The sequence below is a fragment of the Candidatus Poriferisocius sp. genome, from assembly GCF_965208475.1.
Taxonomy (GTDB): domain Bacteria; phylum Actinomycetota; class Acidimicrobiia; order Acidimicrobiales; family Bin134; genus Poriferisocius.
In genome coordinates this window covers 2,569,668-2,627,338 of sequence record NZ_OZ242338.1, presented here as the reverse complement: position 1 = coordinate 2,627,338, position 57,671 = coordinate 2,569,668, and the positions used below count along the sequence as shown (strand labels likewise).

44 protein-coding genes, 1 tRNA gene and 1 pseudogene (2 of these 46 cut by a window edge) are annotated in these 57,671 nt (G+C 66.3%); 30 read left to right on the top strand and 16 right to left on the bottom strand.

The window, feature by feature from the left end; all coding sequences use genetic code 11:
- Positions 1-623, bottom strand: the 5' portion of a protein-coding gene (locus ACOGXA_RS12220; protein WP_419924147.1) for an EamA family transporter. Its footprint begins 205 nt before the window's first position; the window shows 623 of its 828 coding nt (coding positions 1-623); the start codon lies at positions 621-623; its stop codon lies off the left edge, out of view.
- A gap of 125 nt (positions 624-748) precedes the next feature.
- Between ACOGXA_RS12220 and ACOGXA_RS12215 the strand changes: the two genes are divergently transcribed.
- Both ACOGXA_RS12215 and ACOGXA_RS12210 read left to right on the top strand, forming a co-directional pair.
- Positions 749-1,975, top strand: a complete 1,227-nt coding sequence (locus ACOGXA_RS12215) for a cytochrome P450 (RefSeq protein ID WP_419924146.1) — start codon at positions 749-751, stop codon at positions 1,973-1,975.
- A 7-nt stretch (positions 1,976-1,982) separates the two neighbouring features.
- On the top strand, positions 1,983-2,183 hold the full coding sequence (locus tag ACOGXA_RS12210) for a ferredoxin (RefSeq protein WP_419924145.1): 201 nt from the start codon (positions 1,983-1,985) through the stop codon (positions 2,181-2,183).
- 21 nt (positions 2,184-2,204) lie between these two features.
- Here the strand turns inward: ACOGXA_RS12210 and ACOGXA_RS12205 are convergent, their stop codons facing one another.
- From ACOGXA_RS12205 to ACOGXA_RS12195, 3 genes are all read right to left on the bottom strand, one after another.
- On the bottom strand, positions 2,205-3,002 hold the full coding sequence (locus tag ACOGXA_RS12205) for a sugar phosphate isomerase/epimerase family protein (RefSeq protein WP_419924144.1): 798 nt from the start codon (positions 3,000-3,002) through the stop codon (positions 2,205-2,207).
- 2 nt (positions 3,003-3,004) lie between these two features.
- A tRNA-Gly gene (locus ACOGXA_RS12200) sits at positions 3,005-3,078 on the bottom strand.
- 34 nt (positions 3,079-3,112) lie between these two features.
- Positions 3,113-4,732: a hypothetical protein gene (locus ACOGXA_RS12195; protein ID WP_419924143.1), complete on the bottom strand. Its 1,620-nt coding sequence runs from the start codon at positions 4,730-4,732 to the stop codon at positions 3,113-3,115.
- Between the two features lie 213 nt (positions 4,733-4,945).
- On the opposite strand from ACOGXA_RS12195, the pseudogene ACOGXA_RS12190 reads away from it, so the two are divergent.
- Positions 4,946-5,221 (top strand): annotated as a pseudogene (locus ACOGXA_RS12190) (amidohydrolase family protein); the annotation flags it as partial.
- 26 nt (positions 5,222-5,247) lie between these two features.
- Here the strand turns inward: ACOGXA_RS12190 and ACOGXA_RS12185 are convergent.
- The gene (locus ACOGXA_RS12185; RefSeq protein WP_419924142.1) at positions 5,248-6,150 is read right to left on the bottom strand and encodes a hydroxymethylglutaryl-CoA lyase; all 903 of its coding nucleotides are present in this window, start codon (positions 6,148-6,150) and stop codon (positions 5,248-5,250) included.
- Positions 6,151-6,176: 26 nt separating this feature from the next.
- Between ACOGXA_RS12185 and ACOGXA_RS12180 the strand changes: the two genes are divergently transcribed.
- Complete coding sequence (locus ACOGXA_RS12180; RefSeq protein ID WP_419924141.1) at positions 6,177-6,593, top strand: isochorismatase family protein; 417 nt, start codon at positions 6,177-6,179, stop codon at positions 6,591-6,593.
- 49 nt (positions 6,594-6,642) lie between these two features.
- On the opposite strand, the gene ACOGXA_RS12175 is transcribed toward ACOGXA_RS12180, so the two are convergent.
- Positions 6,643-8,202 carry a serpin family protein gene (locus ACOGXA_RS12175; protein ID WP_419924140.1) on the bottom strand — a complete coding sequence of 520 codons (1,560 nt, stop codon included), beginning with the start codon at positions 8,200-8,202 and terminating at the stop codon, positions 6,643-6,645.
- Between the two features lie 151 nt (positions 8,203-8,353).
- Between ACOGXA_RS12175 and ACOGXA_RS12170 the strand changes: the two genes are divergently transcribed.
- Both ACOGXA_RS12170 and dcd read left to right on the top strand, forming a co-directional pair.
- Positions 8,354-8,908, top strand: a complete 555-nt coding sequence (locus ACOGXA_RS12170) for an HD domain-containing protein (RefSeq protein WP_419924139.1) — start codon at positions 8,354-8,356, stop codon at positions 8,906-8,908.
- Between the two features lie 39 nt (positions 8,909-8,947).
- On the top strand, positions 8,948-9,508 hold the full coding sequence (gene dcd / locus ACOGXA_RS12165) for a dCTP deaminase (protein ID WP_419924138.1): 561 nt from the start codon (positions 8,948-8,950) through the stop codon (positions 9,506-9,508).
- A 62-nt stretch (positions 9,509-9,570) separates the two neighbouring features.
- Here dcd and ACOGXA_RS12160 read toward each other — a convergent pair whose 3' ends face one another.
- Positions 9,571-12,183, bottom strand: a complete 2,613-nt coding sequence (locus ACOGXA_RS12160) for a heterodisulfide reductase-related iron-sulfur binding cluster (protein ID WP_419924137.1) — start codon at positions 12,181-12,183, stop codon at positions 9,571-9,573.
- 189 nt (positions 12,184-12,372) lie between these two features.
- Here ACOGXA_RS12160 and ACOGXA_RS12155 point away from each other — a divergent pair, with 189 nt between their 5' ends.
- Positions 12,373-13,737: an ammonium transporter gene (locus ACOGXA_RS12155; protein ID WP_419924136.1), complete on the top strand. Its 1,365-nt coding sequence runs from the start codon at positions 12,373-12,375 to the stop codon at positions 13,735-13,737.
- 22 nt (positions 13,738-13,759) lie between these two features.
- On the opposite strand, the gene gpmA is transcribed toward ACOGXA_RS12155, so the two are convergent.
- Positions 13,760-14,506, bottom strand: a complete 747-nt coding sequence (gene gpmA / locus ACOGXA_RS12150; RefSeq protein ID WP_419926978.1) for a 2,3-diphosphoglycerate-dependent phosphoglycerate mutase — start codon at positions 14,504-14,506, stop codon at positions 13,760-13,762.
- A gap of 142 nt (positions 14,507-14,648) precedes the next feature.
- On the opposite strand from gpmA, the gene dnaK reads away from it, so the two are divergent.
- From dnaK to purQ, 13 genes are all read left to right on the top strand, one after another.
- On the top strand, positions 14,649-16,502 hold the full coding sequence (dnaK, locus tag ACOGXA_RS12145; protein WP_419924135.1) for a molecular chaperone DnaK: 1,854 nt from the start codon (positions 14,649-14,651) through the stop codon (positions 16,500-16,502).
- Entirely contained in the window at positions 16,499-17,080 is a 582-nt protein-coding gene (locus ACOGXA_RS12140; RefSeq protein WP_419924134.1) for a nucleotide exchange factor GrpE, read from the top strand. Before dnaK ends, ACOGXA_RS12140 begins: the two co-directional genes overlap by 4 nt.
- Complete coding sequence (locus tag ACOGXA_RS12135) at positions 17,081-17,980, top strand: DnaJ C-terminal domain-containing protein (RefSeq protein ID WP_419924133.1); 900 nt, start codon at positions 17,081-17,083, stop codon at positions 17,978-17,980.
- Positions 17,977-18,309: a heat shock protein transcriptional repressor HspR gene (locus tag ACOGXA_RS12130; RefSeq protein ID WP_419924132.1), complete on the top strand. Its 333-nt coding sequence runs from the start codon at positions 17,977-17,979 to the stop codon at positions 18,307-18,309. The genes ACOGXA_RS12135 and ACOGXA_RS12130 overlap by 4 nt, the downstream gene beginning before the upstream one ends.
- A gap of 57 nt (positions 18,310-18,366) precedes the next feature.
- Positions 18,367-19,644 carry an ergothioneine biosynthesis protein EgtB gene (egtB, locus tag ACOGXA_RS12125; protein WP_419924131.1) on the top strand — a complete coding sequence of 426 codons (1,278 nt, stop codon included), beginning with the start codon at positions 18,367-18,369 and terminating at the stop codon, positions 19,642-19,644.
- The gene (egtD, locus tag ACOGXA_RS12120; RefSeq protein WP_419924130.1) at positions 19,641-20,615 is read left to right on the top strand and encodes an L-histidine N(alpha)-methyltransferase; all 975 of its coding nucleotides are present in this window, start codon (positions 19,641-19,643) and stop codon (positions 20,613-20,615) included. Before egtB ends, egtD begins: the two co-directional genes overlap by 4 nt.
- Before the next feature lie 127 nt (positions 20,616-20,742).
- Positions 20,743-22,029, top strand: a complete 1,287-nt coding sequence (locus tag ACOGXA_RS12115; protein ID WP_419924129.1) for an adenylosuccinate synthase — start codon at positions 20,743-20,745, stop codon at positions 22,027-22,029.
- Positions 22,026-23,249, top strand: a complete 1,224-nt coding sequence (gene purD / locus ACOGXA_RS12110) for a phosphoribosylamine--glycine ligase (protein WP_419924128.1) — start codon at positions 22,026-22,028, stop codon at positions 23,247-23,249. The genes ACOGXA_RS12115 and purD overlap by 4 nt, the downstream gene beginning before the upstream one ends.
- Positions 23,246-23,695, top strand: a complete 450-nt coding sequence (gene purE / locus ACOGXA_RS12105) for a 5-(carboxyamino)imidazole ribonucleotide mutase (protein ID WP_419924127.1) — start codon at positions 23,246-23,248, stop codon at positions 23,693-23,695. Before purD ends, purE begins: the two co-directional genes overlap by 4 nt.
- Positions 23,688-25,121: an adenylosuccinate lyase gene (gene purB, locus ACOGXA_RS12100; RefSeq protein ID WP_419924126.1), complete on the top strand. Its 1,434-nt coding sequence runs from the start codon at positions 23,688-23,690 to the stop codon at positions 25,119-25,121. Before purE ends, purB begins: the two co-directional genes overlap by 8 nt.
- Positions 25,118-26,008: a phosphoribosylaminoimidazolesuccinocarboxamide synthase gene (locus ACOGXA_RS12095; protein WP_419924125.1), complete on the top strand. Its 891-nt coding sequence runs from the start codon at positions 25,118-25,120 to the stop codon at positions 26,006-26,008. Before purB ends, ACOGXA_RS12095 begins: the two co-directional genes overlap by 4 nt.
- Entirely contained in the window at positions 26,008-26,271 is a 264-nt protein-coding gene (gene purS, locus ACOGXA_RS12090) for a phosphoribosylformylglycinamidine synthase subunit PurS (protein ID WP_419924124.1), read from the top strand. The genes ACOGXA_RS12095 and purS overlap by 1 nt, the downstream gene beginning before the upstream one ends.
- Positions 26,272-26,305: 34 nt before the next feature.
- Positions 26,306-26,968, top strand: a complete 663-nt coding sequence (purQ, locus tag ACOGXA_RS12085; RefSeq protein ID WP_419924123.1) for a phosphoribosylformylglycinamidine synthase subunit PurQ — start codon at positions 26,306-26,308, stop codon at positions 26,966-26,968.
- Here the strand turns inward: purQ and ACOGXA_RS12080 are convergent.
- A complete protein-coding gene (locus ACOGXA_RS12080) occupies positions 26,965-27,366 on the bottom strand; it encodes a hypothetical protein (RefSeq protein ID WP_419924122.1) in 402 nt (133 codons plus the stop codon). The two genes, purQ and ACOGXA_RS12080, sit on opposite strands and share 4 nt — an antisense overlap.
- 146 nt (positions 27,367-27,512) lie before the next feature.
- Here ACOGXA_RS12080 and purL point away from each other — a divergent pair, with 146 nt between their 5' ends.
- From purL to purM, 3 genes are read left to right on the top strand one after another with little or no spacing between them, the layout of a single operon-like run.
- Positions 27,513-29,759 carry a phosphoribosylformylglycinamidine synthase subunit PurL gene (gene purL, locus ACOGXA_RS12075; RefSeq protein ID WP_419924121.1) on the top strand — a complete coding sequence of 749 codons (2,247 nt, stop codon included), beginning with the start codon at positions 27,513-27,515 and terminating at the stop codon, positions 29,757-29,759.
- Positions 29,752-31,257, top strand: coding sequence for an amidophosphoribosyltransferase (gene purF, locus ACOGXA_RS12070; RefSeq protein WP_419924120.1), 1,506 nt, complete (start codon positions 29,752-29,754; stop codon positions 31,255-31,257). Before purL ends, purF begins: the two co-directional genes overlap by 8 nt.
- Positions 31,250-32,308 (top strand): phosphoribosylformylglycinamidine cyclo-ligase, encoded by a 1,059-nt coding sequence (gene purM / locus ACOGXA_RS12065; protein WP_419924119.1) that lies wholly within the window; start codon positions 31,250-31,252, stop codon positions 32,306-32,308. The genes purF and purM overlap by 8 nt, the downstream gene beginning before the upstream one ends.
- On the opposite strand, the gene ACOGXA_RS12060 is transcribed toward purM, so the two are convergent.
- Positions 32,305-32,607: a hypothetical protein gene (locus ACOGXA_RS12060; RefSeq protein WP_419924118.1), complete on the bottom strand. Its 303-nt coding sequence runs from the start codon at positions 32,605-32,607 to the stop codon at positions 32,305-32,307. The genes purM and ACOGXA_RS12060 overlap by 4 nt on opposite strands.
- A gap of 18 nt (positions 32,608-32,625) precedes the next feature.
- Between ACOGXA_RS12060 and ACOGXA_RS12055 the strand changes: the two genes are divergently transcribed.
- From ACOGXA_RS12055 to ACOGXA_RS12040, 4 genes are all read left to right on the top strand, one after another.
- Positions 32,626-33,630 carry a hypothetical protein gene (locus ACOGXA_RS12055; RefSeq protein ID WP_419924117.1) on the top strand — a complete coding sequence of 335 codons (1,005 nt, stop codon included), beginning with the start codon at positions 32,626-32,628 and terminating at the stop codon, positions 33,628-33,630.
- Positions 33,631-33,672: 42 nt separating this feature from the next.
- The gene (locus ACOGXA_RS12050; RefSeq protein ID WP_419924116.1) at positions 33,673-34,566 is read left to right on the top strand and encodes an LLM class flavin-dependent oxidoreductase; all 894 of its coding nucleotides are present in this window, start codon (positions 33,673-33,675) and stop codon (positions 34,564-34,566) included.
- An 87-nt stretch (positions 34,567-34,653) separates the two neighbouring features.
- Complete coding sequence (locus ACOGXA_RS12045) at positions 34,654-34,896, top strand: toxin HicA (RefSeq protein WP_419926977.1); 243 nt, start codon at positions 34,654-34,656, stop codon at positions 34,894-34,896.
- The gene (locus ACOGXA_RS12040; protein ID WP_419924115.1) at positions 34,883-35,209 is read left to right on the top strand and encodes a type II toxin-antitoxin system HicB family antitoxin; all 327 of its coding nucleotides are present in this window, start codon (positions 34,883-34,885) and stop codon (positions 35,207-35,209) included. The genes ACOGXA_RS12045 and ACOGXA_RS12040 overlap by 14 nt, the downstream gene beginning before the upstream one ends.
- Before the next feature lie 23 nt (positions 35,210-35,232).
- Here ACOGXA_RS12040 and ACOGXA_RS12035 read toward each other — a convergent pair whose 3' ends face one another.
- Positions 35,233-35,430: a hypothetical protein gene (locus ACOGXA_RS12035; protein ID WP_419924114.1), complete on the bottom strand. Its 198-nt coding sequence runs from the start codon at positions 35,428-35,430 to the stop codon at positions 35,233-35,235.
- A 119-nt stretch (positions 35,431-35,549) separates the two neighbouring features.
- Here ACOGXA_RS12035 and ACOGXA_RS12030 point away from each other — a divergent pair, with 119 nt between their 5' ends.
- Entirely contained in the window at positions 35,550-39,263 is a 3,714-nt protein-coding gene (locus ACOGXA_RS12030; protein WP_419924113.1) for an Eco57I restriction-modification methylase domain-containing protein, read from the top strand.
- 42 nt (positions 39,264-39,305) lie between these two features.
- A complete protein-coding gene (locus ACOGXA_RS12025; protein ID WP_419924112.1) occupies positions 39,306-40,046 on the top strand; it encodes a hypothetical protein in 741 nt (246 codons plus the stop codon).
- Positions 40,047-40,057: 11 nt separating this feature from the next.
- Here ACOGXA_RS12025 and ACOGXA_RS12020 read toward each other — a convergent pair whose 3' ends face one another.
- Both ACOGXA_RS12020 and ACOGXA_RS12015 read right to left on the bottom strand, forming a co-directional pair.
- Positions 40,058-40,468 (bottom strand): PIN domain-containing protein, encoded by a 411-nt coding sequence (locus ACOGXA_RS12020; RefSeq protein WP_419924111.1) that lies wholly within the window; start codon positions 40,466-40,468, stop codon positions 40,058-40,060.
- A 20-nt stretch (positions 40,469-40,488) separates the two neighbouring features.
- Positions 40,489-40,806, bottom strand: a complete 318-nt coding sequence (locus ACOGXA_RS12015) for a hypothetical protein (protein ID WP_419924110.1) — start codon at positions 40,804-40,806, stop codon at positions 40,489-40,491.
- Between the two features lie 66 nt (positions 40,807-40,872).
- On the opposite strand from ACOGXA_RS12015, the gene ACOGXA_RS12010 reads away from it, so the two are divergent.
- Positions 40,873-44,199, top strand: a complete 3,327-nt coding sequence (locus ACOGXA_RS12010) for a helicase-related protein (RefSeq protein ID WP_419924109.1) — start codon at positions 40,873-40,875, stop codon at positions 44,197-44,199.
- Between the two features lie 108 nt (positions 44,200-44,307).
- Here ACOGXA_RS12010 and ACOGXA_RS12005 read toward each other — a convergent pair whose 3' ends face one another.
- From ACOGXA_RS12005 to ACOGXA_RS11995, 3 genes are all read right to left on the bottom strand, one after another.
- A complete protein-coding gene (locus ACOGXA_RS12005; RefSeq protein ID WP_419924108.1) occupies positions 44,308-51,117 on the bottom strand; it encodes a S8 family serine peptidase in 6,810 nt (2,269 codons plus the stop codon).
- Positions 51,118-51,219: 102 nt separating this feature from the next.
- A complete protein-coding gene (locus ACOGXA_RS12000) occupies positions 51,220-57,381 on the bottom strand; it encodes a S8 family serine peptidase (protein WP_419924107.1) in 6,162 nt (2,053 codons plus the stop codon).
- 102 nt (positions 57,382-57,483) lie between these two features.
- Positions 57,484-57,671 carry the end of a S8 family serine peptidase gene (locus ACOGXA_RS11995; protein ID WP_419924106.1) on the bottom strand. Its footprint extends 6,322 nt past the window's final position, so only the last 188 of its 6,510 coding nucleotides appear in the window; its start codon lies off the right edge, out of view; it ends in the stop codon at positions 57,484-57,486.

Sequence of the window (57,671 nt, the reverse complement as noted above, 5' to 3'; positions counted from 1 at the left end):
CCGGCCAGGCCAGCCAGCCGGAGCGAGCGAGGCAGGATTTGGGGAATGCGGCTGGCCCGGGTGACCGCCAGCATGAACACCAAAGCGGCCGCCCGCTGGGTGACCGCCGGCCACATGCCGCTGTCCACACTGGTCCGGTCCAACAGCACGATGGCCGCGGTGAAGGCCAGTCCGCCGAGAATCGCATAGGCAATGCCTGCGCCGATGTTCTCCACCGTTTGGGGCACAATCACCGCTAGGAGCAGCCCGGCTACCGCCACCGCGATGCCGACGGCCGCCGCGGTGGAGGGCCGTTCACCGGTGGCGATGCCGTAGACCAGCGGTCCCAGCGCGGTGAAGGCGGCCACGATGGGCGAGGCAATAGCCGAAGACGACACGGCCAAGCTGTGCCACATAGACGACAGGGCGATGGCAATGAGAGCCCCAGAAACCGCACCCAACAGCAGGTCGGCCGCAGTGATGGCGCTGGGTACTACCAGCAGCAGTACCAGCGTGATGCCCAGACCGCCCACAAAGGCTGTACCCACCGTGGTCATTGCCTGGGCCCGCCGACTGCAATAGCGCCCGAAGTAGTCGGAAACCCCGATCAGCCCTGAGGCGAGAACCCCCAACAACACCGGCATGCCCCCCGCACGCTAGTGGTGCGACGACTCAAACCGGTTCCCAAGAGATCACCGGCTATCTTCGGGTGCGCCAAGGTGAACATGGAGGTTTAACTGTGCCGAGAAGAGAGCCCACCATTCGAAAGATGCCTCCGCCTCCGCACATCGTTGGTTTGCAGCACTTCACCACCTACGCCGAAATCGACGAGATCTTGCGGTCGAGGAGCTTTCGGCAGGGGTCGCATCAGGAGAGCCAGCCGTTCTTCGGACGCTCCTTGTTGACGATCGACGGCGACGAGCACTTCGAGCGCCGACGGCTGGAGGCCCCGCTGTTCGCCAAGGCCGCACTCGAGTACTACGAGCACACTGAGCTGATTCCGCTGATCGCCAAGACGCTGGAAGAGTGCCGCGACAACCGGGGTGACGATGGAATAGTGCGTGCCGACCTCTGCGTGCTGTTGCGCACGATGCTGGCCCGCATTGCCGCCGCCACCACCGGGATCGACGGCGTGGACACACCTGAGCGAACTACTGCGTTCCGGGAGTACGTAGAGCTGCTGGGCACCGGCGCCACCGTGGAGTGGTCAACCGAGGACCACGATGAGGTGATAGAGCGCATCATGGCGGTGAGAGACGAGTTCGACCGCGACTTCTTTGCCTCATCGGTGGCCCGCCGCCGAGCTCTCATCGAGCGCTTCCAAAGGGGAGAGATCGAAAGAGACGACCTCCCCGTCGATCTGATCACCATGCTCTATCTGCACTGGAACGACGACTGGGACGAGGGGCTGCCCATCAGGGAGGCCTGCCTGTTCTTGGTGGCGGCCACCCAGACCACCACCCACTCGGTTCCCCACCTCATCGCCCACCTCGACGAGTGGTTCGGCGCCAACCCCGAAGACCGGGCCAAAGTGTCCGACCGGGAATACATCAAGCGGGCCGCCCATGAGGCCCTGCGGCTGCACCTGCCGTCGCCTGCCCTGCTGCGGATTGCCAACGAGGATTTCACGCTGAGCAACGGCAAGACCATCGCCACCGACGAGCGGGTGGCCTGTCTGTTCACCCCGGCCAACCGCGACCCTGAGGTGTTCGGCGCCGACGCCGGGATGTTCAACCCCTACCGGGAGGTCAGCTCGGTGAAACCCTGGGGCCTCACCTTCGGCGGCGGCGAGCACATCTGCATCGGGCGCACACTGGTTACCGGCCTCTCAGCTCGCACCGACAACGACGAGGGCACCGACGGCACGCTGGTCAACATCGCCAGCGCACTCTACGAGGCCGGCATTGAGATCGACCCCGACGACCCGCCGGCCTACACCGAGGCCAGCCACCACGACGCCTACGGCCGCTTCCCGATCCTGCTGACCAAGCTGTAGACCATCCATGGGCGACGAAAAGCTGCACGTCACCGTCGACCACCACCAATGCCAGGGGGTGGGCTATTGCGAGCGGGTCGCGCCCCGGGTCTTCCAATTGGGCGACGATGCCCTGTCCCATGTGATCGACGCCCAACCGCCCGATTCTGAACGCGAAGCTGTCGAAGAAGCCGCCACCCTCTGCCCCAGCCGCGCCATCCGCTACTGACCGTCCCAGCCAAGAGGCCAATCAGAGCGCAGCTCGCAGGGCCACGAGGTCGCGTTGGGCGGATTGAAGGATGTAGGCCGGGTTGTCGAACTCGGCGTCGTCGCGACCGAAGCCCCACATGCCGTAGGAGAACTCGATGGTCCACGTGGCGTTGGGGGATGCGGCGCTTATGGCATCGGCGGCCGGTCGCAGCATCTCGCTCAATTCATCGGCGCTGGTGGACTGAGCAACTTCGGCCACTTGAACGTGGACGTGGCGAACCCGGTCGCCGAGGACGCCCAGCGGCTCCGACCACTCGTCTCGGGCCATGGGGTGTACGTGGACGATGGCCCCCAGCCGATCGGCGCCGGCGATGGCGTCGAACATGTCGCGGGCCACTGCCGGATCCTCGGCCACCGTTCCGAAATGGCACTCGCACAGCAACCGGGCGCCGTCGGGCACCTCGGCCTCGAATCGCCGAAGCCGCTCGGTGTATTCGGCAATGGAGTCCGTGTCGCTGCCCACGTTGAACTTGACGCCCTGCGCTCCCACCCGCTCGATCCACGCCGCCGTCTCGGCCCGGTCGGCATCGTCGGGCTCGTCCCAGCTGGTGTAGCAACTCAGGATCTCGATTGGTAGCTCCGATGCCAGCAGCGCGTCGAGTTCCTCATCGGGGGCCGAACGGGCATGGCGCTCCCACAGCTCCAAACCGTCGAAGCCCGCTTCGCCGATGGCAGACAGCCACTCCGACACCCGGGTCAGCGGATTCCCGCCGGGTTCGGCCAAACCCCACCGATTCGGCTCAATGGCCACCGTGCCCAAATAGATCTGCCCCGTCATTGTGGAGCGGGTGACGAGAATCGAACTCGCGTCATCAGCTTGGGAAGCTGGGGTTCTACCACTGAACTACACCCGCAGGTGTTTGGAACTCTAATCGAGCCCAAGGCCCGCTACGGCACTTGGGCGATAAACCAGCGTATCGATTGGAAGTCCGGGGGAAAATCGTCTGTCTGCTCCACGCGGGCGAGCGCGTACCCGTCGCCGACGGCAAGCCAGACCAATGCTTCGCTGGGCTCAAACGGGTCAATCCCAAATGCATCAGCAGGAGATTGCCATCCCCACTCGATGCCGTCGGCCGACCATCCCAGCCATACTTCCTCTTCTTCAGGGCTGTCGACAGCCAGCCCGGTAATGACCCACAGGGGGAATGTGGGCAATAGTTCCCCTCGGGTGAACGACACCAGTTCGGCACCGGTTCGCATGTCTTCGAACATGAGGACCTCCGCGTCCATGCCAGCGTCGTCGTCTTCTGGATACTCGAATTGGCAATCACCTTCAGCGGGGAACAGACCCCGAGCCCAAAAAGCTTCCCGACCGCACTTGTGGACTGCGGTGCCTGTTGCCAGATCCCAAAGGGTGAATCCCCCCTCAGGCTCGTTGAGCCGCAATTCGAAGCCCTTCTTGACGATTCGCTGGTCAGGGAGGATGAAGAGGTCGCTACCGGGAAAGGTTGCCGCGTTCACGGCCAGCCCTGACGGCCCTGCGAACATCTGGAAGGGGAGCATATTGTCGAAAGCAACCCTGGTTGTCAGAATCCCCTCCCGATCGAATCGATGCAGGCCATACCTGGTGCCCAACCAGACCATCCTCCACAGCGTTCCGTCGGGCCCAAGCGCTGTTGGCAAGAGTGAGCTGGCACCCTCGTTCTTGCTCCAAATGCGGCCATTGGGGGAGGTAAGCGTGAATGGCCGAGCAGTCTCCGGGTCGGTTCCGCTCTCAACGTAGAGCTGGAGTGAGAAACCGGCAGGAGTGCTGACGCTTCCACCGAGGACAACGCTGTAGACCGAGCCGTCGTATTCGGCTACCTGTTCAAAAGCGCCGCCGTCGCTGGCAAATACCCGGGCCTTGGGTTTCTGCCTGGTGCCGTCCTCCGAACCGCTGGACACCCCACTGCCGGGGTCTGGCGGAACACCAGCGTCAGCTTCTTTGCCTTGAAGCACGATCACCATGTGATCCCCCGAGGTCAACGCCGCAGTGACAAAATAGGGGATATGGTCGTAGGTAAGCGGCACTTGGATCGAACTCGAGGAAAAGTCAAACTCTGATTCAGTCCAACTCGCTCCTCGGTCATCGGAGAAAAAGACCCGATACCCGGAAAGGACTCGGCTGCCGCTATTTTCGGTTCCTGGATTCGCCGAACGGGGCTCACCGTTGAAGTCATATCCCGCAACCAGCCAGCGGTCACCGGATAAGTCATAACGGGGTGGCAAGAGTCCTTTCGGAATCGGCAGCTCGGACCAGTCAACGCCGTTCTCAGTGGCCAGGAACCGGAAGCCTGAGCCCGGTCCGTCGGCATGGTCAAATGTGCGGAAGAGAACGCGCCCATCGCCGAGGGGCTCAAGAAAACCCACAGAAACAGCATCCGCCAGGCCTGGGTCGTACTCGGCCCATTCAAGCACCGGCCCAGTAGATACGTCCGCTGGCCCGGTGACGTGGACTTTGCTGACAGACCCGTCGCGATCCAACAGTTGCCAAGCGCCGATACCGATGGCGAGCACGACGACTGCCACGACTACGGCTGTCGTCCTCCGGCGGCCATGTCGGACTTTGGCCAGGATCTCAGATTGGCCACCATCTCCAGGCACTTCAATAAGGCGAGCGTATCCTCAGCACCTCCCCTTTGTCCGGTCACCTCCATTAGGAGACAGCCACGTCATTGACGAAGCGTGACAGCCGCCGGGGGGCGTCCCATCAAATGGTGGGGCTTGGGGCTGGCCGACATCGCCCGGCTGCTGTCGTGGAATCCGGCGCGGCGCTACGGGCTGGGCACCAAGGGCACCATCGGGATCGGCTACGACGCCGACATCGCCCTACTCGATCCGGCGGCCAGCCATGTGGTGCGAGCCGCCGAGTCGGAGTCCAGCCAGGGCTACACCCCGTTCGAGGGCCAAGAACTCACCGGCAAGGTCAGCCACGTCTGGTTGCGGGGCCAGCGCATTCTGGCCGACGGACAGGTGGTGGGCAGTCCTGGAGGCCGATACCAGAAGCGGCCGACATGATTGCGGCGGCCACTGCGGTGAGGTGCTCAGCGAGGTTTCGGAAATCCGCCGGCCTTGGCCACCAGGCTGGGCACCCCGTGGCCGAGTTGGGCTTCCAGCCAGGCGGTGGTGTCGATGAGCGCGGCGAGGTCCAGCCCAGTGTCGTATCCCATCTCATGCACCAGGTACACCACGTCTTCGGTGGCGACGTTGCCGGTGGCTTTGGGGGCGAACGGGCAGCCCCCCACCCCGCCGAGGCTGGAGTCGAACACCCGCACGCCGGTGTCGATCGCCGCGGCGATGTTGGCCGGCGCGGTGTTGCGGGTGTTGTGGAAGTGGCCTCGAAGCGTGATGCCGCGAGCACGCTCCCGGGCTCCGGCGAACAGGTCGGCCACCTGGGTGGGAACCCCGGCCCCGATGGTGTCGGCCAGCACCAACTCGTCGGGCTGGGTCTCAGCCAGCTGGGCCACGATGTCGAACACGCTCTGGGCATCCACCCGCCCCTCGTAGGGGCATCCGCACACGGCAGAGACGGTGACCGCGGTCTTTATGCCAGAGGCCCGGGCGGCATCGCTGATGTCGCGCCAGCGCTGCACCGACTCAGCCACACTGGCCCGCTGGTTGGCCTGGGAGAACGCCTCGGTAGCCACCACCACCCCGCAAACCTCGTCGACCCCGGCGGCGATGGCCCGCTCAACCCCTCGCTGGTTGAGGGCCAGTGCGCTGTAGCTCACCTCGCTCGACCGGGGCACGCCGGCCATGACCGCGTCTCCGTCGGCCATCTTGGGCACTGCCTTGGGGCTGACAAAGCTGGCGGCCTCGATGCGAGTGTGGCCCGCGGCGACCAGCCGCTCGACGAACTCGACCTTCTGCGCGGTGCTGAGGTCGGCGGGGTCGGCCTGCAAGCCGTCCCGAGGGGCCACTTCGACGATTTGGATGGGCTCGCTCACTGCGAGTCCGAGCATATTGGAGAATCATGTCTGGGGCTCTGACCGATATCCGGGTCATTGAGATGGGCACTTTGCTGGCCGGCCCGTTCTGCGGCCAGCAATTGGCCGACCACGGCGCCGAGGTGATCAAGGTCGAGCCGCCGGGAACCGGCGATCCCATGCGGGTTTGGGGCCAGGAGAAGGCCGACGGCAAGTCGCTGGCCTCCACCCTTACCTCATTAGGTGTCGACACGCTGATCATCACCGGTGTGTCAACCAGCGGCTGCGTCCGGGCTACCGCACTCGACGCCTGTCAGCATGGGTTCGTTCCCATCGTGGTGGGAGATGCCTGCGGCGACCGAGACCAGCGCGTCCACGAGGCCAACCTGTTCGACCTCGACGCCAAGTACGCCGACGTGGTGTCCGAGCGAGAGGTGCTCGACTACTTGGCTGCCCAGAAATGAGTGCCGTCACCGAGGTTGGGGAAAGCGAGGTCGAAGCGAACGGTGCTGATCACTGAGCGGGGTTGACGAGGCGGCCGACGAACAGGAGAGCCCCGGTGTCCGGGTGGACGATGGCCCACAGGAAGGGTCGGTCGGCCACGAGGGTGAGGTCGGGTTCGGGCGGTAGGGAGGTCGGGAAAGCAGTTGCAGTGGCCGCGGCGGCTTCGGTGCCCTTTTCATCCACGATCACTTTGGCGCCGTGGAGCGCTCTGGAGATGGAGAGGCCGGGGGCAATCCCGTCCAAGCCTGCGCCGGGGCAGAACCCTTGCGGGCAGAGCCATTCGAACAGGTCGGCGGGCGGCAGGGTCTGCTCCCACTTGGGCATGGTGAGGTGGACCAAGCCCTCTTGGGCCGCGGCAGCCAGTCCAGTCAGCGCCTCTGCGTCAAGGGATTCTTCGACAGCAGCCAGGCCTTCGGGATCGCGGGGGACTATGAGCCACATGGCCAGATCGCCGCCCTGGTAGGGCAACTCCACGGCGTCGGCGTCGTCGAGACGGACAAAACGGCGCCTGATCGGATCATGGTCCTGCATCAAGAGCACCGGCACCGACTGGCCGTCGCCGTTGGTGAATTGGTCGAATCGGGTGAACTCAGCCAGGAATGGCACCAGCCAGTCAGCCTTGAGGTAGACGGTGTTCACCATGACCAGTTCTTGGTCTTGAACAACACCTGCATCGACGATGGAGGGGATAAGCCCCCGGGTTCTCTCCGACACCCAGCGGTTGATGGTCGCAGCAGCGGCGGCGCCGTCGGCGGTGTCGACCGGTTGGACGGTGGCGCCGTAGTGGGCGGTGGCGGTGTTCAAGAAATCGCGTCGCAGGGAGAATCCGTCTTTCGGGAAGAGCCGGTTGGCCACCTCCAAAGTGGTTGGCGCCACCGAGGCTTCGGCCAACATGAGATCGACGGCGTTGGCGGCACTATGGGTATCGGTGCTGGGGAAGCCGAAGACCCTGTCGAGCGCCTCCCCCGGGTCAGCCGATGCCCCGGCCCGGCTCAAGCTGAACGCCACCCCGATGCTCAGCGGGCTGGAAACCGCGTTGCCCTCCAAGCTCCGATGAAAATCCCACCCGGCGGCATTCACTCCGCCAACCCACTCGCCGACCGGGGCATCTGGATCGGCACCCAGTCGGTTTACCACCCGTTCCGCGATGGCGGTGGGAGTGGGAGTGGCTACAGAGGTGGGTTGAGCCGTGGGGATCGCGGTGGCGGTGGGGGTGGCCACCGGAGTGGGTTGAGCTGTGGGGATCGCGGTGGCGGTGGGGGTGGCCACGGGTGTGGGTTGAGCTGTGGGGGCCGCGGTGGCGGTGGGGGTGGCCACGGGTGTGGGTTGAGCTGTGGGGGCCGCGGTGGCGGTGGGGGTGGCCACGGGTGTGGGTTGAGCTGTGGGGGCCGCGGTGGCGGTGGGGGTGGCCACCGGGGTGGGTTCGGCGGTGGCAACGGAAGTGGGCTGTTGAGTTGCGGTGACTGCGGGGGTGCCATTCCCGCTGGCGGTGGGGCTTGTCTCTCGGGAGGTGCCGCATGCCACCGCGATTGCACTGAGCACAAGGAGTGAGCAGATCAGCTTGGTCATAGTTGTTAGACGCCAAGGTTAGACCTTAAGTTCCCGAGTGCGTCCCGGCGATGCCCCTTTCCACAGCAGCAAGGAGACGACGGCGACATTTGCCGAAATAGGGCCAAATCCGGCCCGGTTGCGCTGCACTTTCTGGCGTAGGCTGGAGGCCATGACCACATTGACTCAAGCCGCGTTCACCCGCATGGACGAGTCCACCGCGGAAGACTGGGCGGCATCCGTCCCGGCCCATCAGCACGTCGAACAGGGGTTGGCCGACAGGGTGCTGCGGGAGCTGCGAGATCTGACTTCAGGGCCCCAGGGTTTCGCCGTCGACCGGCTGGTCCACAGCATTCAGACCGCCCACCGGGCCGAGAGGGCCGGGCGGAACGACGAGTATCTGATGTGCGCCCTATTGCACGACATCGGCGACCTGCTCACCCCCCGCAACCATCCCGATCTAGCCGCGGCCATCCTCAAGCCTTTTGTGTCGGAGGCCAACCTGTGGATGGTGCAGATGCACGGCGTTTTCCAGGGCTACTACTTCTGGCACCATGTGGGTCTGGATCGCAACAGCCGCGACGCCTACGCCGGCCACCCCCACTACGACCGCTGCGCCGAGTTCTGCGCCGAGTACGACATGCCTGCGTTCGACCCGGCCTACCCAACCCCGCCTCTGGAGCACTACGAGCCGCTGGTGCGCAGCTTCTTCGCCCCCAAAGCATGATAAGGCCGAGCGAAGCCGTAGCCGGTTGGCCTCGCTGACGTGATCCTCTCCGACGTATCCATCCGAGAGGAGCTCGAAAAGGGTCGTATCGAGATCGACCCGCTAGGCGACGGCGCCATCCAGCCGTCGTCGGTCGACCTGTGCATCGACCGGTACTTCCGGGTGTTCCGCAACCACACCGAGGGGCTGATCGACGTCAAAAGGAATATGGACGCCCTCACCGAACCGGTGGAGATCGAGCCCGACGGGGTGTTCATCCTTCACCCCGGAGAGTTCGTGCTGGGCGCCACCCTGGAGCGGGTGCGGGTGCCCGACGATCTGGTGGCCCGGTTGGAGGGCAAGTCGTCGCTGGGGCGCCTCGGACTGTTGATCCACTCCACTGCCGGGTTCGTGGACGCCGGGTGGAACGGCCGCCTCACCCTGGAGCTGTCCAACGTGGCCACCCTGCCCATCACCTTGTATGCCGGGATGAAGATCGGCCAGATCTCCTTCATCCGCATGACCACCCCGGCCGAGAACCCCTACGGATCAACCGGGGCCGGCTCCAAGTACCAAGACCAAACCGGCCCCATCGCCTCCCGCTACTGGAAGAACTGGTAGATCGTCTCCCCGGCGACGCGGCCCCGGGCGGCGTTGGGGCCGAACTGCCCTGAGGGAGTCGACTAATCGGCCTCGTCGCGCTCAGCAACGAGGGCGGCGGCTTGGGTGGGCCACTTCCACTTGCTGATGCGGCCGGGGATCTCCAAGGCGGCCTCGAGGCTACGCACCCCGGCATCATCCAACGCGGCCAAGTCCTCGTAAGTGGAGATCCCGTGCTCGGGGAGAGCCCGGGCCAGTGCGGGGTCGGTGCCTTTGATGCGGGTGAAGTCGTCCGACGGGCGCACGGGCGTGGGGGCGGGTTTTTCCGCGGGCGCCGCGGGCGCCGCCGCTTCAGCCTCGGTGGGGGCCGCCTCCGGCATGGGCGTTTCCGCGGCTGGCTCAGCCTCGGTCGGGGCCTCGACGGCTGTTGCCGCTGGGCGTTCGGTCACCGCGACCGCGCCAGCTTTGGGCTGGGCCGACCGAATGGTCAGCAGGTCGGATTGCCGGGCGGCTTCCTCGTCGGCGTCTCGGTTCTCCAAAGCCTCGAGCAGGTGCATGGAGATGTCGCCCACCACCACATCCTCGTCGGCGCCCTCGGCCTTGATGCCGTCGTCGATCATGATGTAGCAGAACGGGCAGGCGGTGGCGATCCGGTCGGCCCCGGTAGCCAGCAACTCCTGCGACCGCTCCACGTTCACCTGCTTGCCGATGGTCTCCTCCATCCACATGCGCGCCCCGCCCGCGCCGCAGCACATTCCTTTGGTGCCGTTGCGTTCGGCCTCCACCACCTCCACGCCGCCCAGCGAACCCACCACGCGCCGGGGCGCCAGGTACACGTCATTGTGGCGGCCCAGATAGCAGGAGTCGTGGTAGACAACCCGCTCGTCGAGGCGGGCGCCGTCCATGTCGAGGCGGCCGTCGTCGATCAACGCCTCTAGGAACTGGGTGTGGTGGACCACCTCGTAGTGCCCGCCGAGCTGGGGGTACTCGTTGGCCAGCGTGTTGAAGCAGTGGGGGCACTGGGTGACGATCTTTTTGACCCCCATCTCGTTGAGGGTCTCGATGTTCTGCATGGCCAGCATCTGGAAGATGTACTCGTTGCCCGAGCGCCGGGCCGGGTCGCCGGTGCAGTTCTCGGCCGGCCCCAGGATGGAGAAGCTCACCCCGGCCCGTTGGAGCAGCTTGGCCACCGCCCGGGTCACCTTGCGGTTCTTGTCGTCGAACGATCCGGCACAGCCCACCCAGTAGAGGTACTCCGACTCCAGCGGGTCGCCGCCGTCGAGCACGGCGATGCCCTCGAAGTCTTGGGCCCACGCCCCCCGGTCGCCCTGCGACATGCCCCACGGGTTTCCCGAGTTCTCCATCGAGCGGTAGGCCTGGCCCAGCTCGGAGGGGAAGTCGGACTCCATCAGCGACAGGTAGCGCCGCATGTCGAGGATCTTGTCGAGGATCTCGATGTTCACGGGGCAGATCTCGTCGCACGCCTTGCACGAGGTGCATGCCCACAGCTCGTCGCCGGTGATCCGCTCGAACACCGAGTTGGCCTCCACCTTGATCTCCGGCACCGTGCCCAGTGGGGGGGTGGTGGCCGGCTCTCCGGTGGCGGCCATAACCTCCCCGGTCTTGAGGACGATCTCCCGGGGGTCGAGGGGCTTGCCAGTGGCATGGGCCGGGCACACCGACGTGCATCGGCCGCACATGGTGCAGGCGTCGGTGTCCAGAAGCTGCTTCCAGGTGAAGTCCTCCACAGTGGCCGCGCCGAACGACTCCAAATCGGTCTCCATCAGGTTGGGCATCGGCTTCATGGCGCCCTTGGGCCGTTCTTTGTCGCGGAGGTACATGTTCAGCGGGGAGGTGACCATGTGGCGCAGCATGGTGATGGGCAACAGCACCAAGAAGGCCACGAAGGCGACCACATGGCCGGCCCACCAGAACTGGTGCCAGTGGTCGAGACCCTCGAGGCCCCGCATCTGGGTGGCCACCTGATAGCCGAAGATCGACCACTTCTCGAAGTCGGGCACGCCGTGGTCGGCGATGCGGAACACCTCGGCGCCGAACCCGGTGACGCCGATGGCGAAGAACGTGCCCAATATCACCGCGTGCTCGGGCCGCGACTTGATGCGGATGCGATAGGGGCGCAGCCGTCGGGGGCCATAGCGGCGCACGATGGCCCACATCACTCCGACCAGAAAGACAGCGCCGGCTATGTCGCCCACTGCCGAGTAGGCCTGGTACACCCGACCGTGGAGGAACTTGGCCCCGTCGGGGAGCTGCTCGTCGATCTCCAGGGTGGTGGTTACCCCCAAAAGGACGATGAACCCCACATAGATCATGGTGTGCATGACCCCGGCGCCGGGCTCTCGCAGGAGCGTCCGCATGTACATGCCCCGCCGCAGGTCTTCCAGGCGGGTCTTGAAGTTGGCCACGGTGGTGCGGCGATTGTCGGGGCCGCCCCGCTCCCAGTTCTTCACCCGCTTGGCGAACTCCCAGGCGGCCCACACCAAGAAGATGGGGATGATGGTGTAAAAGGCGGCCTTCCAGCCGTTGGGGATGTTCTCCCACGGGTGGCGGGTTATCTCCGACGGGTTCTTGAACTCGGTGATGGCCGAGGCAATGCCCGAGGCGACGGTGAAGGCGGCGAAGCCCAGCCCGAGGCCGAGCACGATGTGATAGGGACGCAAGCGCTTTTGGTCCATGGCGATCCCAAAGCTAGCCCCCGGCATCCTCCGGTTTCGCACTCGGCCGACAGTCAGGGGGCGAGAGCGGCCTGCTTGAAGTTCACAGCGCAGAAACAATTGTGAAACCTGGACTTCCTACCGTATTTCCAATTGCACCGGCGCCGCCGTGGCGCGGGGGCAGGTCACGGCGAAGGAGGGCCGGTACCAATGAAGAGGAAATTCGGAGTGGGAGCGCTGATTGCCGCCGGGACAGTGCTAATCGGGGCTGTTCCGGCGATGGCCCAAGACGGCGGCGCCGAGGCGGTGCAGGTGATCGTTGACAACCTGTGGGTGTTCATCGCCGGCATCCTGGTGTTCTTGATGCAGGCCGGCTTCGGCATGGTAGAGGCGGGGCTCACCCGGGCCAAGAACGTCGGCAACATCATGGCCAAGAACCTGGCCGACATGTGCATCGGCGCGTTGGCCTTCTTCGCCTTCGGCTACGGCATTGCCTTCGGCACCGACGCCGGGTCGCTGTTCGGCACCGACGGCTTCTTCCTGAGCGGCACGTTCACCGCGTTCGGCGACGGGCTCAGCACCCCCACGTTCTTCTTCTTCCAGGTGGTGTTCGCGGCCACAGCGGTGACCATCGCCTCGGGGGCCATGGCCGAGCGGACCAAGTTCTCCGCCTACCTGGTGTTCAGCTTCTTCATGACCGCCCTGATCTACCCGGTGGTGGTCCACTCGTTCTGGCACGGCGACGGCCTGCTCTCCGACCTTGCGATTGGCGACGCCAAGTTCGGCGACTTCGCCGGTTCCACCATCGTACACAGCACTGGCGGCTGGGCTGCCCTGATGGGGGCCGTCTTCCTCGGACCCCGCATCGGCAAATACGACGAGCACGGCAACCCTCGGGCTCTGCCCGGCCACAACATCGCCTATGTGGTTCTGGGGGTGTTCATCTTGTGGTTCGGCTGGTTCGGATTCAACGCCGGCTCGGAGCTGGCGGCCGACGACTTCGTGATGAGGGCCGCAGTGACCACGCTCTTGGCCGCCGCCGCCGGGGGAGTGGTGGCCGGCGCGGTCATCTGGCGCAAGACCGGTGCGCTGGACGTGGCCATGACCGGCAACGGCGTGTTGGCCGGCCTGGTGGGCATCACCGCCGGCACCGCCACCATGAACCCGATGGGCGCGGTGGTGACCGGGGCCATCGCCGGGGCCATCGTGGTGTACTCGGTGCTGTTTTTCGACCGGATCCGCGTCGACGACCCGGTGGGCGCCATCTCGGTACACGGTGTGTGCGGGGTGTGGGGCACGCTGGCCGTTGGGTTGTTCTCCCGCTACGACGATGCCTTTGTCGGCCGGGACAACGCCGGGCTGTTCTATGGCGGCGGCATCGAACAGCTGGTGGTTCAGCTCATCGGCGCGGTGCTGGTGTTCGTGTGGGTGACGGTCACCACCGGAACCCTGTTCGCCGTCATGAAGAAGACGATGGGCCTGCGGGTGCCTCGAGAGGAAGAGATCGGCGGCCTCGACCTTCACGAACACGGAGTGCCCGGGTACGGCCCGGACACCCCGGTTTCTGTGGGCTGAACTCCTACTGACCCACGGGCGCTCAGCCCGCTTGCCCGGCCACCGCCGCGGCTGCTTCGGCCGCCGCGGCGGGGTCGAGCGAGCGGGCGAGCGTCGTCTTGGCTTCCAGGGGCATCATGTCGGGCCCCAGCTCGTAGACCAGCGGCAACCCGGTGGGGATGTTGAGGGCGGCGATGGATTCGTCGTCGATCTGATCGAGGTGCTTGGCCAGCGCTCGCAGGCTGTTGCCGTGGGCCGAGATCAGCACCACCCGCCCGGCCCGCAGGTCGGGAACCACCTCATGGCGCCAGTAGGGCATCAGGCGCTCCACCACGTCGGCCAGGCACTCGCTGGCGGGGATCTCCCCGGGGGTGAGATGGGCGTAGCGGGGGTCGCGGTTGGGGTTCCACGGGTTGTCGTCGGCAATGGGCGGCGGCGGTGTGCGGTAGCCCCGGCGCCAGGCGTTGAGCTGCTCGTCGCCGTAGCGCTGGCGGGTCTCGGACTTGTCCAGCCCGGTCAAGTCGCCATAATGACGCTCGTTGAGGCGCCAATCCTGCTTCACCGGCACCCCGGAGCAGCCCATCTCGGCCAAGGCCAGCTCGGCCGTGCGGATGGCCCGGGTCTGGAGCGAGGTGTGGGCCACGTCGGGCAGCAGGCCGGCCTCGGTTAGCGCCTTCCCGCCGGCTTGAGCCTCGGCTTCGCCTTTGGGCGTCAGGTCGCAGTCGTACCAGCCGGTGAACTGGTTGGAGGCGTTCCACTGGCTCTGACCGTGTCGGAGCAATATCAGCATGGCAGGATCCACGGCGCCCAGTGTAGGGGCGCCTACCCTTAGTACACATCACTCAAGTTTTGCTATGGAGGAATGCAAGGGGTATCCTGGAAGCGGTAAAATCGCAATCCGGCGAAGCAAAATCCAACAAGGAGTCAAACAAATGGGAAAGGTTGTCGGCATCGATCTGGGCACCACCAACAGCGTGGTGGCAGTGCTCGAGGGCGGTGAGCCCACGGTAATCGCCAACGCAGAGGGCTCTCGCACCACCCCGTCAGTGGTGGCGTTCTCCAAGGAGGGAGAGGTACTGGTGGGCGAAGTGGCCAAGCGCCAGGCCATCACCAACCCCGATCGCACCATTCGCTCGGTCAAACGCCATGTGGGCACCGACTGGTCGGTGGACATCGACGGCAAGGACTACAGCAGCCAGGAGATCTCGGCCCGAGTCCTCCAGAAGCTCAAGCGAGACGCCGAGACCTACCTGGGCACCGAGGTGGACGAGGCGGTTATCACCGTTCCGGCATACTTCGACGACGCCCAGCGCACCGCCACCAAAGAGGCCGGAACCGTTGCCGGGCTCGAGGTTCTGCGGATCATCAACGAGCCCACCGCGGCGGCCTTGGCCTACGGGCTCGAAAAGGGCGACACCGACCAGACCATCCTGGTTTTCGACTTGGGCGGGGGCACCTTCGACGTGTCCGTGCTGGAGATCGGCGACGGGGTGTTCGAGGTGAAGTCCACCAGCGGCGACACCGCCCTGGGCGGCGACGACTGGGACGACCGGGTGATCGGCTGGCTGGTGGACTCGTTCCGCAACGACCACGGGGTGGACCTGAGCAAGGACAACATGGCCGTGCAGCGGCTCAAGGAGGGCGCGGAGCGGGCCAAGATCGAGTTGTCCCAAACCCAGAGCACCAACGTGAACCTGCCGTTTGTCACCGCCACCGACGCCGGGCCGCTCCACATGGACTATGAGCTGAGCCGGGCCAAGTTCCAAGACCTCACCAGCGACCTGCTGGATAGGTGCCGCAAGCCGTTCGAGCAGGCCCTCACCGATGCCGGCCTGTCGGCCGGCGATGTGGACCACGTGATCTTGGTGGGCGGCTCCACCCGAATGCCGGCGGTGGTCGACCTGGTGACCGGCATGACCGGCACCCAGCCCCATCAGGGGGTAAACCCCGACGAGGTGGTGTCGGTAGGCGCCGCAGTGCAGGCCGGCGTGCTCAAGGGCGAGGTCAAAGACGTCTTGTTGTTGGACGTGACCCCGCTGTCGCTGGGCATCGAGACCAAGGGCGGCGTCATGACCCGGCTCATCGAGCGCAACACCACCATCCCCACCCGTCGCACCGAGGTGTTCACCACCGCTGACGACAACCAGCCCACGGTGGAGATCCATGTACTCCAGGGCGAGCGGGAGATGGCCTCCTACAACAAGACGCTGGGCAAGTTCCAGTTGGTGGACCTTCCGCCCGCGCCCCGAGGCGTGCCCCAGATCGAGGTCACCTTCGATATCGACGCCAACGGCATCGTCCATGTGTCGGCCAAGGACCGGGCCACCGGCAAGGAGCAGTCCATCACCATTACCGGGCAGACCTCGCTGGACAAGAGCACCATCGATCAGATGGTCGCCGATGCCGAGGCCCACGCCGCCGAGGACGCCCGCCGCCGGGAGGAGGCCGAGGCGGTCAACAACGCCGACAGCCTGGTGTACCAGGTGGAGAAGCTGCTGACCGACGCCGGCGACTCGGTAGACGCCGACCGCCGCTCCGAGGCCGAAGCCAAGCTGGCCGACCTCAAGGCGGCCGTTGACGAGAAGGATGTGGACCGCATCCGCTCGGCCACCGAGGAACTGTCGGCCATCAGCCAGGAGATCGGCGCGGCGATGTACGAGCAGGCCGCGGCTGCCGCCGCCGATGCGCCAGGGGACTTCACGGTCGACGACTCCGAGGGCGGTTCGGCTGGCGAAGACGACATCGTGGACGCCGAGATCGTTGAGGACGACGGAGACTCCAAGTGAGCGAGCCGCCCGCGGCCGATGCGGCTTACGGGGAACTGCATGACAGCCGGGCGGAATGCCAGGTTGAAGAAGTCCCCGATCCCCCAGCCGGCGAATCACCCGCCGAGCAGGCCGATCCGGCCCGATCGACCGTCGGCCGAGACGCCGGGGGGGAAGAGCCCCTGATTTCAACCGAGGAGCTATTGGCTCAGCGAGACAGTTATCTCAGCGACCTCCAGCGGGTGACTGCCGAGTTCGCCAACTACCGCCGCAAGGCTGCTGAGCGCCAGCAGGAGACGGTGGCCATGGCGGCCGCCGGCATCGTCGAGAAGGTGCTGCCGGTGCTAGACGCCTGCGAGGCGGCGGTAGCCCAAGGCGCCGAGGATGTCGCCCCCATTCGGGACGCTCTGTTCGGCGCATTGGAAAGGGAGGGCCTTGCCCGAGTAGATGAGACCGGCGCGCCGTTCGATCCAAACTGGCACGAGGCCGTGGTTCACGAGCCGGGAGACGGAGAGGCGGTTATCGCCGAGGTGCTGCGGGCCGGATATCGGTGGAACAGCCGGGTATTGCGGCCCGCCATGGTGAAGGTCCGGGGGTAGATGGAAGTCAAGCGGGAGTGGCTGGAGAACGACTATTACCAGGTTCTCGGCGTCTCCCCGTCGGCGACCGACAAGGAGGTCACCAAGGCTTACCGCAAGCTGGCCCGCAAACTGCACCCCGACGCCAACCCCGGCGACACCAAGGCCGAGGAGAAGTTCAAAGAGGTGTCGGCGGCCTACGACGTGCTCGGCGATGGCGAGCGTAGGGCGCAGTACGACCAGGTGCGCCACATGGGGCCGATGAACTTCCAGGCCGGGCCGGGCGGCGCCACCATGGAGGGTGATCTGGCCGACATCTTCTCGGCCTTCATGGGAGGCGGCCGTTTCGATCGCGGCGGCCCTCCGTTCACCAGCCAGCCCCGTCCGGTGCGGGGGCACGATCTCAACGCCCAGCTTTCGCTGGATTTCGTCGAGGCGGTGCAGGGAGTGACCACCGAGGTGACGCTCAGCGGCGCAACGGGCCAGGCGGGACGTTCTCTTTCGGTGCGGATTCCGCCCGGGGTCGATGCAGGCCAGAAGATCAAGTTGGCCGGCAAGGGGGAGCCGGGTGCCAACGGCGGGCCGCCGGGCGACCTCTATGTGACGGTCAAGGTCAAAGCGCACCCGGTTTTCGGGCGCCAGGGCAAGAATCTCACGGTGAGTGTCCCGGTGTCGTTTGCCCAAGCCGTGCTGGGCGCAGAGATCTCGGTGCCCACCTTTGAGGGCGAGCCGGTAACGCTGCGCCTGCCCCCCGGCAGCCAGCCCGGCCAGGTTCTGCGGGTTCGGGGCCGGGGCGTGGAGACAGCCAAGGGAACCGGCGATCTGCTGGTGAAGGTGGCCTTGGCGGTACCCACCGAGCTGACCGACGAGCAGCGCCGGGCCCTGCAAGCATTCGAAGAGACGATGGAGGCGGGACCGTGATCGACCCCCGAGGCCGCGATCGTGCGGTTTATGTCATATCGGTGGCGGCCGAGTTGGCCGGCATCCATCCCCAGACCCTGCGAATCTACGACCGCCGGGGGTTGGTGCAGCCGGCCCGCACCGGCGGGGGGAGCCGGCGCTACAGCGACGCCGACATAGAGAGGCTCCGCCGGGTCCACGAGCTCACCAGCGAGGGCATGAACCTCGACGGCGTGGAGCGGGTGCTGTCCCTGGAGGCCGAGGTGGCTCGGCTCAGAGACCAAGTGCAGCGCCTCACCCGGGAACTCGAATCCAAGCGGGCCGACATCGTCTTGTACCGCAGGGGCTGAAAGCTGAGATCGGAGAATTCAGGCGGCGGCGGATAAAGTTCAAATCCTGCCGATCCTGTGACCGTGACCCTCGCCCCCGATTACTCCGACCTCTTGGCGGCCTATCAGGCCGTCCGGTCCTACTCCGACGCGCTCGCCGCCCCCTTGAGCAACGAGGACCAGTGCATCCAGTCGATGCCTGATGCCAGCCCCGCCAAATGGCACCGGGCCCACGTCACCTGGTTCTTCGAGACGTTCCTGCTCAAGCCCCGCTTGGGCGGCTATCGCGAATTCCACCCTGCGTTCGGCTACCTGTTCAACTCGTACTACGAGGCTGTCGGACAGCGCCACCCCCGTCCCGAGCGGGGCAACCTCTCCCGCCCGTCATGCGAGGAGGTGGCCGCCTACCGAGTCCACGTTGATGAGGCCATGGCCGAGCTGCTGGCCGGTTCGCCGGACGACGCCACTGCCGGGCTGGCGGCGTTGGGCCTTCACCATGAGCAGCAGCACCAGGAGCTTCTGCTCATGGACATCAAACATGTGCTGTCGAGCAACCGGGCGCTGTGGCCCGCGTACCGCGATTTGCCCGCCGCTTCCGGCGGATTGTCGGGCAATGGGCAGCCGTCGCCCGGCTGGGAGGGTTTCGACGGCGGCGAGGCATGGCTGGGACATGAGGGCGGCGGCTTCGCCTTCGACAACGAGAGCCCGCGCCACCGGGTGATCCTCCCCCCCTACCAATTGGCCGACCGCCTGGCCACCTGCGGGCAGTGGCTGGAGTTCATGGCCGACGGCGGCTACGACACCCCCACCCTGTGGCTGTCCGATGGCTGGCACCAGCGGCTGGAGCACCGCTGGGAGGCGCCCTCGTACTGGGATCTCCACCCCGACGAGGGTTGGCGGGTTTTCACCCTGCACGGCCTCCAACCGCTGTTGCCCGACGAGCCGGTGTGCCACCTGTCGTACTACGAGGCCGATGCCTTCGCCCGCTGGGCCGGTGCCCGTCTCCCCACCGAGGCCGAATGGGAGCACGCCGCTTCCGGGCGCAATCCGGGGGGAAACCTGGGCGACCAGGGCCGATGGCATCCCGCCCCCGCCCCGGCCGCCGCCGGCCTGGGGCAGCTCTTCGGGGATGTGTGGGAGTGGACCTCCAGCGCTTATGGCCCCTATCCCGGGTTCAACCCCGCACCCGGCGCGGTGGGGGAGTACAACGGCAAGTTCATGGTCAATCAGTTCGTGCTCCGGGGCGGGGCCTGTGTGACCCCGCCGGGTCACATCCGGGCGACGTACCGCAACTTCTTCCACCCCCATACCCGCTGGCACTTTTCCGGGGTGCGCCTGGCCCGGGACGCGTCGTGATCGAACCGGAAATCGACATCCATCTAGACCCCTTCTGGATAGATCAGGCCCTTCGCTCCGATGTGGCCGAGGGTCTCGCCTCCCAGCCCAAGGAGCTGCCGCCCAAGTGGTTCTATGACGACCGGGGCAGCAATCTGTTCGACCAGATCACCCGCCTGCCCGACTACTATCCCACCCGCCGGGAGCGGGAGATACTCGAGCGCGAGGTGGATGTGATCGCCGAGCGGTCGGGGGCCGACACCGTTGTGGAGCTGGGATCGGGCACCTCGGAGAAGACCCGGATCGTGCTGGACGCCCTGGCCGCCACCGGGCGGCTCTGGCGCTACGTGCCGTTTGACAACAGCGAGGCCACCCTGCGGGCCGCGGCCGCCGATCTGGCCGCGGCCTATGAGGGATTGGCCGTGCATGGGGTGGTGGGCGACTTCGAGCACCACATGGGCCACATCCCCCACGGCGGCTGCCGGCTGATCATGCTCCTCGGCGGCACAATCGGGAACTTCCCCCCCGCGCGCCGCAAGGATTTCTTGGCTTCCGTGGCCGACACCATGGCGCCGGGAGACACCTTCCTTCTGGGCTTCGACCTGGTGAAGGACCACGACCGGCTGATCGCGGCCTACGACGACCCCGCGGGCGTGACCGCGGCGTTCAACCGCAACGTGCTGTCGGTGATCAACCACCGCCTCGATGCCGACTTCGATCTTGAGCAGTTCGAGCACGAGGTCAGTTTCGACGTCGAAGAAGAGTGGATCGAGATGTGGCTGCTGTCCCGCAGGCCCCAGCGGGTGACCATCGGCGGGCTGGGCCTTGCTGTGGACTTTGCCCAAGGTGAGCGCATGCGAACCGAGATCAGCGCCAAATTCCGGTCCGAGAACATCGGCCCGGAACTGGCCTCCGTCGGTTTGGCCATGGAGCAGCTTTGGACCGACGCCCAGGGCGATTACGCCCTGGTCCTGTCGCGGATGGTGGGATAGGGCCCTCGTCGCCCACTTGTGGGGCCACACCAGAGGCGGTATGGCGCGGGGCAGGCTCTAATGGTGGTCAAGCACCAGCTTGGCGCGAGTAGGGTCGGGTTGTAAGCCGCGCTCATGGAGTAGGCCTTTGCCAGCAACGGTGGTCGTCGGGACACAATGGGGTGACGAGGGCAAGGGCAAGTTCACCGACCTCTTGGCTCGCGACATGGACATGGTGGTGCGCTATCAGGGCGGCCACAACGCCGGTCACACCCTGGTGGTGGAGGGGCAGACCTTCAAGCTCCAGCTTGTGCCCAGCGGGGTGCTCTATCCCCACGTGACTCCGGTCATCGGCAACGGCGTGGTGATCGACCCCAGTGTGCTCATCGACGAGATGGACCGCCTGGCCCAAGCCGGGGTCGATTGCGGGCGGCTCAAGGTCAGCGGCAACGCCCACCTCATCTTCCCCTACCACCAGGCGCTGGACGTGGTGGCCGAGCGTCATCTGGGGCGCAACAAGCTGGGCACCACCAAGCGGGGGATTGGCCCGGCCTACGCCGACAAGGCGGCCCGGGTGGGCCTGCGGGTGCAAGACCTGCTCGACCCCAAGATCTTCCGTGAGAAGCTCAGCGTGGTACTGCACGAGAAGAACCCGCTGCTGGCCAAGGTGTACAACCGGCTGCCCTTCGATTTGGACGCGGTGGCCGACCAGTACCTGGAGGTATGCGGTCCCCGTTTGGCCCCTCATATCGATGACACCGTGGGGCTGCTCCACGATGCGCTGGAGGCCGGCCAGAACCTGCTGCTAGAGGGGGCTCAGGCTATGTACTTGGACCTCGACCACGGCACTTATCCGTTCGTCACCTCCTCCAACCCGGTGGCCGGCGGGGCCTGTGTCGGAGCGGGCATAGGCCCCCGGCACATCGACCGGGTGATAGGGGTGACCAAGGCGTATATCAGCCGGGTGGGCTCGGGGCCGTTCCCCTGCGAGCTGACCGACGAGGTCGGCGACCACCTGGTGGAGGTGGGCCGGGAGTACGGCACCAACACCAAGCGCCGACGCCGTTGCGGGTGGCTCGACACGGTGATGCTGCGCCACGCGGTGCGGGTGAACTCCCTGTCGGATCTGGCCGTCACCAAGCTGGACGTGCTGGACGGCCTCGACACGATCAAGGTGTGCGTGGCCTACGAGATGGAGGGGGAGCGCCGCGCCTCGATGCCCTACCACCAGTCGGAGATCCATCGGGCCGTGCCGGTCTACGAGGAATTGCCCGGCTGGCGTACCGATCTGAGCGAAGTCGGCGATCGCTCAGAGCTGCCCCAACAGGCAGAGGATTATCTGCGATTCATCGAGGAGCAGGCCGGCGTGCCCGCCACCTTGGTCGGCGTGGGCCCTGGTCGAGACCAGTTCATCGCCTTCAGCCCGATCCCGTGAGGGTCTGCGTCGTCGGCAGTGGAGGCCGGGAGCACGCGCTCGCCCACGTGCTCGGCCGCTCGTGCGATGTGGCGGTTACCCCCGGCAACCCCGGCATCCCCGGCGCCACCTCGGCGCCGGCCGCTGAGATCGACGCCGATCTCTATGTGATCGGCCCGGAGGCCCCCCTCGTGGAGGGTCTGGCCGACGAACTGCGGGCGGCGGGGCGGCTGGTGTTCGGTCCCGGCGCCGACGGGGCTCAACTGGAGGGCTCCAAAGCGTGGATGAAGGAGCTGCTGGTGGCGGCCGGTGTGCCCACCGCGGGCCACGGCTCGTTCACCGAGCCTGATGGGGCCATCGCCTTCCTGCACACCATGGGAGACCTGTTCGTGATCAAGACCGACGGGCTGGCCGCGGGCAAGGGGGTGCTGGTCACCGAGCACCGGGATGAGGCGGAGGATGCCGTTCGGGCCTATCTGTCGGGGGAGGCCTTCGGCGACGCCGGGCGCCGGGTGGTGATCGAAGAGGGCCTCACCGGCCCTGAGCTGTCGGTGCTGGCGGTGTGCGATGGCCGCCGGGCGGTCCCGCTGGCCCCGGCCCAAGACTACAAGCGCATCGGCGAGGGCGACGTCGGCCCCAACACCGGCGGCATGGGGGCGTACTCCCCGGTGCCGGTGGCGGGAGCTGATGTTGTCGACGAGGTGATGGACCGAGCAGTGCTGCCCACGTTGGCTGAGCTTCAGAACAGGGGCATCGATTACCGGGGCGTGCTCTACGCCGGGCTCATGCTGACCCCCCAAGGCTTGAGAGTGCTGGAGTACAACGTTCGCTTCGGCGATCCCGAGGCCCAGGTGGTGCTGCCCCGGCTGCGGTCGGATCTGGCCGGCCTCTTGGCCGCGGCCGCGGCCGGCTCGCTGGAAGAGACCCCGGAATACGGTGACGACGCCGCGGTGGCGGTGGTGTGCGCTTCTGAGGGCTATCCCGCCTCCCCCCGCACCGGCGACGTCATCACTGGAATCGAGGGGGCCAACCACGAGGAAGGGGTCACGGTGTTCTGCGCCGGGATGGGTGTCGGTCCGGTCACCGCGGGGGGGCGGGTTCTCACCGTCACCGGGCAGGGGTCCAACCTGTCATCTGCCCGAGAACGGGCTTATGCCGGGGTCGCCCACATCGACTGGCCGGGCCGCTATGTTCGCCAAGATATCGCTCTGTCCGCTGTTGAAGGAGAAGCCGCTCCGTGAAAGTAGCTGTTTTGATGGGGTCTTCAAGCGATGAGAACACCATGGCCCCGGCCCGCACCACCCTGGAGCAATTCGGGGTGGAGTGCCATTGGGAGGTCATGTCGGCCCACCGCTCCCCGGAGAAGGTCCGCCAGTTCACCGCCCGGGCCCGCGACGACGGTTTCGGGGCCATCATCTGCGGCGCGGGCATGGCGGCACACCTGGCCGGTGCGGCCGCAGCCCAAACCACCCTCCCCGTCATCGGCGTGCCCCTGGCCGGCGGGGCCCTGAGCGGGGTCGACTCCCTGTACTCCACCGTGCAGATGCCCAAGGGGATCCCGGTGGCCACCGTGGCCATCAACGGCGCCATGAACGCCGCCCTGCTGGCCATACAGATCTTGGCCGTGTCGAACCCCGACCTGGCCGACCGTTTGGCCGCCCATCGCTCTGAGATGGCCGGTGGCTGACAAGAACCAGATCCCCGACGTGCTGGCCGACCGCTACGCCAGCGCGGCAATGGCGGCCATCTGGTCGCCGGAGGGGAAGATCAAGGCAGAGCGCCGTCTCTGGGTGGCGGTGCTGGAGGCCCAGCGGAATCTGGGCGTCGAAGTGCCCGAGGGGGTGGTCGAGGCCTATCGGGGCGTCATCGAGCAGGTAGACCTGGACTCAATCCGGGAGAGGGAGAGCGTTACCCGCCACGACGTGAAGGCTCGCATCGAAGAGTTCTGCGCCTTGGCCGGCCATGAGCACATTCACAAAGGGATGACGTCGCGCGACCTCACCGAGAACATCGAGCAACTCCAGATACGAGATTCTCTGCGCTTGGTGCGCGACAAGCTGGTGGCAGTGGTATGCGCCCTGGGCCGACAGGCCGACGTCCATGCTGAGCTGGTTATGGTGGGCCGCTCCCACAACGTGCCCGCCCAGGCCACCACTTTGGGCAAGCGTTTCGCCAACTATGGCGAGGAGGCGCAGGCCGCCTTGCATCGGATCGAGGATCTTCTGGGCCGCTACCGACTTCGGGGCCTCAAGGGGCCGGTCGGCACCCAGCAAGATCAGCTCGACTTGCTCCTCGGCGCGGCCGACGGGGTTGCCGAGCCAGAGCAGCGCGCGGCCGCCGGGGTTGTGGAACTCGAGCAGCGTGTGGCCGCCGCCCTGGGGTTTGGGGCCTCGATGGGCAGCGTGGGCCAGGTGTATCCCCGGTCGCTGGACTACGACGTGGTGTCGGCCCTGGTCCAGGCTTCCTCCGCGCCGGCCAACCTGGCCCGGGCCATAAGGCTCATGGCCGGCCAGGGCCTTATCTCCGAGGGTTTCCAAGCCGGGCAGGTGGGCTCTTCGGCCATGCCCGGAAAGCGCAACGCCCGCACCTCTGAGCGCATTTGCGGGCTGTCCGCGGTGGCGCAGGGCTACGCCGACATGGTGGCCGCCCTGGTGGGCGACCAGTGGAACGAGGGGGATGTGAGCTGCTCGGTCGTGCGCCGGGTGGCCCTGCCCGGAGCGTTCCTAGCCCTCGACGGCCAACTCGAGGCCGTGCTCACCGTGCTCGAAGAACTGGTGGTATTCGACGATGCGGTGGCGGCCGAGCTGACGGCCAATCTGCCGGCGCTTGCCGCCACCAGGGTGCTGATGGCCGCGGTAGCCGCCGGGACGGGCCGGGAGGAGGCCCACCGGATCATCTCCGAGCATGTCCCCAAAGGAGGCGAGTTCTTCTCGGCCATTGCCGCCGACGATCGTCTGTCGATATCGGCCATCGATGTTGAACAGATCGAGGGCAAACTCCTGGCACTGACCGGGGCCGCGGCCGGCCAAGCCAGAACCCTTGCGGCCAGTGCCCGGGAATTGGCCGCCCAACATCCCGAAGCTGCCGCCTATCGACCGGAGCCCATCTTGTGAACCCCGACTCTCACAGCATCAATCTGCCCCCGGTTCATTCCGGCAAGGTCCGGGACATCTTCGACGCGGGCCGCGGCCGGCTGCTGATGGTCGCCTCCGACCGCATTTCGGCGTTCGACGTGGTCATGGACGAGCCTGTTCCCGACAAGGGACGGGTGTTGACCGCCATGTCGGCCTACTGGTTCGAGACCCTGGCCGACGTGCTGCCCAGCCACCTCATCTCCACCGACGTGGCTGATTTCCCCCCAGAAGCGCAGACCAACGGGGTGGCCGGACGGACCATGCTGTGCCATCGGGCCGAGATGCTGCCCATCGAATGCATCGTGCGGGGATACCTGAGCGGCTCGGCCTGGCGGGAGTACCAGGGCAATGGCACTATGCACGGCCAGGCTTTGCCCGCCGGGCTCCGGGAGTCCGACAAGCTGCCCGAGCCGGTGTTCACTCCTTCCACCAAGGCCGAGTCTGGCCACGACGAGAACATCTCCTACGGCCAGGCGGCAGAGCTGGTAGGCGCCGATCTGGCCGAACAGGCCCGGGCGGCGTCGCTTGAGCTGTACCGCCGGGCGTCGAAGATGGCGGCCCAAAAGGGCATCATCATCGCCGACACCAAGTTCGAGATGGGCTTGGTACACGGAACACTGGTGGTGGCCGACGAGGTGCTGACCCCCGACTCGTCCCGATTCTGGCCGGTGGACGGCTGGACACCGGGCGCAACACCGCCGTCCTACGACAAGCAGCCGGTGCGCGACTACCTCAGCACGCTGGATTGGGACAAGCAGTATCCGCCGCCGCCACTGCCCGAAGAGGTGGTGTCGGCCAGCGCGGCCCGCTACGTCAGCGCCTATGAGATGATCACCGGCCGCAGCTTTGCCGAATGGCCCGGGTGATGGCAGATCTTAGGTTCGAAGTCTTTGTCGAAGTACAGCTTCGAGATGGGATAGCCGATCCGGAGGGCTTGACCATTGAGCGGGCGCTGCCCGCGCTGGGTTTTAGCGGGGTGAGCGGCGTTCGGGTGGGCAAGAGCCTGCGCTTTGAGGTGGAGGCGCCTGAGGAGGCTGGAGCCCGCCAGCAGGTCGAGGCCATGTGCCGGCGCTTCTTGGCCAATCCGGTGATCGAAGACGTGGTTATTGCCGTCAACAAGGTGTCATGAGCGCTCTCGGGGTTGTTTCTCATTCGAGGCGGCGATGACTGCCAAAGTGGGCGTTGTCGTGTTTCCCGGTTCCAACTGCGAGCACGACATGGTTGAGGCAGTTGACGCTATCGGCGGCTGTGGCGAGCTGTTATGGCACAAAGACACCGATCTGGGGGATGTGGACGCGGTAGTGCTGCCCGGCGGGTTCGCCCACGGCGACTATCTCCGCACCGGGGCGATGGCCCGGTTCTCCCCGATCATGGACGCGGTGGCCCGCTTCGCCCGCGATGGCGGGCCGGTGGTGGGCATTTGCAACGGATTCCAGATTCTCACCGAGGCGCAATTGCTGCCTGGGGCTCTCTACAAGAATCGAAGTCTGAGATTTCTGTGCCAGCCTGCGATGTTGCGGGTGGAGTCAACTGATTCGGTGTTGACCCGCGGCTTGTCCGAAGGCGATGAGCTCAACATCCCCATCAACCACTTTGAGGGCAACTACATCTGCTCTGAAGAGACCCTGGCCGAGTTGCGCGACGGCAGGCGAATCGTGCTCACCTATGGGGAAAACCCCAATGGGTCTACTGCCGATATCGCAGGAATCTGCAACGAAAACGGCAACGTGGTGGGTCTAATGCCCCACCCTGAGCGGGCCGCTCATCCGTTGCTGGGAAGCACCGACGGTGCCCTGTTGCTGAAAGAGCTCCTCAATGACGATTAGTCGGAAGAGCGGTTGCGGGCCACTCCGGCTGCCTTCAGCACGCTGGCGGGCACTCCGACCTCGCGCCATGCTGCATAGGAGATGCCCTTGCGGCCACTGTACTCCGCGGCGATGGCGATGAACTCGCCCTCAACCTCGCTGATGTCCACCGTCTCCTCTTCTTTGGAGAGTTCGGCTTCCAAGTCCATTAGCTCCTGGATCAGATGAACTCGCTTCAGCGGCTTGGCCTGCGCGATTTCAGTAGGAAGCTCGGCAATGCGAGCCTGCATTTTCTCGGTCGAACGCTGACGACCCCGCTTGGGCTTGGTCTGGTCGAGTGCAGTCAGATAACGGCTGACCGTTCGTCCTTGAGCTTGTCCGAGAGCACGTGCCGTCTTGGCCTCTTCAGATACCATCATTTCTCCTTGTTCAGGTTGAGACTGACATATAGCTGTCTCAATAGCCTGGTATATACAACTAGGTTCGGCTCTCCATTTCAAGTCTTGATACCAAATGGTTCGTTCAACAGAGCGTTCTCACCCTCGACATTCCAAGGTGGTTTGAGATGAACGAGCCGCTGCATCGGTCTTTGGGCTTGTCAGATGAAGAGGCCGACGCCATTGGGAAGATATTGAATCGTCCTCCCAATCATCTCGAATTGGCGATGTATGCGGTGATGTGGTCGGAGCACTGCTCGTACAAGTCGTCTCGTTTGCATCTGCGCCGACTGCCCAGCGATGCGCCCTGGGTATTGGTCGGTCCCGGCGAGAATGCCGGAGTGGTAGATGTTGGCGATGGCATTGCTGCTGCGATCCGGATTGAAAGCCATAACCACCCTTCGGCCATTGAGCCCTATCAGGGGGCGGCCACCGGAGTGGGTGGCATTCTGCGGGACATTTTCACCATGGGCGCCCGCCCGGTGGCGGTGATGGACTCGCTGCGGTTCGGCCGTCCCGAAGAACCCCGCAGCCGTTGGATTGCCGAGGGAGTGGTTTCGGGAATTTCCGGGTATGGGAATGCGGTGGGAGTGCCAACAGTGGGGGGCGAGACTGTCTTTGATGAGACTTATGCAGGCAATCCACTGGTGAATGTGCTGTGCCTTGGGTTGATGCCGGCCGAGCGACTGGTGTTGGGCCGGGCCAGCGGCGAGGGCAACTTGGCAGTGCTGCTGGGCTCGTCCACGGGGCGCGACGGCATTGGCGGGGTGAGCGTGCTGGCTTCGGCGTCCTTCGGCGACGAGGAACGGGAGGCCGAGAAGCGGCCCAGCGTGCAGGTGGGCGATCCATTTGAGGAGAAGCGCCTCATCGAGGCCTGTCTGGCCCTGTTGGACGCGGGGCTGGTGGCGGGCATCCAGGATCTCGGGGGCGCGGGGCTCACCTGCGCCACCAGCGAGACTGCATCCCGTGGCGGCATGGGCATGGATGTGGACGTAGCCGCGGTTCCTCGCAGAGAGCCGGGAATGGCGCCATTCGAGGTGCTCACCAGTGAGTCGCAGGAGCGGATGCTGGCCATTGTTGCCCCGGAGGGATTGACCGAGGTGCTGGCCATCTGCGATCGCTGGGATGTGCAGGCCTCGGTCGTGGGCCGGGTCGCCGAAGGCGGGCAACTCCGGGTGCGAGACGGCTCAGCTGTGCCAGGCGACTCGGCACCGGACAGCTCTTCTCCGATTCCCTCGTTCGACGGCCCGGTGTTGGGCGAGGTGCCGGCGGCTTCTCTGCACGAGGACGCGCCCCTGTATGACCGCCCCCGCCATCCGCCGGCTGACTGGGATCAGGCCAGAGCCGACACCGCCGATCAACTGCCGCCGCCGGTCGACGTGGGGGCCGATCTCTTGGAACTATTGGCCAACCCATCTTGGATTTACCGCCAGTACGACCACATGCTGTTCTGCAATACCGTGGTCGGCCCCGGCGGCGACGCCACCGTGCTGCGGCTGAAGCATCCGGCCACCGGGCTCGATACCGGCCGGGGCTTGGCCCTGACCACCGATGGCAATCATCGATGGTGCGCAGTGGATCCCCGGGCCGGCACCGCAATGGCGGTGGCCGAGTCAGTGCTCAACCTGGCCTGCGTGGGTGCTCGTCCGCTGGCGCTGGTGAATTGCCTGAACTTCGGCAATCCCGAGCATCCCGAGGTCATGTGGCAGCTTTCTGAAGCGGTGGACGGAATGGCCGAGGCTTGCGACGCCTTCGGCATTCCGGTGGTGGGCGGGAACGTGAGCCTGTACAACGAGTCCAACGGCCACAACATCGACCCCACGCCGGTTATCGGCCTGCTGGGGGTGATAGACAGCTTGACCCGGATTCCCCCCGGCCTAGCCTGGCGCGCCGGCGACCGGGTGATCGTGGTGGGGTCGGGCAGCGCCGAGTTGTCGGGCTCGCTGTGGGCGGCTGCTGTCGGCCACAAGCGGGGACGGCTGCCGGCGCTGGATTACGAGCAGCATCGGCGGGTGGCCGGCCTGGTCGGCGGCCTGGTGGCCGACGGCCGGCTCTCGGCGGTCCACGACGTGTCCAGCGGCGGTTTGGGGTTGGCTTTGGCTGAGATGGCGGCCGTATCCGGCGTGGGGTTCCGGGGCGCTCGCATCCACAGCCACGGTGAGCTGTTCGGCGAGGCCCCTTCCCGGGTGGTGGCCGCGGTGGACCAAGAACTGCTGGTCGAAGTGGAGGCGGCGGCGGCGGCGGCCGGTGTGGCGGTGGCCCGCATCGGCTTGGCCACCGGCGACCGCTTCTCCATCAAGGGATTGCTCGATCTGGATATGTCGGCGATAGCCGAACGCTGGTGCTCGGCCATGCCAGACTTGAACAGTGGCTGATCCCATGGACGACTCTCCCCGGGAGGCCTGCGGAGTAGTCGGCATATATGCCCCCCATGATCCAGTGGCCCATCTGAGCTATCTGGCTCTCTACGCGTTGCAGCATCGGGGCCAGGAGTCGGCCGGCATCGCGGTGAGCGATGGCGAGAACATCACCGTGGTCAAAGACATGGGCTTGGTGGCCACCGTGTTCGACGACCGAACGCTGGTCACCCTCGAGGGCAGCCTGGGCATCGGCCACACCCGCTATTCCACCGCGGGCGCCAGCTCTTGGCGCAACGCCCAACCCGTGTATCGCAGCACCGCCGACCACCAGTTCGTGCTGGGCCACAACGGCAACCTCACCAACACCGCGGAATTGGCCGAGGAGACTTCGATCCTGCCGGGCATGGTGGGCTCAGACAGCGATCTGATCGCAGAGTTTCTGGCCATCGAGATATCGAAGATGCCTCCTTCGAGCCGAGCCGAGGGCAGGGTACTGGAGCAGGCCCTGAACAGAGTGCTGCCTCGGTTGGAAGGGGCCTTCTCGCTGGTGTTGGCCGATGAGGAGCGGGTTATCGGGGTGCGGGATCCCAATGGGTTCCGCCCCCTGTGTTTGGGCCGTCTGGACAGGGGATGGGTGCTGGCGTCGGAGACCCCGGCGCTCGACATCGTGGGGGCACACTTTCTGCGGGAGCTGGCGCCGGGGGAGATGGTGGTGATCAACGGCGACGGGGTGCGGTCGGTGCGCCCGTTCCCAGAGGAGCGGGTGGATCCCCGCCTGTGCATCTTCGAGTTCGTGTACTTCTCCCGGCCCGACTCGGTGATATACGGCCAGAGCGTGCATCACGCCCGGGTGCGCATGGGCGAGATTCTGGCCGAGCAATCCCCAGTGGAGGCCGATTTGGTTATGGGGGTGCCCGAATCAGGGCTGCCCGCCGCCGAGGGATTCTCCCGGGCCAGCGGCATTCCCTACGGCCAGGGCCTGGTGAAGAACCGCTACATCGGCCGGACGTTCATTGCCCCGAGCCAGCAAATGCGGTCGATGGGGGTGCGCATGAAGCTCAACCCCCTGCGCGACAGCACCGAGGGCAACCGGTTGGTGGTGGTGGACGACTCCATCGTGAGGGGGACCACGACGAGGGCCCTGGTCACCATGTTGCGGGAGGCGGGCGCCGCCGAGGTCCATCTCCGCATCAGCTCGCCGCCCTATCGCTGGCCCTGCTTTTTCGGCATGGATACCGGCGATCGCACTGAGCTGTTGGCCGCCCACCTGTCCGTGGCTGAGATGTGCGATTACGTGGGCGCCGACACCCTGGCGTTCATCGACATCGACGGGCTGACCGAGGCCACCGGAGCGGTGGGGGCCGGCTTCTGCAACGCCTGCCTCACCGGCGACTATCCGGTGGAGGTGCCGGTAGCGCCGCCCGGTTCAATCGCCTACCGGCGCAGTGCTGCTCCGTTTGCCGACGCCGACGATGCGTCCGCGCCGGCGCTGTGGGCCACTGGCGATGGGTGAGACTTACAGCTCCTCGGGTGTGGACATCGCCGCCGGTGAAGAGGCGGTGCGGCGCATCAAAGAGCATGTGCGCTCAACGTTTCGCCCTGAGGCCATTGGCGACATCGGCGGTTTCGGAGGGCTGTTCGACTTCAGCCGCCACGGCTACAAGAAGCCGGTACTGGTGTCAGCCACCGACGGGGTGGGCACCAAGGCCTATGTGGCCTCGGCTACGGGTCGGTTCAACACCATTGGCATCGACCTGGTGGCCATGTGTGTGGACGATCTGGTGTGCCAGGGGGCCGAGCCGCTGTTCTTGCTGGATTACATATCGGTGCAAGAGCTCGTTCCCGAGCACATCGAGCAGCTGGTAGTGGGGGTGGTGGAGGGCTGTCGTCAAGCGGGCTGCGCGCTCATCGGTGGTGAGATGGCCGAGCATCCTGCGGTGGAACCAAATGGCGAATTCGAGCTAGTGGGGTTCGCGGTGGGGGTGGTGGAGCGGTCGCGGCTCATCACTGGGGCCGATGTGCGCCCCGGCGACACGCTGATCGGCCTGCCGTCGCCGGGGCTGCGGTGCAACGGCTATTCCCTGGCCCGGCGGCTCTATTTCGAAGTGGCCGAACGGAGCTTGGACGACCCCGCCTGGGAGGGGAGCGCCCACACGGTGGCCGACGAACTGCTGTTGCCCTCGGTGGTCTATGCCCCGGCGGTGCGCGACATGCTGGCCAAGGTGGAGGCCCGGGCCATCGCCCATGTCACTGGCGGCGGCATTTCGGGCAACTTGGCCCGGGTGCTGCCCGACAAAGTCGACGCCGTGGTCGACCGCAGCGCCTGGGAGCAGCCGGCGGTGTTCGCCGAATTGCAGCGCATCGGCGATGTGGCCGACGAGGAAATGGCCCGGGTGTTCAATCTCGGTCTGGGGATGATCGTGGCGGTGCGAGACCGCGACGCCACCAAAGCCATCGATCTCCTGCGGACCGGTGGCCACCGGGCCACCGCGGTGGGTGGAATAGAGAAGGGCGACGGCCAAGTTCGGCTTGTGGGTGATCCCCGGCCAGCGGGCGGGGCCTAGCGGGCGCGCACCATCACCCGGCAGGGTTCGGCTTCTAGCTCCTCGAGGTAGCTGGCGACGTTGGGCCGTGCGAACAGTTCGTGGGGCAGCGTGCGCCGTCCGTCGAACAGTTCGTGGGGCAGCGTGCGGATCAGCATCTTCCAGTCGGCGATGCCCTTGCTGGCCTGCTGCTCGGGCACGGCGTAGAAGTCCCGCAGCCCCGTTGGTGAGAACAAGAACAAGTAGAGGTCGTCCCCGCTGTCGACCGCGAACGTGTCCCCACAGGCAGTTCTGGGCTGATTCCCTCGAGTTGAGCCCAAAGCCTATTGTCAACCCCGATGACGCTGAGCCCCGCCGACGAGTATCTCCACACCCCGCCCCCGGACACAGATGCCCTGTGGAGTGACAACTTCTGGTTCTCGGTGTGCGACCGGGAAGCCGACGTGTACGGCATCAACCACATCCACGCCAGCCTGTCGCACGGGTATCTGCGGGCCAGCGCGTTCTACGTGATCGATGGGGTGCCGGTGCAGTGGGGTTCCCGCCAGCCGCTAGGGGCTGAGCTTGAGTTCACGGTTTTGGGTGATGGCCGGGTGTCATACTCGGTGGAGGAGCCTTTCGCCCGCTACCGGTGGCAGCTCGACGCCCCTCGTTTCGGCTTCGATCTGATCTTTCACGACCGTTTCGGGGTGTTCGACTACAACGACTGTTTTGGTGGTAATCCATTGGGGGCCTATGAGGGCTATGGCGGCCACTATGAGCAGGCGCTGGTGTGCCGGGGCGAGTTCGAGGCTAGGGGCGGGCCTCGGTCCGGGGAGCGCCGGGCAATCGAGTGCTGGTCGCACCGGGACCACTCTTGGACCCATCGGTTCGAGCGGCCCGGGCCTTGGGATGTGCGCCATCGCCGCACCCAGGCCGAGTCCTGGGGCCACTTCTGGCCGTCGGTGCAGCTTCCCGACCGACACCTCAATTCTTTTGGGTGGATGAGTCCCACCCAGCCGCTGCCTGCTGACACCCCTGCTGCGGGCGGCTGGATCGGCGACGCCGATGGCACCCGTGCGCTGCGGTCGGCCACTTGTGTGCCCCGCTTGGAGGAAGACCAGCGCACGGCCATGGCCTTCGACATGGCCTTTGAGACCACCGACGGCGAGGTGCTCACCGTGCGCACCGGCCGCAAGCACGCCCACACCCGCAACGGGCTCATGCGCGACGAGAACGATGCCGAAGCGAGGCTGGATTGCCACGAGCCGTTCTTCGACTTTGAGGTGCAAGAGACCGGCGAGCGGGGCTACGGGGTGGTGGAGTACTCGATCCACCCGCCCTGGCCCCGGTATCGGTACTGAGCTGGCCATGAGTGCCGCCTTCATTGGATTGGCTTTGCGCTCATGAAGTGGGGCATTCACCTCCCCCAGCTTGGCCGGGCTGCTTCGCTGGAATTGCTCGTGGAAATCGCTCAGCGGGCCGAGGCGGGGGGCTTCGACGATGTGTGGACCGCCGACCACGTGGCCGTGCCGGTCGATTTGGAGGGGATGCCGTCGTTCTTTCCCGAGCCGGTGCCGCTGTTGTCGGCGGTGGCCGCCCACACCCAGCGAGTGGGACTCGGGACATCAGTGCTGATCCCCGCCTATCGCAACCCCACGCAGTTCGCCAAGCAATGGGCCACCCTCGACTGGCTAGCCCCGGGCCGCACCATTTTGGGCGTGGGTGCCGGCTGGCTGGAACCGGAGTTCGAGGCTTGCGGTGTGCCGATGGTGCACCGAGCCCAGCGCTTAGATGACTACATAGCCGGTTGGCATGCCGCCTGGTCTGGGGCCACTGAGTTCCAGAGCGAGCACTTCAGCTTCACCGGTGTGCGAATCAATCCCCAGCCCGCAGCGCCGATCCCCATCTGGATCGGCGGATCATCCCCTGGAGCCCTCCGCCGGGCCGCCCGCTGCGACGGTTGGATGGGCACCTGGGCCCCGCCCGAGGTCTTCTCTGAGCGTCTGTCTCTGCTGCGGGCTGAACAGGATCGACTAGGCATTGCCCCTGGCGATACCACCATCTCCATCCACATGGAACTCCGCCTCGGCGACCCGCTGGACAGCGCCGGCCGCTGGTCGGTGGTGGGCGACGGCTACGGCGACCGGGAAATGGTGATCGGCGACGTCGGCCATGTCGCCGAGATCCTGGCCCCCTACATAGACGCCGGCCTCGAACACGTCCTGCTGGTGCCCCTGGCCCTCTCATCCGACGAGTGGCGCCACCATGTCGATGAGCTGGCTGGCTTGATCGGCTAGTTCCCTGTCAGGACGACTGAATATTTCGGCATCGACCGTACAGTACTTGCCAAATAATACTAATAGTAGTATCATCACTTTGTGGATGTGGAAGGTCTTGTCAAGGCGTTCCGCAAGAATCCAAAGGGGGTGCGATTTGCTGATCTGGCCAAAGTGTGTGACCGCTACTTCGGCCAGCCCCGCCAGTCGGGCGGCAGTCACCGGGTGTATCGCATGCCGTGGGCAGGGGACCCGAGGGTGAACATTCAGAATCGCAAAGGAATGGTCAAGCCATATCAGGTAAGGCAAGTTCTCAAGGCCATAGAGAAATTGAAGGATGGCGATGAGTGATCTCTACACATACCGCGTGACGTGGTCGGCTGAGGACGAGGAGCACGTAGGGATGTGCTTGGAATTCCCGTCGTTGAGTTGGTTGGCTCCGGCGCCCGAAGAGGCATTTGCCGGAATCCGCGAGCTTGTGCGCGAGGCCCTGGTTGACATGTTGGCCAACAACGAGGCGCCGCCCCAGCCGTTGGCAGATCGCGCATACAGCGGAAAGTTCGTGGTGCGCATCCCACCGGAGACCCATCGGGATCTGGTGATCCGTGCTGCGGAGAACGGCGTCAGCCTCAACCGCTTAGTGAGCTCACTGCTAGCCGACTGAACATTTCCGCAGACGCCTCGGTGTCAGCATCTGGGCGGTGGTTCGGGGGGGTTGTTGCCAGGGGGTCGGAGGTAGGGGCGGCTGGTGTCGTGGTGGTGTTCGACTGTCCAGTTGCGGTGGTGGGCCTTGTAATAGCAGTAATGGCAGCCGTGGTATGGCATCTCAGAGTTGAGGGCTGGGGTGGCGCTGGCATTTCCCCTGGTCAACGTCTCAGATTCCATACCCACAAGCCTATCGACGCCGGAGACAGCTTCTCCTGAAGCTCGTAGAGCAGTTGTGTCAACTACATAGACTCGCCATAATCGGGCGCGGCCATTGGGCCACAGGGGGGCAGCGGCATATGCCAATTGACGATTTTCTCGTAGACAGGGACCCCACAACGTGGTCGGCGCCGGCCGGGTTTCCGTCGTCGCTGACACCGTCGGGGGTGTTCGTTCAGGAGGCGCCCAGTGGGCTGGAGGTGGCGCTGGTTCGGGTGCCGAGCAAGCCCCGGAGCACTGATCTGCGCGAAGGGTGGACGAGGCGGCGGGCGGGGCGGGCCAGTCCGGTGCTGCTGGTGGCGTTCTATCCCACCTCCGAGGGCCAACGGGTGTCGTTGTGCGGACCGGTGGGGGAGCCGCCGGTGGTTCGCCACGACATCGAGGTGGCGCAGGCCGAGCGGCTGGCCGACGTGGCCCTTGGGGAGCCCAGCCACCACGCCGCCACTCGATTCTTGCTGGCGGCCATGCCCGAGTTGGAGTCCCCCTTCCCAGGGCTGCGCAATGTGGGCCTGTTGGCCACCCAGGAGCTCAAAGCCGGGGTGCCCGAGCGGAGCGACTGGCCGGAGGCCACCCGAAAGGCCCTGCCCCTGCTGGGCCGCCGGGGCCGCCGACTGGTGAAGGGGCTGGGCTTCCAGATCCAATCGCTGGCCACCAACGCTTCCATGCTCTCCATCGGCGGCCGCCATCACGCCGTGGCCGTGTTCTGCGATGAAGACGAGCCCTTTGAGGCGCCGTCGAGCCGGTTCGACAGCGCGTCACCGGTGTCCCGGGCGCTGGCTCTGGCCTATGAGCATCGGGTGGACTGGGTGATCCTCACCCGGTCGTCCGAGATCCGCCTCTATGCCGCCCGCCCCGACACCGGGGTGGGCCGAAAGGGCCGGGCGGAGACTTTCGTGGAGCTGAACCTGTCGCTGGTGCCCAACCAGATGGCCGGCTACCTCCACCTGCTGTTCTCGGCTGAGGCGTTGGCCGACAACGGCACCCTCGAGCAGATTCTCGAGCGGTCCAACGATTTTGTCGCCGAGTTGGCCGTGCGACTGCGCGAGCGGGTGTATCACCGAACGGTGCCGGCCTTGGCCCGGGCGGTGGCCGCCCGGCTTGGCGGTGTTCGGCCTGCCAATATTGCGGGGGGGGGGGGGGGGTTCCAGCCTGGCGGTGATCTGAGCGAGGCCGTTCTGGCCGATGCCTACGAACAGGTCATGGTGATCTTGTTCCGACTGCTGTTTGTGGCCTACGCCGAAGACAAAGACCTGCTGCCCTATCGCACCAACGGCCGCTACGCCGAGCACTCGCTGTCGCACATCGCCCGGCTGCTGGCCGATGATCGGCGCCGAAACCGGGCCGACTACGACGATCGGGCCACCGATCTGTGGGACGACGTCAACCAACTCTGGGATGCGGTCAATCACGGCAACCGCGACTGGGGCGTGCCCGCCTACAACGGCGGCTTGTTCTCCGCTGATCCCGAGTTGAGCCCGTCGGGGGCGGCCATCGCTGATATCAAGCTCACCAATGCCGAGTTCGGACCTGCTCTGTCGGCGGTGCTGGTGGACGAGGGGCCGGAGGGGCCGGGGCCGGTGGACTTCCGGTCGTTGTCGGTGCGGGAGTTCGGCACCATATACGAGGGCCTGTTGGAGTCGAAGCTGTCGGTGGCCCAAGACGACCTGGCCGTCAAGGCTGTCAAGGGCAAAGAGCAGTACGTGCCGGCCGCCGATGACGACGAGGTGGAGGTGGAGGCCGGGGCGGTGTACTTCCACAACCGCTCCGGGGTGCGCAAGGCCACCGGCTCCTACTTCACCAAGCCGTTCGCTGTGGAGCACCTGCTGGACAACGCCCTTGAGCCCGCGCTCGACGATCACATCTCCCGGCTGGAGGAACTGCGGGAGCAGGGTGACGATGCCGCACTGGCCGAGGCGTTCTTCGACTTCCGCTGCGCCGATATCGCCATGGGCTCAGCCCACTTCCTGGTGGCGGCAGTCGACCGCATCGAGGCCCGTCTGTCGGCCTGGCTCACCCTCCACCCCGTTCCCGCTGTGACCGCCGAGTTGAACCGCCTGCGCACCACGGCCATCGAAGCCCTGGGGGAGTTGGCTGACGGCGCTCCGATCGAGCAGAGCTCCCTGTTGCGCCGCCAAGTGGCCCGCCATTGCGTCTACGGCGTGGACAAGAACCGTGTCGCCGTCGAACTGGCCCGCCTCGCCATCTGGGTCCACACCTTCGTCCCCGGCCTCCCCCTGTCATTCCTCGACCACAACCTGGTGCAGGGTGACAGCCTCACGGGGGTTGCGTCTGTGGAAGATGCGGCCATTGCGGTAACTCCGAAGGGAAGCAAGGCCAGCCCGTCTTTGTTCGTACACCAACTGGAGACTCTGCTGGAGAACTGCCGGGAGCCGTTGGCGCGTCTTGGGCGGCTCAACGATGCCGACAAGAGCGAGATCGATGCGGCCCGTGCCGCCCATGCCCAAACCCGGGCGGCGGTTTTGCCGGCCGAGGCGGTGTTCGACGTGGCCACCGCGGTTAGAGCCGGAGCTGTTGAGATTCAACGCGACTTTGATTTCAGCCCCGAGAAGGTGGCCACACTGGCCGATCAGACTGCTGTGCGCGACGCGATTCAGCGTCTGACACCAGTCCACTACCCGACCGCCTGGCCAGAAGTGTTCGCCCGGGGAGAACGGAGCGGCTTCGACTGCCTGCTCGGCAATCCCCCGTGGGAGAAGGTGGTAGTGGATCGCGAGGTCTGGTGGGGGATGCACCTGCCCGGGGTCCGGTCGCTCCCGGTGGCCAAACGGCGAGCCCGCATTGATGCTCTTGAGGCCAAACGGCCGGACCTGTCGGTTGAGTTTGAGGGTGAAAGGGAACGAGCCGAGGCCTTGAAGCTGGTGCTGCGAGCGACTTTTCCGAATCTCGGATCGGGGCAAACCGATCTCTACAAGGCGTTTTCATGGGCCAATCTCACCCTGTGCCGAGACGGCGGGAAGATCGGCATGGTGCTGCCCCGTTCCGCAGTGTCTGACGCGGGCATGTCCAACTGGCGCACCGAGATCGTGGAAGCTCCGGTTGGAACAGAAATGCCGCGGGGGGGGGGGGGGCTGCCCAGCCGACTGCGGATATCGGTGGCCACGGTCATCAATCACAAGGGCTGGGTGTTCGAGGGCGTCCACAACTCCTACACCGTGGCGCTGCTGGCGGCCACCCGCTCCTCTCCGTCGTCACCTGCCTCAACACCAAGCAGTGGGCGTTCGATGGAGTCGACGGCCGGTACACCGTCGCGCTGGTCGCAGCCCGCAAGCTCAATCGACGAGCCGAACCTCGGGGGTGGCTTTGAGGGCGACCCCGATGAGCCCTATGTAGCCATCTACCCCGGCCCGGCCAGTTCGCTCTCCCACTTTCACGAAGTGGTGGACGGAAAGCCCGAGCCGATACCCGTCTCAGAGTTCACCCGGTGGTCGAACACCGCGGCATTTCCTCAGATCCCCACCCGTCCCGCCTTCCGAGTGTGGCGCAAGATCAAACAGCAGCCCCGCTTCGACGGCGCTGATCTGGCTGATCCCGTTGATGATCTCTCTCTCTCTCTCTCTCTCTCTCTCTCGGAGAAGCCGGAGATGGCGGTTCCGACCAGTCCAAGGCGATCTCAACGCAACCACCGACCGACATCGATTCCTCAACGACGATGGCGCTTCCGCCCGGTCGCCGAACTCCACGCAACCCACGATCGGGCGAAGTTCATGAACGACGATGGCGCTTCCGCCCGGTCCGCGAGTTCGACGCCACCGGTGACCGGAGCCGCTTCATGAACGATGACGGCGTTGCTGCCAAGCAGTTCAAGGCAATCCGAGATGCATGACGTTTGGCCCGTATACAAGGGCACTTCGTTCAACGTCTGGTTGCCCGACACCGGCATCTACTACGACAGCGCTGATGCCGAGAGCATGATCGCCCACCTCCAAGAAAAGCGCCTTTCGCAACGCCGCACTCGGTCGTCGGCGTTTGCCGAGCAGGAGGGAGAGATTGTCAATGACCCGGAGACGCTGCCGTGCCGGCATCCCCGGATTGCATTCAGAGATGTGACTCGATCTACGGATACACGCACGCTCATTGCCGCGCTGATCCCGGGAGACCGCGTAATCATCCACAAGGCTCCATATCTGCTTCAGATGGAGGGATCCATCGCCGACGAGGCGTACCTCCTAGGTGTGCTGAGTTCCATGCCCTGTGATTGGCAGGCTCGTCGCACCATCGAATTGGTCATGTCTTTTGGGCAATTCAATCAGCTCTCTATCCCCGACCCAGGCAAAGACCATCCAGTCCGGGATCGCGTCGTCCAGATCGCCGGGCGGCTGGCGGCGGTGGATGATCGATTTGCTGATTGGGCGGCGGAGGTGGGGGTGCCGGTGGGGTCGGCCAACGAAGAATCCATCAAGCGAGATCTCATCTGCGAGCTGGACGCCTGCGTGGCCTTGCTATACGGCCTCGATGAGGACGACTTGGCCGTGGTCTACGAAACCTTCAGCGGAACCGTCGACTACTCCGACCGTCTCGCCGCTGTCCTGGCCCACTTCAGGAGGCTCACAGGGTGAGCGGCGCTCAGCTACTTCTTGCGGCCGCTCCGAGGGGTGATGCCGAGTTTGCGAAGGTTTCGCCGTTTCCAGGGGCCGGGCTTGTTCAGATGCTTGTCGCCCGCCCAAACCTCTGCGCCGTGGGCCATTGCCGTAGCCGCGGCATGGGCATCAGCCCACGGAATGCGGCTGGTCACCGCCAGATGAGCGGCGTTGTACGTCACGTCGAGGGTCGGCACCTCAACTTGGGCGTTGCGGCAGAAGTAGTCCCAAAGTTCGTCGGCGACCGCAAAACCATCTCGTCGGGCAATAACGTAGTGGGCCTCTCCGAGGTTGATGCTGCACACAATGGTGGGCACTGTGCTTTTCAGCAATTCACGGATCTCAGCCTTGACCAGCTGATCGCCCTCCGAAAATCGAACAAGCGGCCATGCATCGAGCACCGCGGGGATGGGTCTGGATTTCAGGTCTCCGCCTCTTCGTCCTCGGGTAGGAAGTACGACGATCCGTCCTCCCTGAACACCCGCATCTTGATGATGCCTTGCCTTCCCAGATCGACGAGCGAGTTGGGGTATATGTGCCTGAGCGCCTCCCGCTCTTCTTCGAGCAGCGAAGTCAAGCTTCCCGTCGGGAACCTATCGAAGGGAAAAGTTCTTTCGAACTCATCGAACGCGGCCTGTTTTTCCTCGAGGGGCCGGAGATGGGGCGGCACTTTCGGCAGTTCCGCGGGTTGGGCGTATTGGTGCTCTTCTAGGGAGTCCTGGCGGGCGACTTCGTCCATGGGCTTGATACTACAGAATTTTCATGCCATTGCAACCCCTTTTGTTCTTGGGATCGGAGTGGCGAAATGACTGGGATTGAGAAGCCGGAGTTGGCTGTCAACCGGGGGCGGCAGACGGTGGCGGGAGCGTTGAACGGGTTCATCTCCCATGCCGCCACCGGGTTTGTGGGCGGGGCCTGCTTGGATGTCGCCACGGCCTATTTCAACGTGGGCGGTTACTCGCTGTTGGCCGATGCGTTGGATCAGGTCACCGGGGTGCGCTTGCTGCTGGGGGCGGAGCCGACACCGCCAGAGAACCGCCGCCGGGCATTGCGCAGCGAGTCGGCCAATCCCCAGCGGGCGGCCCGCACCCGGCTGCGCCAGGCTCTGGAGGGCCACGAGCACAACCTGCTTGTCGAACGGGACCATCTCGGCTTCACGTTTGAGGTCGACTCCACCACTCGCCGGCTGGTGAAGTGGCTGCGCTCGGAGAATGTGCAGGTGCGCCGCCTGGAAGGGCGTTTCTTGCACGGCAAGGCCTTCTTGGTAAGTGATCGCTCTCACGGGGTGGTGGCGGGGTCGTCCAACTTCACCCATGCCGGGCTGGCCACCAACCTGGAGCTGAATCTGGGCAACTACTCCCCCCATGTGGTGGGCCAGGTGCAAGAGTGGTTCGACGAGCTGTGGTCCGAAGCCGAGGAGTACGACTTGGCCTCGCTGTTCGAGGCCCGCTTTGAGCCCCATTCTCCCCAGCTCGTGTATCTGCGGATGCTGTGGGAGTTCTACGGCGAGGAACTGGAGGCCGAGGCCGCCGAAGGCGCGCCTCAGATCCACCTCACTTCGTTCCAGGCTGATGGGCTGTGGCGGGTTCGGCGCATTTTGGAAGAGCGCAACGGAGTGCTCATCGCCGACGAGGTTGGATTGGGCAAGACTTTTCTGGCCGGGGAGCTGATCCGGGAGGCAGTGCAGGACCGCCGCCAGCGAGTGTTGGTGATAACCCCGGCCACGTTGCGGGACGGGCCGTGGCAGGCGTTCATTGATGAGCACCTGTTGGCGGTGGAGCTCGTGTCATATGAGGAGCTGATGGCCGACAGCCGGCTGAACCCCGAGCACACGGATGCCATCAAGCTGAGAGCTGACATAAACGACTACGCCATGGTGGTGATCGACGAGGCCCACAACCTGCGCAACCCCGGCACCCAGCGGGCCCACGCGCTGCGCCGGCTCTTGGCCGGGTCGCCGCCCAAGAAGCTGGTGATGCTCACCGCCACCCCGGTGAACAACAGCTTGTGGGACCTGTATCACCTGCTGGGCTACTTCTTGCGAAACGACGCGGTGTTCGCCGATGCCGGCATCCGCTCGCTGCGCGACCACTTCGCCACGGCGATGGCCCTCAATCCCGACGACCTCACTCCCGAGCACCTGTTCGACGTGCTCGATGCGGTGGCGGTACGGCGCACCCGGGCATTCGTCAAGCGCTTCTATCCCAACGACACCATCAAGGTCGGCGGACGGGACCAGCAGATCGTCTTCCCCACTCCACGGGTCCATCGGGTGGACTACAACCTCGACGAGGTGATCCCCGGCTTCTTCGACCGGTTCGCCCGGGCCCTCGACGCCGATACCGGAGTTGAAGATCCCAGTGTTCTCACGATGGCCCGGTATTCGCCGTCGCAGTTTCGCTTGGACCAAGCCGAGGATGCCTACGAGAAGCAGCTCGCCGGGCTGTTGCGATCAGGGCTGTTGAAGCGATTCGAGTCGTCGCCTTACGCTTTCGCCGAGACCTGCGAGCGGATGGCCACGAGCCACGATGCCTTCTTGTCGCTGCTCGACCACGGAAGAGTGGCCGCCGGCGATGCCCTAGCCGACTGGGTTGCCACCGACTCCGACGAGATCGACGAAGAGCAGGTAGACACCTTCCTAGACGGCATTGTCGGCGTGTCAGACGACGCGGCCCAATACGACGTCGAGCGCCTGCGGGAATACGCCGACCGGGACCGGGGCCTGTTGCGGTCGTTCGCCGCTCAGGCCCGAACCGTCACCCGCCAAGGCGACCCCAACCTGGCCGCCCTGGTGGAAGAGCTGGCCGGCATCGCTGCCGAGGCCGCCCTCCGAGGCATCGGTGTCGACGACGTGCGCAACCGCCGCAAGGTGCTGATCTTCAGCTACTACGCCGACACCGTGGATTGGGTGTACGAGCACCTGGTGGAGGTGGTTGAATCAGATGAGCGGCTGGCCCCCTACCGGGACCGCATTGCATCGTTGGCCGGCACTACCGGCACCGAGAGCAAAGAGCGGGTGTTGTGGGGGTTTGCCCCCCTCACCACCGACGCCCCTGAAGGTGCCGACAGCGACCGCTTCGACATCGTGGTGACCACCGATGTATTGGCCGAGGGGGTGAACCTCCAGCAGGCCCGCCACATCATCAACTACGACCTGCCCTGGAACCCCATGCGGCTGGTGCAGCGCCACGGCCGCATCGACAGGATCGGCTCACTCCACTCCGAAGTGTTCCTGCGCTGCGTGTTTCCCGACGACCGCCTCGACGACCTGCTCGGTCTCGAGCAGCGGCTGCATGTCAAGATCGCCCAAGCCGCCGCCAGCATGGGCGTGGGCGAAGTGCTGCCCGACCAGGCCGTCCAGGCTGAGATCAACTTCACCGAGACCCGGGAGGAGATCGAGCGCCTCCGCAACGAGGACTCCGAGATCTTCGAGCGCGGCGGCACCGCCCGGGGAGTGCTCTCCGGCGAGCAGTTCCGCCAAGAGCTGCGCCAAGCGTTGGAAGACTCCGACTTGGCCAACCAGATCAAGTCCCTCCCCTGGGGCTCAGGCTCAGGCATGGCCGTGTCCAACCCCGATGGCCGCCCCGGCTACGTCTTCTGCGCTCGAGTCGGCGACCACCCCAAACCCATATTCCGCTTCGTGGAAGCCGGCGCCGATGCCGACGTGATCGACGAAACCCTGGCCTGCCTCGACAAAGCCCGCCCCCCAGCCGGTTTCGACTCCCCCCGCCGACTCGACGACGCCGCCATCCAAGGCCCCTTCGCGGCCTGGGAAACGGCGCGAGCCCACATCGTGGAGGGGTGGAACTTCATGTCAGACCCGGCCAACCTCCAGCCCAAAGTGGCCCCCCGCCTGCACCGGGCCGCCGAGATTCTCCGCCAGCACCCACCCGCCCACCTCACCCAAGACGAGATCGACCGCGCCATCGACACCATCAACGCCCCCTATCCCGAACGCACCATCCGCACCCTCCAATCCGCCATAACCAGCACCGAAGACCCCATCGAACAAGCTGAGAAAATCCTCGGAGTCATCCGCACCCTAGGCCTAGAGCCCTACATCCCCCCCGACCCCCTCCCCGAAATCCGACCCGAAGACGTCCACCTCATCACTTGGCTCGCCCTCGCGTAGCGGGGTGATTTGCTAGCAGGGAATACCCAGGAGGCACCCTTGGCACCCAGACGACCCTGGTGAGCAACCACGGTGTGTCGGGTGCCCGCTGCGCCGTACCGATGGGGGTTAGGGGGTGATGGTGGCTTTGGCTTTGGCGGTGTTGTTGGCGGCGCCTATGAGGTAGACGATGTGGAATTCGATGTCTGCGTTGATGCCTTGGGTGGGGACGTTGACGGTTGCGCCGGTTTCGCCTTTGTTGATGGTGAGGGTGATGACGTTGCCGAGTTTTCGGTCGTGGGCGACGGCGTAGTAGACGGTGACGTCGCGCGTTGGGCGGCAGCTGAGGCTGATCTCGAATTGGAGGTCTTGGCCTTGTTGGGCGGCGGCGTCGGCCACCGACACCCTGGGGTTGGCGGCGCAGTCGGCGATGGCGGGCTCGGGCGGCGGGTCGTCGTCGTCGGCGATCGGGGCGGTTTGCGACGGGTGGGGTCCGATGGTGTAGCCGGTGCCCGCGGCGAGGGTGGCGGTGACGGTTCCGTCGGCCTCGTCGGTGCTGTCGTCGACGGTGGTGATTGTGAGGGTGGCTTGGGTGGCGCCTTTGGGGATCGTGACCGTGCGCGTGCCGGTGGTTGCTCCCCAGTCGCCGGTTGTGGTGATCTCCACGGTGATGTCGAGGTCGGCCGCGGTCGGCGACGATGCGGTGATGGTGAACACAGCGTCTACGCCCTCGGTTCCGCCTGCGCTGTCGGTGATGTTCACCTCGGGGGGAGGTTCGTCGCTGTCGATGATGACGACGGTGGTGGAACCGTCGGCGCGCTCGGTTCCGTCGGGACCCCACGAGATGCCCAAGATCACGCCGTCGGTGCTGCCGTTCAGGGTCGGCGCCCGGGGGCCGGTGCCGTACCACGCGGTGACCTCGTGGTCGTCCCAGTCGCTGTCGGCCAAAGCCGTCAACGCCAACTCGACGCGTTGGTCGCCGGGGCCGAAGACCACCTCGAAGTCGTTCGCGAACACCGCATCTGGATCGTTGAGATCGCGCATCGTCCAATGCGTGCCCTCATCGCCGCCGGTCACCCTCAACGGCACCGTGAGCGTCTCCCACGAGCGCATCGTGCGCGTCAATCCGATGTTGAGACCGGCTTGGTTGTCATAGCCGGTGCCGTTCTCGGCGATCGAGGTCGAGAAGAAGATCATGTACACCGTCAGCGGATCCACATCATCATCGGACACCGCCACCGATGCTGCGCCCTGGCTGTCCGAAACCACATAGCCCGCATCCGTCCCCGGCGCGTCCAGCGTGACGGTGACAGAGCCGTCGGCCTCGTCTGTGCTGTCGCCGGAAGTGGGAACGGTGAGCGTGGCGCTGCCGCCCGCAGGCACGTTTACGGTGCGCGCCCCGGTCGTGGCGCCGTAGTCGCCCGCCGCGGTGACCGTTACCGCTACTTGCACCGCGGCGGCGGGGGTGGCGGTGATGGTGAAGGCCGCGTCGGCGCCCTCGGTCACATCCCCAGCAGCAGCGATGCTGACCTCGGGGATCACCAGCGGCGGGTCGTCGTCGTCGAGAACCTGCACCGTCTCCGACGCCAGCGGGCCGACGGTGTAACCGCTGCCCGCGACCAGCGTCGCGGTGACGCTGCCGTCGGGCTCGTCGTCGCTGTCGTCTGTGGTGGCGATGGTGAGGGTCGCCTGGGTGGCGCCCGACGGGATCGTCGCGGTGCGCGTTCCGGTTGTGGCGCCGAAGTCGCCCGATGCGGTGATGGCCACGGCCACGTCGAGGTTGGCGGCCGGTTGCGGTGTCGCGGTGATGGTGAACACCGCATCTGTGCCCTCGGTTCCCCCTGAGCTGGCTGTGATGTCCACCTGCGGGGCGGGGTCGTCGTCGTCGGCCACCCCCACCGTCGCCGACTTGGTTGTTCCCAGGTCGTAGCCGGCCCCGTCGACCACAGTGGCGGTGACCGACCCGTCGGCCTCGTCGGCGGTGTCGTCGGAGGTGGAGACGGCGAGTGTCGCCGATCCTGAGGTCGGGATCGTCACCGTGCGGGCGCCGGTCGTCGCGCCGAAGTCCCCGGCGGCCGACACCGTCACATCGACCGCCATCGGGCTCGCCGGCAAAGGCACCGCAGTGACGGTGAACGTCGCGCTGTGTCCCTCGGTGACATCGCCGCCCGCGGCGATGGTCACCACCGGCGGCGGGTCGTCGTCGTCGGCCACCGCCACCGTCGCAGTGCTGCTGGTGCCCAAGTCATAGCCGGCGCCGGCGGCCAGCGTGGCGGTGACCGACCCGTCGGGCTCGTCGACACTGTCATCCCGGGTCGCAACCGAGTAGACCATCGCCGCGCCGCTCAGCACGAGGGTTCGCCGCCCTGCGCTATGGGCGAAGTCGCCGTTTTGGGAGATGTCCATGGTGACGGCGATCGGGCTCTGTGGCGCGGGAACCACGGTGACGGTGAACCTCGCGGCGGCGCCCTCGGTGATGTTTCTGCTGGCGGCGATGCTGACCACCGGCGGGGTTTCGGTGACGGTTCCGGTGGCCGCGGGCACACGGAACGCGTTCGCGGCGCCGGGGGCCCATGCGACCTGCAATTTCACCGTGTCGGAGTCCTTGGTGGGCACGCGCACCGTCGCGTGCGTGTCGCCGGGCCCGAACGTGACCTTTTGGGTATTCCCGTCGATCTCACCGTCGCGCGCTATGTAGTAATGAGCCACCACCGCACGGCTGAACCGGCAACTGAGAACGACGCGGAATACGAGGTCCTCGCCGCGCACCGCCGCAGCGTCGGCCACCGACACCGTCGGCGGGCCGTCGCACACCGGCGGGAGGTCGCTGTCGGCGATGGTGATGGTAACCGGCCCGCCTGCTGTGACGCCGCCGGCGACCCCGGTATGGGTGGGCGCTCTTGTTCCGGTGCCGAACGCGAACGTGATGGGCCGGTCGAACATGGCGGCGTCGTCTATCGCCTCGAAGCGCATCACCGCGGCGCGCCCGCCGGCGGTGAACTCCACCGCGGTGGTGCTGCCGTACCCGGTGCGCACCACCCCCGGCTCTGTCGGGTCGCCCAATATCCAGTCGCTGCCCGGCACACCCGACACCGTTATCGGCACGCTCACCGTCTCGCCGGCCACCAGCATCCGGCTCAAAGCGATCTCGAAATCGGTGGTGCCGCCGTTCTCAGCAATCGACGCGTCCCCCGCCGACAAAGACACCGACACCGGCACCGGACCGCCGTCATCGTCGGCCACCACGACCGTCGCCGTGCTGCTCGTGCCGAGGTCGTAGTCGAGACCGTCGACCACAGCAACGGCGACCGAACCGTCGGGCTCGCCGAACGAGTCGCCGACCGTCGCCACCGATAGCACAACTCGGCCCGAAACAGGGACCGCCACCGACCGCGAACCTGTGACGACACCGAACGCGCCCCGCTGGGCCACCGTCACGCCCACCGCCAGATCGGCCGACGGCCTCGGGAACGCGGTGAGGGTGAACTCCGCCGCCGCGCCCTCGACCACGGCGGGCCCGCCGGCGACCGAAACCCGCGGCCTCGGACTGTCGTCGTCGAACACCGCCACGCTCGCCGATGCCGGCGGCGGCGTGTAATCGGCGCCCGCGGTCACCGTGACAGTGACCGACCCGTCGGCTTCCACCGCCGAGTCGCCGGTCGTCGCCACAACCAGCACGGCGCGGCCCGAGGCGGGGATGGCGACCGTCCGCGAACCGGTCACCGCACCGAACGCGCCCTGCTGGGACACCGTCACGCTCACCGCCAGATCGGCAGAAGGCACCGGGTCAGCGGTCAGGGTGAACTCCGCCGCGGAGCCCTCCACCACAGCGGCGCCCGCGGCGATGGCGATCAGCGGGACGGATTCGTCGTCGTCGATCCCCAGCGTGATCGCAGCCGGGTCGGCCACGCCGTTGCCGCCGACAGCGGCAGCGGACACCTCAAACGACTTCGCCGCCGACCCCGACAACTCGTACACATCGTTCTGCGACGCCGCGAACACCACCGACCCCGAACTCACCGTCGACCCCGCCGGGACCCTCAACACCGCCGGCGAGGCCAGCCACCCATCGCCGGCCACCGCCGGCGCCACCGCAACCGCGGACAGAGTCGCGGTCACATCCTCAGACGACAAGCCGCTGAGCCGCGCCGTGATCGCCGCCGAGCCGCCCTCGGCCACCGACGCGGCGGCATGCAGAGTCAATGTCGGCAGCGGATCGTCGTCGTCGATCGTCACTACAACCGGCTGCGACGCGGGCCGGTACCCCAGAGGCAAAACGCCCAACCGGACCGCGAACGCCTCGGGGCCCTCATGCACGCTGTCCTGGGCAATCGAAATCTGGACGGTCGCCGAAGACGACCCCTTCGTCACCGTCACCAATGCGGGCGCTGTGTAATCGGTGCCCGCCTCAGCGGTCACGCCGGTCAACGCCAGCGGGACCACCAGATCCTCGGTCGGCGCCGGGCCACCCACCGACACCGTCACATCCACGCTCCCACCCTCCGCGACGCTCGCCGCCGCGATCGTCAAAGTGACCGGCTCCGTCGGCCCGCTCATGTGCCCCGTCACCTCGACGCCCCACGAGCTGACGACCTCCCTGAAGCCAGTGCCGCAAAGCACGTCGAACGAAAGCCGGAGCTTGAAGTTCGAAGGGCTGGAGCAGTCGGGATACTCCGGCATGTGCTGGACTCTCAGCTTCCACGTGCCCCGCGGGTTCTCGCCCAGATGGCGCGACGACCCGAAATCGAACGAGCCCCGCAACGAGCACCAGCCCGCTATGCAATGGTTGATCTCCGGCGAAAGGAGCGACTCGGTGCCTGTCGGCGACACCAGCGTCCACCGGTAATCGCGGAAGTCCGATATGTCGCCGGCGACGGTGACCTTGACGTGCTCAGTGAAATCGAAGGCCGGCAGAACATCAAGCGCCAGCTCGATCTCCTCGCCGCGCCCCGGCAGCGACACATCGCCAGCGTGCGAAGCCGTGTAGGTCTGCATCGGGGGCAACAGCACCCAGCCGGACGCGGCAGCCACAGCGGCCTCGGCGTCCACCAAGCCGAAGCCGTATTTGTAATTGGACGAATACACCTCGCCCGCCGGCCCCGCCGAACTGTACTTCCGGGCGCCGCTCAGCCAGCCCGGGTCCTGGGGGTCGACCTTGCGCGCTGTGTCGGCCAGGATCACCTTCACATCCCGCCACGTCAACTCGGCGTTCACGCTGCGCATCAACGCGATCACCCCCGACACCATCGGCGCAGCCGCACTGGTGCCCCCGAAAGTGTCGCGGTATTGGTTCTGACCCATGGGTGCCAAGATCCCCGCTTGGCCCTCGGCTCTTGACAGCCCGCACACCCACAGATTGGGGCCCTCCTCGGAGTATCTCGCCAATTTCCCCGCCGAGTTCACTGCGCATGCCGAGATGATGGCGCGATAGTTGTTCCCGGCCTCCAAGCCCGACCAGTAGTACCGTGAGTCACCGGCGACGCGTCCGTTGCCGGCCGACTTCACGTAGGAAGTCCCCTTGCCGCCGAACCCCTGCTCGAGGCCGGTCTCCAAAGCCCGCTGAAAAATCGAGCCCTCCGGCGACAGCCCCGGCCATGTTCTGGTGCCGTAGCTCATGTTGACCACCGCCGTGGTTGCTACGTTGAGCGTCAGCGCCTCGGCTTCTCGCGCGGTGGAGTAGTCGTCCAACAGGTTGTAGTTCACCAGCGTGGCCCGGGGAGCGACGCCGCGCCCGCCCACCGCGTTGTCGCGGGCGCCAACAACCCCGGCAACCGCAGTGCCGTGATAGGCGCCGCTCCTGGAGGTCTCCGAGGTGAAACCGCCCCAGTTCGTGCTCCGGCTGGTGTCCGCGTTGTCGACGAGGTCTTCGTGGTTCGGGTTCCAGGTGCGGTCCACCACCGCCACCGTGACCCCGGCCCCCATCGTGGTGGACCACACATCGCCCATGTTTAGGTCGGCCACCGGATCCCTCACCTGCCAGCTGGGATTGGTGGCCTTGTCGTACCGGTAGTCGCCCGACGCGTCCAAGTGCCACTGGCAGCTCGACAGCTCATCGGCCCAAAGGTCGGTGTACTTGGTGCAACGCTGCCTAGCAGCCGCCGTCTGCGAGGCATAGTCAGAAGCCTCCACATCCACCGCGACCTGCCCCACCTCGAACGGCGTGAACGTGTTGGGAACCGCGGCCTCGACATCGGGCTCGGCCGACAACGCGTCGGCCAGACGCAGCGACTCGGCGTCCGACACCGTCTTCAATAAGAAAGCGTTCGGCAACTCGCCCAGCGGCGACACCCGTCCCGGCGCGATGTTGTTGCGGCCCCACACGGCCTCGATAGCCGGCCCGCCCACATGCGAACCGAACAGCACGTTCACACCGCCCACCAACAGATGCGGCTGCCCGGTGTCGGACACGAACCAGGTGTCCGGCCTCGCCGCCGCTCCAGCCCCCGCCGCCGAAGCCCCCGACGCATTCCCGGCCGCCCCCGGCACATAGGCGCTCGACGCCGCAGATGCCGCCAACGACCGGGCATCGCCCAACTCCGCCACCTCCGACTCGTCCAACAAGCGCAACGGAACCTCGCGACCACCGTCGCGCATGGTCCAAACACCGTCGGACCCCACCAAATCCAAAACCCCCAATTCCCAGACAGCCTCGCCCAGCCCCGGACCGCCCAAATCGCCCTCAGGCGCCAACCCGTCCTCAGGCGCCAGCCCGTCCCCTGAGCCCAACTCCCCGCCATCCGCCGCCGGCGACTCAATCCCGACCACCACAGCCCCGCCCCCAGCGGCGAACGCCGACCCGAACTGCGCCGCCGATGGGGACTGCGTCGGCGCGCCCACCGCCGGCGCGGCGGGCAGCACCATGCCCAAAAGCGCCAACACCAAACCCCCAGCCCCCAACCGCAGCACCAAATGAGACCTGAGGTCCCGCAGACTCCTCATCGCAAACACCCTAGACCAGCCACAACACCCCTACTCAAAGACTGTCTGGGTTCGCAGCCACCTAGCGGCGTGTCGGGTACCCGGGGTGCCGAGCCGATGGGGTTAGGGGGTGATGGTGGCTTTGGCTTTGGCGGTGTAGTTGGCGGCGCCTATGAGGTACACGATGTGGAACTCGATGTCGGCGTCGATGCCCGCGGTGGGCACGTTGACGGTTGCGCCGGTTTCGCCGCCTTTGATGGTGATGGTGATGACGCTGCCGAGGCGGCGGTCGTGGGCGACGGCGTAGTAGACGGTTACGTCGCCCGTCGAGCGGCAGCTCAAGCTGATCTCGAAGTGGAGGTCTTGGCCTTGTTGGGCGGTGGCGTCGGCCACCGACACCCTGGGGCTGGCGGCGCAGTCGGCTATGGCGGGCTCGGGTGGCGGTTCGTCGCTGTCTACGATCACCACGGTGGTGGACCCGTCAGCCCGCTCAACGCCGTCGGGCCCCCACGAGATGCCCAAGATCACGCCGTCGGTGCTGCCGTTGAGGGTCGGCGCCCGGGGGCCGGTGCCGTACCACGCGGTGATCTCGTGGTCGTCCCAGTCGCTGTCGGCCACAGCCGTCAACGCCAGCTCGACGCGCTGGTCGCCGGGGCCGAAGGCGACCTCGAAGTCGTTCGCGAACACCGCGTCGGGGTCGTTGAGGTCGCGCATCGTCCACTGTACGCCCTCGTCGCCGCCGGTCACGCTCAACGGTACCGTGACCGTCTCCCATGAGCGCATCGTCCGCGTCAAACCGATGTTCAGTCCGGCCTGATTGTCATAGCCGGTGCCGTCTTCCTCAATCGACCTCAAGAAGAAGATCATGTACACCGTCAACGGATCCACATCGTCATCTGACACCGCAACCGTGGCTGTGCCCCGGGCAGCCGAAACCGTGTACCCCGCGTCCGCGGCGGGCGCGTCCAGCGTGGCGGTGACCGACCCGTCGGCTTCGTCTGTGCTGTCGTCTGTGGTGGCGATGGTGAGAGTCGCCGTCGGCGTGTTCGTGGCGAGGGTCACCGTCTGCGGGCCGGCCGCGACGCCCCAGTCGCCGGTCGCCGAGACCGTGACACTCACGTCGACACCGGCCGGCGGCGCCGGGTCCGCGGTCACCGTGAACACGGCACCAGCGCCCTCGGTCACACCACCGGCGGCGGTGATGCTGACCTCGGGGATCACCAGCGGTGGGTCGTCGTCGTCGAGAACCTGCACCGTCTCCGACGCGAGCGGGCCGATGGTGTAGCCGCTGCCCGCAACCAGCGTGGCGGTGACGCTGCCGTCGGGTTCGTCGTCGCTGTCGTCTGCGGTGGTGATGGCAAGCGTTGTTTGGGTGGTGCCCGACGAGATCGTCGCGGTGCGTGTTCCGGTTGTGGTGCCGAAGTCGCCTGATGCGGTGATGGCCACGGCCACATCGAGGTTGGCGGCCGGCTGCGGCGTAGCGGTGATGGTGAACACCGCATCTGTGCCCTCGGTCCCCCCCGAGCCAGCAGTGATGTCCACCTGCGGCGCCGGGTCGTCGTCGTCGGCCACGGCGACCGTGGCGGTCTTGTCGGCGCCCAAGTCGTAGCCGGCGCCGTCGACCAGCGTGGCGGTGACCGACCCGTCGGCCTCATCCGCGGCGTCGTTGGAGGTCGAGACCGAAAGGGTCGCCGATCCCGAGGTCGGCACCGTCACCGTGCGGGCGCCGGTCGTCGCGCCGAAGTCCCCGACCGCCGACACCGTCACATCGACCGCCATCGGGCTCGACGGCGCGGGAGCCGCGGTGACGGTGAACGTCGCGCTGTGGCCCTCGGTGACGTCGGTTCCGGCTGCGATGGTGACCACTGGAAGGGTTTCGGTGACGGTTCCGGTGGCCGCGGGCACACGGAGGGCGTTCGCGGCGCCCGGCGCGTATGCCACCTGAAATTTCACCTTGTCTGAGTCCTTGGTGGGCACGCGCACCATCGCGGATGTGTCGCCGGGCCCGAACGTGACGCTCCGGGTCGATCCGTCGATATCGCTGCCGCGACCGATGTAGTAGTGAGCCACCAAGGCCCGGCTGAATCGGCAGCTGAGCGTGACGCGGAATTCGAGATCCTCGCCCCGCAGCGCAGTGGCGTCGGCCACCGACACCGTCGGCCTTCCGTCGCACACCGGCGGGAGGTCGTTGTCGGCGATGGTGACGGTGACCGGCCCGCCTGCTGTGACGCCGCCGGCGACGCCGGTATGGGTCACAGCTCTTGTTCCGGTGCCGAACGCGAACGTGATCGGCCGGTCGAACATGGCGTCGTCGTCTATCGCCTCGAAGCGCATCACCGCAGTGCGCCCGCCCGCGCTGAACTCCACCGCGGTGGTGCTGCCGTAGCCGGTGCGCACCACGCCCGGCCCGGCCGGGTCGCCCAACAACCAGTCGCTGCCCGGCACACCCGACACCGTTATCGGCACCCTCACCGTCTCGCCGGCCACCAGCGCCCGGCTCAAAGCGATCTCCAAATCGGTCGCGCCCCCATCCTCAGAAACCGACGCGTCCGCCGCCGACAACGACACCGCCACCGGCACCGCACCGCCGTCATCGTCGGCCACCACGACCGTCGCCGTAGCGGCCGCGGCGAGGTCGTAGTCGAGACCGTCGACCAGCGCGACGGTGATCGACCCGTCGGACTCGCCGAACGAGTCATCTGTTGTTGCGACCGACAGTGCAACGCTGCCCGAAGCGGGGACCGTTACCGACCGCGATCCCACGACGACGCCGAACGCGCCCTGCTGGGCCACCGTCACGCCCACCGCCAGATCAGCCGACGGCGCCGGGAACGCAGCGAGAGTGAACTCCGCCACCGCGCCCTCCGCGACGGCGTCGCCCGCGGCGATCGAGACCCGCGGCCTCGGACTGTCGTCGTCGAACACGGCCACAGTGGCCGACGGAGCCGACGACGGCGTGTAATCGGCGCCCGCGGTGACCGTGACGGTGACCGACCCATCGGCTTCCGCATCGGAGTCGTCAGTGGTGCTCACCGCCAACACCGCGCTGCCCGAAGCGGGAATCGTGACCATCCGCGCGCCCACCGTCACGCCGAACGCGCCCTGCTGGGCCACCGTCACGCCCACCGCCAGATCAGCCGACGGCGCCGGATCAGCAGTCAAGGTGAACTCCGCCACCGAGCCCTCCACCACAGCCGCGCCCGCCGCGATAGAGACCACCGGCGCGGACTCGTCGTCGTCGATCCCCACGGTGATCGCAGCCGGGTCGGCCACGCCGTTGCCGCCGCTAGCGGCAGCGGACACCTCGAACGTCTTCGCCGCCGCCCCCGACAGCTCGTACACGTCGTTCTGCGACGCCGCGAACACCACCGACCCCGAACTCTCCGTCGAGCCCGCCGGGACCCTCAACACCGCCGGCGAGCCCAGCCACCCGTCCGACGGCTGGGCCGGAGCCACCGCAACCGCGGCCAGAGTCGCGGTCACATCCTCAGACGACAAGCCGCTGAGCCGCGCAGTGACATCCACCGAACCGCCTTCGGCCACCGACGCGCTCGAGGCGTGCAACGACAGAACCGGCAGCGGATCGTCGTCGGCGATCGACACCACCGCCAGCCCCGACTCGGGCCGGTACCCCAGCGGCAAAGCGCCCAGCCTGACTGCGAACCTCTCGGGGCCCTCGTGAATGCTGTCCTGGTGGACCGAAATCTGGGCCGTCGCCGACGACGACCCCGCAGGAACCGTCACCGACGCCGGCGTGGAGAAGTCGGTGCCCGCCTCAGCGGTAACACCGGTCAACGCCAGCGGGACCACCAGATCCTCGGTCGGTGCCGGGCCGCCCACCGAGACCGTCACATCCACGCTCCCGCCCTCCGCGACGCTCGCTGCCGCGACCGACAAAGAGACCGGCTCCGTCGGCCCACTGGTGTGCCCCGTCACCACAACGCTCCACGAGCTGATGACCTCCCCGAAGCCCGTGCCGCAATATTTGCGGTGCACGTATTGGCTACCGCAGTTCGGCAGGGTCGGCATGTGCTGGATTCTCAGCTTCCACGTGCCGTTCGCGTTCTCGCCCAGATGGCGCGACGACCCGAAATCGAACGAGCCCCGCAACGAGCACCTGCCCGCCAAGCAATAATCGTCTTCGGGCGCCAGGAGGGATTCGGCGCCTGTCGGGGACACCAGCGTCCACCGGTAGTCGCGGAAGTCCGATATGTCGCCGGCGATGGTGACTTTGACGTGCTCGGTGAAATCGATGGACGTTTGCAGGTCTAGGGACAGCTCGATCTGATTGCCGCGTCCCGGCAGCGGCACGTCGCCAGTGTGCGAAGCCGTGACAGTCTGCATCGGGGGCAAAAGCGTCCAGCCGGCCGCGGCATCAACTGCGGCCTCGGCGTCCACCAAGCCGAAGCCGTACCGGTGGCTGAACGAGTAGGTCTCGGCCGTCGAGCTGTATTTCTGTGCACCGTGCAGCCAGCCTGAGTGCTGTGGGTCAACCTGCTGAGCGGTGTCGGCCAAGATCACCTTCACATCGCGCCAAGTCAGATCGGCGTTCACGCTGCGTATCAACGCGATCACCCCCGACACCATCGGCGCGGCTGCGCTGGTCCCGCCGAAATGGGCGGTGTAGTGATTGTTGCTCACTGGCGCCAGGATCCCCGCCTGGCCCCGCTCTCTTGCCAGCCCGCACACCCAAAGACTGGGGCCTTCCTCGGAGAAACCTGCCGCTGTCCCCGCCGAGTTCACCGCGCACACTGTGATCACGCCGCGATAGTTGTTGTCGGCCTCCAAGGCCGACCAGTAGCGTCCCGGATACGCGCTGTCGCGGCCGTTGCCGGCCGTCTGCACATGGGAAGTCCCCTTGCCGCCGAAACCATTTCCGAGGCTGGTCTCCAAAGCCCGCTGATATATCGAGCCCGCCGGAGAGAGCCCCCGGCTAGGACTATCGCCGTAGCTGTGGTTGGCCACCGCCACCGTTGCCATGTTGAGCGTCAGCGCCTCGGCCTCCTTCGCCGAGGAAAAGCAGTCCAACAGGTTGTAGTTCACCAGCGTGGCCCGGGGAGCGACGCCGCGCCCGCCCACCGCATTGTCGCGGGCGCCCACAACCCCGGCAACCGCAGTGCCGTGGGTGAGGCCCTCTGTGAGGTTGAAGCGACACAGGTTCCTGCTCCGCGCGTTGTCCACGTTGTCGACGAGGTCTTCGTGGTTCGGGTTCCAGGTACGGTCCACCACCGCCACCGTGACCCCGGCCCCCATCGTCGTGGACCACACGTCGCCGATGTTGATATCGATCCTCGGATCGCTGACTTGCACCGGCACCCAATACGGGGAAAACCGGTAGTCGGTCGACGCGTCCAGGTGCCACTGGCAGCTCGACAGCTCGTCGGCCCAGGGATCGGTGTATGCGTTGCATCGGCTCCTCGCATCCGCCGTGTGCCAGATACAGCGTAGGTAGACGACCGAACAGTCTTGCGAGGCGCCCGACGGGTCCTGCCCCTGCTCGAACGGGGTGAACGTGTTGGGAACCGCAGTGTCCACAGCGGGCTCGGCCGACAACGCGTCCGCCAAACGCAGCGACTCCGCATCCGACACCGTCTTCACCAAGAACCCGTTCGGCAGCTCGCCCAGCGGCGACACCCGTCCCGGCGCGACACCGTGGCGGCCCCACACCCCTTCGATGGCCGGCCCGTCCGCATGCGGACCGAACAGCACGATCACGCCGCCCACTAACAGATGCGGCTGCCCGGTGTCGGACACGAACCAGGTGTCAGGCTTCGCCGCCGCTCCCGCCCCCGCCGCCGCAGCCCCCGACGCGTTCCCAACCGCCCCCGGCGCATACGCGCTCGCCGCCGACGATGCCGCCAACGACCGGGCATCGCCCAGCTCCGCAACCTCTGACTCGTCCAACAAGCGCAACGGAACCTCGCGGCCACCGTCGTTCATGGTCCAAACACCGTCGGGCCCCACCAAGTCCAATACACCCAACTCCGAGACAGCCTCGCCCAGCCCCGGACCGCCCAACCCGTCCTCAGGCGCCAACCCGTCCTCAGGCGCCAACCCGTCCCCTGAGCCCAACTCCCCGCCATCCGCCGCCGGCGACTCAATCCCGACCACCACAGCCCCGCCCCCAGCGGCGAACGCCGACCCGAACTGCGCCGCCGATGGGGACTGCGTCGGCGCGCCCACCGCCGAGGCGGCGTGTAGCACCATGCCCAAAAGCGCCAACACCAAACCCCCAGCCCCCAACCGCAGCACCAAATGAGACCTGAGGCTCCGCAGACTCCTCATCGCAAACACCCTAGACCAGCCACAACACCCCTACTCAAAGACTGTCTGGGTTCGCAGCCACCTAGCGGCGTGTCGGGTACCCGGGGTGCCGAGCCGATGGGGTTAGGGGGTGATGGTGGCTTTGGCTTTGGCGGTGTTGTTGGCGGCGCCGATGAGGTAGACGATGTGGAACTCGATGTCTGCGTTGATGCCTTGGGTGGGGACGTTGACGGTTGCGCCGGTTTCGCCTTTGTTAATGGTGATGGTGATGACGCTGCCGAGGCGGCGGTCGTGGGCGACGGCGTAGTAGA

Excerpts from the sequence above, each read along its gene's own strand:
- purS (WP_419924124.1), top strand. The coding sequence starts at position 26,008 with ATGGCAGATCTTAGGTTCGAAGTCTTTGTCGAAGTACAGCTTCGAGAT.
- ACOGXA_RS12080 (WP_419924122.1), bottom strand. The coding sequence starts at position 27,366 with ATGATGGTATCTGAAGAGGCCAAGACGGCACGTGCTCTCGGACAAGCT.
- ACOGXA_RS12170 (WP_419924139.1), top strand. The coding sequence starts at position 8,354 with ATGACCACATTGACTCAAGCCGCGTTCACCCGCATGGACGAGTCCACC.
- purM (WP_419924119.1), top strand. The coding sequence starts at position 31,250 with ATGGGTGAGACTTACAGCTCCTCGGGTGTGGACATCGCCGCCGGTGAA.
- ACOGXA_RS12025 (WP_419924112.1), top strand. The coding sequence starts at position 39,306 with ATGCATGACGTTTGGCCCGTATACAAGGGCACTTCGTTCAACGTCTGG.
- ACOGXA_RS12205 (WP_419924144.1), bottom strand. The coding sequence starts at position 3,002 with ATGACGGGGCAGATCTATTTGGGCACGGTGGCCATTGAGCCGAATCGG.
- ACOGXA_RS12050 (WP_419924116.1), top strand. The coding sequence starts at position 33,673 with ATGAAGTGGGGCATTCACCTCCCCCAGCTTGGCCGGGCTGCTTCGCTG.
- ACOGXA_RS12215 (WP_419924146.1), top strand. The coding sequence starts at position 749 with ATGCCTCCGCCTCCGCACATCGTTGGTTTGCAGCACTTCACCACCTAC.
- ACOGXA_RS12160 (WP_419924137.1), bottom strand. The coding sequence starts at position 12,183 with ATGGACCAAAAGCGCTTGCGTCCCTATCACATCGTGCTCGGCCTCGGG.
- gpmA (WP_419926978.1), bottom strand. The coding sequence starts at position 14,506 with ATGCTGATATTGCTCCGACACGGTCAGAGCCAGTGGAACGCCTCCAAC.
- purL (WP_419924121.1), top strand. The coding sequence starts at position 27,513 with ATGAACGAGCCGCTGCATCGGTCTTTGGGCTTGTCAGATGAAGAGGCC.
- ACOGXA_RS12000 (WP_419924107.1), bottom strand. The coding sequence starts at position 57,381 with ATGAGGAGTCTGCGGAGCCTCAGGTCTCATTTGGTGCTGCGGTTGGGG.
- ACOGXA_RS12030 (WP_419924113.1), top strand. The coding sequence starts at position 35,550 with ATGCCAATTGACGATTTTCTCGTAGACAGGGACCCCACAACGTGGTCG.
- ACOGXA_RS12040 (WP_419924115.1), top strand. The coding sequence starts at position 34,883 with ATGGCGATGAGTGATCTCTACACATACCGCGTGACGTGGTCGGCTGAG.
- ACOGXA_RS12155 (WP_419924136.1), top strand. The coding sequence starts at position 12,373 with ATGAAGAGGAAATTCGGAGTGGGAGCGCTGATTGCCGCCGGGACAGTG.
- ACOGXA_RS12135 (WP_419924133.1), top strand. The coding sequence starts at position 17,081 with ATGGAAGTCAAGCGGGAGTGGCTGGAGAACGACTATTACCAGGTTCTC.
- dnaK (WP_419924135.1), top strand. The coding sequence starts at position 14,649 with ATGGGAAAGGTTGTCGGCATCGATCTGGGCACCACCAACAGCGTGGTG.
- ACOGXA_RS12010 (WP_419924109.1), top strand. The coding sequence starts at position 40,873 with ATGACTGGGATTGAGAAGCCGGAGTTGGCTGTCAACCGGGGGCGGCAG.
- ACOGXA_RS12005 (WP_419924108.1), bottom strand. The coding sequence starts at position 51,117 with ATGAGGAGTCTGCGGGACCTCAGGTCTCATTTGGTGCTGCGGTTGGGG.
- ACOGXA_RS12210 (WP_419924145.1), top strand. The coding sequence starts at position 1,983 with ATGGGCGACGAAAAGCTGCACGTCACCGTCGACCACCACCAATGCCAG.
- ACOGXA_RS12175 (WP_419924140.1), bottom strand. The coding sequence starts at position 8,202 with ATGACCAAGCTGATCTGCTCACTCCTTGTGCTCAGTGCAATCGCGGTG.
- ACOGXA_RS12015 (WP_419924110.1), bottom strand. The coding sequence starts at position 40,806 with ATGGACGAAGTCGCCCGCCAGGACTCCCTAGAAGAGCACCAATACGCC.
- ACOGXA_RS12180 (WP_419924141.1), top strand. The coding sequence starts at position 6,177 with ATGTCTGGGGCTCTGACCGATATCCGGGTCATTGAGATGGGCACTTTG.
- ACOGXA_RS12035 (WP_419924114.1), bottom strand. The coding sequence starts at position 35,430 with ATGGAATCTGAGACGTTGACCAGGGGAAATGCCAGCGCCACCCCAGCC.
- ACOGXA_RS12055 (WP_419924117.1), top strand. The coding sequence starts at position 32,626 with ATGACGCTGAGCCCCGCCGACGAGTATCTCCACACCCCGCCCCCGGAC.
- purQ (WP_419924123.1), top strand. The coding sequence starts at position 26,306 with ATGACTGCCAAAGTGGGCGTTGTCGTGTTTCCCGGTTCCAACTGCGAG.